Origin of the sequence: Pseudomonas sp. RL_15y_Pfl2_60, assembly GCF_963970595.1 — a bacterium.
Classification (GTDB): domain Bacteria; phylum Pseudomonadota; class Gammaproteobacteria; order Pseudomonadales; family Pseudomonadaceae; genus Aquipseudomonas.
Genome location: NZ_CAXAOE010000004.1, coordinates 507,046 through 560,346, shown reverse-complemented (window position 1 = coordinate 560,346; position 53,301 = coordinate 507,046). Strand labels below are relative to the sequence as shown.

The window sequence follows — 53,301 nt, the reverse complement described above, 5'->3', positions numbered from 1 at the left end:
AGCATTGGAACCACCTGATCCCATCCCGAACTCAGTAGTGAAACGATGCATCGCCGATGGTAGTGTGGGGTTTCCCCATGTGAGAGTAGGTCATCGTCAAGCGCCTATACCGAAACCCCAGATCATGAAAATGATCTGGGGTTTCTCTTTGCGCAGAAAAAAATTATACGCCGACAGAGCAGCGCAACAGGCCAACCCAGTCAGGTGCTATCAGCTGTAAGGGGTGACGGGATAGAGTACGCTTTAGCCTGCTAACACCTTTTGAAAGAATCCGGGTTGGTAGCCAGCAATTGTTTAGCATCCGAGTGGTGACTGCTCGTTTACACTAGGCAAACTTTGTGAAGGGAAATTTATGCCGGAGCCGATTGACGCAACATCGCTCAAAGAATATCCCATTGATCAGCTTATAGCTTGTCATGAGTGCGATCTGTTGATGCGAAATCAATCAATTGAAGACGGTGAGCGAATTGAGTGCCCACGTTGCGGCTATGAGCTCTATAGCCATAGGCACCAAGTCATACGGCGTAGCTTGGCATTGGTTCTGGCTGCTTTGCTGCTGTATATCCCTGCTAACTTTCTTCCTATTATCGAACTCAATCTGCTGGGGCAACAAACCCAAGACACTGTGTGGTCTGGGGTACTTGGCTTGTACAACAGTGGCATGCAGCCGGTTGCAGTTGTTGTGTTCTTGAGCAGTATGGTGATTCCACTGCTCAAATTATTGATTCAATTGTTTGTCTTGCTCAGCATTCGTTTCGATTTTGGTCGCAGCTATGGCCTATTGCTTTACCGCATGTACCACCACATGCGCGAGTGGGGCATGCTTGAGGTGTACCTTATGGGTATCTTGGTAGCTGTAGTTAAATTGGTTGACGTCGCCGACCTAAGTTTTGGCATAGGCTTGATGTGCTTTGTTGGCCTATTGCTACTTCAGGTCTGGCTTGAAGTCACCATGTCGCCGCATCAGATATGGCAAGGGTTATCAGGTGAGGAGTCCGCCAGTGAGGGCCATTGATGCTGGGTTGCTGGTCTGTGATGAATGTCATCAGTTAAGTCCGATTGAGACCGACGTAGATAAACAGTTCTGCCCCCGCTGCGGGGGAAGGGTGCATGCACGTCGTCCAAATAGTCTATTACAGACCTGGGCTCTGCTCATTACCTCGGCAATCCTGTACATCCCGGCAAATATGTTGCCGATCATGCAGGTTAGCTCCTTGGGGAAAGGACAGGCCGATACCATCATGTCGGGTGTGATCGAGTTGGTTAACTATGGCATGTACCCCATTGCGGCAGTGGTGTTTATTGCCAGTATTTTGGTGCCTACATTCAAGTTGGTGGGTATTGGTTTGCTGCTTTACTCTGTACAGCGCCGCCAGCCTATGTCGGCCCGCCAACGCATGTGGATGTACCGTTTTATTGAGTGGATTGGCCGCTGGTCGATGCTCGACATTTTTGTAATCGCAATTTTAGTTACTGTGGTCAAGTTTGGCGCATTAGCGACCATTGAGCCGGGCTGGGGTGCTGTTGCATTTGCCAGTGTGGTTATCCTGACCATGCTTGCAGCTTTAACCTTTGATCCACGCTTGATTTGGGATAATACGGATACGGATGACAACGATGAATGATCTGCCTCTGGCTAAAAAAAAACCGGCCTCCAATTGGTCGGCTATCTGGGTATTGCCCATCATCGCGTTGTTGATTGGTGGCTGGTTGGCCTGGAAGGCATACGACCAAGCGGGAATCATGATCGAGGTCAGATTTGCCAGCGGCGGAGGTATTGAGGCAGGCAAGACTGAAGTTATCTATAAAGGGATTTCGGTCGGTAAGGTTAAAGCGGTGAACCTCGACACCGAAGGCAAGACTGATGATGTTGTAGCCACCATCGAGATGAGTAAAGAAGCCAAGGAGCATTTGCTCACAGGAACACGCTTCTGGTTAGTCAAGCCCAGCGTGTCTTTGGCCGGTGTTACAGGCCTTGAAACCCTGGTTTCAGGTAATTACATTGCCGTGAGTCCGGGCAAGGGCGAGCCTGCCCTGAAGTTTAAAGCGCTGGATGAAGCCCCGCCGTTATCCAATGATACGCCTGGGCTGCATCTCACGCTTAAGGCCGATCGGTTGGGTTCGATAGATAAGGACAGCCCCGTTTTCTACCGTCAACTAAAGGTTGGCCGGGTCAAGGACTATGTGCTGGATGATGATCGCCAGACGATTCGTATCCACATATTCATTGAGCCTGAATATGCCAACCTCGTGCGCAAACATACACGTTTCTGGAACGCCAGTGGCATTACCATCGATGCCGGGCTATCGGGCTTCAAGGTGCACACCGAATCGCTCGCCAGCATTGTCGCCGGGGGAATTGCCTTTGGTACGCCTGAGACGCGCAAGGACAGCCCGGCAACAGATCCGTCCCAGCCATTTCGCTTGTATGACAGCTTCGACTCTGCGCAAGCAGGTCTCAAGGTTGTCGTGAAGTTACCTGATTTCGAAGGCCTTGAAGAAAACCGCACACCGGTTATGTACAAGGGTATTCAGGTTGGTATGTTGAAGAAACTCAAGATTAATGAGGATCTTCAGGGGGCAATGGCAGAGCTGACCCTTGACCCCTTGACCGAGCACTATCTGGTTGAGGGTACCCAGTTTTGGGTGGTAAAACCCTCGATCTCGCTGGCTGGGATTACAGGCATTGAGGCGTTGGTTAAAGGTAACTACATTGCGATTCGTCCAGGTGAAAAGGGGGCAGAGCCTGCGCGCGAGTTTGAGGCTCGCAGTAAAGCGCCCCCTCTTGATTTGGGCGCTCCCGGGCTGCACCTGGTTATGCGCACTGCGAACCTCGGTTCACTGGAGGTGGGCAGCCCTATTTTGTATCACCAGATTAAGGTGGGTACGGTTCAGAGCTATCAGTTGGCACGTAATAATAAAGAGGTGCTGCTTGGGGTTCATATCGAGCCCGAATACGCGCATCTGGTCAATCGCACCAGCTATTTCTGGAATGCAAGCGGCATAACGCTCAAGGGCGGGTTGTCAGGTATCGTGGTTAAGAGCGAGTCATTGCAAACGCTTATCGCCGGCGGCATTGCGTTTGAAACTGCAGATCTCAATGGCCCACGTTCCAATAAGCGAATACAGATGTTTAACCTGCACACTGATCGTGATGATGCGGTTAAGGCGGGTACGACGATAAGCATTCGGGTGGATCGTGCTGACGGGCTCAAACCTGGCGCACCGATTCGCTACAAAGGCATGGATGTAGGCACTATTGAAAGTCTTGAACTGACCAAAGACTTACAGGCAGTGCAGCTCAATGCACGTATTACTCAAGGCGATGCAAGGGTTGCCCGGGCTGGCAGTCAGTTCTGGGTTGTCAAACCAGAGCTGGGTCTAACTCAGGTGGACAATCTCGATACCTTGGTGCGTGGCCAGTACGTTGAGGTTTTGCCTGGTCATACCCAAGAGGCCAAGCGCACTCAATTCATTGCCTTGACCGATCCGCCGAACCTAGCTGAAAGCGAAGCGGGCTTGCGCCTGGTATTGAGTGCGGCCCGTCGCGGTTCCTTGAAAACTGGGGTGCCGGTTACCTACAGGGAAATCGTGGTTGGAAAAGTTGTCAGTTATGAACTGGGCGCAACGGCTGATCGTGTTCTGATCCACATTTTGATTGAGCCTCGCTACAAAGCGTTGGTCCACACCGGAAGCCGGTTCTGGAACACATCGGGTATAGGCGTTGATGCAGGCTTGTTTAAAGGTGTGAAACTACGAACTGAATCGCTCGAGACGGTATTGGCGGGCGGCGTATCGTTCGCAACTCCAGACAACGCTGATATGGGTAAACAGGCAACCCCTGGACAGACTTTTGCGCTGTTTGATGACCCCGAGGATGATTGGCTGCGCTGGGCGCCCAAAATCCAGCTACCCAAGAAGTAGTCGCTAAACCAACAAGGGCCGCATATGCGGCCCTTGTTGTTTACACAGAGCCTTGGCGCTTTAGCTTAGGGCTTCCTCGGCAGGTACTGGTTTTGCCGCCTGTGCAGCGTTTTCGCGTGGCTTGATGAACTTCCAGTCCGCTTCATCAATATAGATTCCATTTGGGCCACTACCGCCTTCGAGGTCAATCGCGACATGTGCTGAAACCTGTGGCTTAACAGAGGCTAGAATTGGCACAAAACCCAACTGTAGGCTGGTTTCGATCAAGGCTTGTTGGTTGCGTTCGTCGATGTCGGCCGCCTCATCAAGGTAGTAAGGCAAGCGTACCCGACCAGCTTGCTCACGATCCATCAAGTGCAGCAACAAGTACATGTTGGTCAGCGCCTTGATGGTCATGGTCGTACCGTTGGACGCAGCACCGTCGATATCGGTATGTATCACTGGCTGGCCATGGATCTTGGTGATTTCGAACGACAACTCGAACAGCTCTTTCAAGCCCAATTGATTGTGATTGGCTGCAACCAGGCGCGCCAGGTACTCTTTGGCCTCTTCGTTTTTGGCGTCTTGATCGGCTGATTGCGACAGGTCGAACACGGATAGGGTTTCGCCTTCCTCATATTGACCTGCACTGTGGATGATTTGGTCAATATGCTTGAGCGCTTCCTTGTTCGGTGCCAGAACGATACGGAAGCTTTCGAGGTTTGAGACCTGACGCTTGTTGATCTCGCGGTTAAACAGTGCCAGTTGGTGTTCTAAATTGTCGTAGTCACTGCGGATGTTGCGCAGGGTACGCGCAATGTCGGTCACAGCCGCGCGGCGTGCCTTGGCCAGGGTAAGCGCTTCATCCTGGCGGTGCGCATAGGCATTGACCAGCAAGTGCAGGCGCCGCTCGACATCATCTTCGCTGTCGAACTTGGCAACGCCCTTCAAGCGCACCTGTGCGTACAAGGCCTCGACTTGGCCATCGATACGCTGCAAGCCCTGCCAGGCATCTTGATAGTCATTCAGCAGCGGCAGCAAGTTATCCAGCGAGTCATCCACTGGGTCGGTGAACGGCGTGCCGAAGGGAAGGTCGGACGGCAATAGCTGGCGGCGGCGCAGTGCATCTTCGAGCGTGCGCTCCTTGGCTTCAAGGTCGGCTAGCTGACGGCCTACCAACTGCAGCTTGGCCGAGAGTTGCTGCACGCGTTCAGTGAAGGCATCACTGGAACGTTTCAACTCATCTTGGGCGGCTTCATGGACCGCAAGCTGTTCCAGCTTGCTTGGTTTTTCGGCGGCCAAGGTCTCGCTGCGCCGGAAGTCTTCGAGTGCTTTCTGTGCGTCGAGAACGTTTTTATACAGTTGCTCGGCTTGTGACTTGCTCGCAGCGCGGTCTGCGGCGACGGCTTGCTGGGTTTTCAGCTGTTTGTATTCGCGGTCGAGGCGGTCTTTTTGGTCGCGTAGCGCCGCTCGGTCAGCCAGCGCTTGCAGAGCCGGAGGCTCGATGTGGGAAAGATTGATGGACAATCCTGGTACTTCAAACTGCTCGCCCTTGAAGCCATCAAGGATTGCTTCAAGCGATTTGACCCACGCCTCGCCGTCCTCTACCTGAATGCCTTTTTCACCCAACGGCAAGCTAAAGAGCTGGCCATTGAACAGGCGCATCAAGCGATCGACATCCTGCTGCGAGAACTCCTCGCGCAAACGGGAGTAGCTGTTGTTGTCAGCGTGCTCAAGCTGTTGCTTGACCGATTTGAGGCGTTTATCAAGGTCGCGCAGGCGTTCATCAAGATCTTCACTGGAAAACTGTCGCGATTGCGCCAGCGCGCCGGCGAGTTCGTCATGGGCGTCCTTGGCAGCCAGGAGTTGTTGCTCCAGTTGCTGCACGTTATCGACCAAGGCAAAGCGGTTAGTCAGCACATCAAGCTCACCAAGCCAGCGTTGAATTTCGCTGATCTCACGCTCAAGGCGCATTAACTCCTGGGTGCCGCTGCGCTGCTCATTCTGCAAGCCATCTTGCTCGTTGCGATAATGCTCGGCCTGAATGACCAACTCTTCACGGCGCGCTCCTGCGTAATCCTGCCAGGTGCCAAGCAAGCTATCGAGCAAAGGCGATAGGCGATGCAACTTGCCGCGCAATAGTTCGCGCTGTGCGACACCCGCAGACAGAGTCTCGATCAGTGGTCCGGCAGTCACCAGCGCCTGGTAATCTTGCTCCATGCGGCGCACATCGCGGAACGCCTCTTCTGTCGCGGCAATATAATCAACGCTGCCTGAGCGTAAACTGTGCTCGAAAGCATCAAGAAACAGTTGCTTGAGCTTGGCTGCAGTGATTTCACGCATGTGCAGGAGGTTGATGAACAGTGCGCGGAAGGTTTTCAAGCTCTGCTCACTGGTCGAACGCAGTGGGATAATCGTCAGGTCCAGCGGAATCGAGGTATGTCCGCCAACCAGCAAGCGCCGCAGTTCATCAGGCTTGAGTTCATAGGCCTTGATACCTTCGCGTTCGAGGTTGTTGAACAGTTCGCGTTGCCGCAAGCAGGTGCCGTTTTTCTGGTAGTGGTCAAGATCCAGCTCGCCGGCGTAGGCAAAGAACTGATGGCCAAAGCCGCCACCTGGACCGCGCCCAGCAACGCCGATTACATGGGTGCCGTGCGGTAATGAAACCTCGACCAAGATGTAGCTGGTATCGGTGGCAAAGTAGAATTTGCGCGATTGTTCCAAGCTGTATTTGCCAAAGCTCATGTCCGACATGCGCGCCAGGATCGGGAATTGCAGCGCGTTAATCGATGCGCTTTTACCCAAGTTGTTGGCGCCATAGACCGACAACGGATTTTCCAATGGGAAAATACCCAGGCTGTAGCCGGCAGTGTTCAACAAGGCAAAACGACGAATGCCGTAGCGTTCCTGGCTCATGCATCAACCTCCTGGTTTGCGCGTTCTGCGGCGATGGCTTCAGACATGGCCTGCTCTTCGGATAGCTCCTCGACATTTGCTGCTGGTTCGTCGAGGCGAATGATTTCTTCCTCGTCATCATCGACCAAGACCGGCGTCGGCAACGGCAGATTGCTGTGCAGGCTTGCCGCGAGATCGCGGTCTTGCTGGACCGAGAGGCACACATCAAGGAAACGGTGCATGGGCGCGAGAAAACGATAGATACCGTTGTCTTCGCTGGCAAAACCCAGTTGGCAAAGACGACGCATGACTTTTTCTTCGAGCTCGTCTTGCGTGGTCACCTCAGCTTGGACAAACAGGTCGCGGTATTTTTCCAGCAATGCGGGTAGCTCATCGCGGCCCAGGCTGCCGCCGTCAAGCACCGCCAACGGATCACGGCCTTGGTCGGCAAGATGTTCAACCAGAATAAAAGTGAACAGGGCGAGACGCTGGGCGGTTTTGTTGACCTGAGCGCCGATTTGCTCCGGTACAAAGTAATAGAAGCCACGCGGGTCGCAGGTCAACTCAAAACCCAGGGCCTTGAACAGGGTTCGGTATTGATCTTGCTGGTTCGATAGCTGCGTATACAGCTCCGGGTCACGGCGGCTGACGTGGTAACCCTTGAACAGCTCACGGAATATGGGGGCCAACTGGCTCAGTTCGGAAAGGTCGATATTCATACGCTGCTCTTCTCGGCTTTGCTGGACGCCGGATGACTTTTAATCAGGGCGAATGAGCTCAGGCTAACCTGATGCTCGGCGGTAAGGTATTCGCGCCGCTCAAGGCGGTCTCGCTGAAAGCGCGAGTCACGCGATAATCGTGAGAACCAGTACAGCAACTCATCGGTTGCTCCATTGGGTTCTTGCTCAAGTAGCCAAACCATTAGATCAGGCAGCGGCAAGGCTTGCTCGCATCGCTCAAGCATTTCCCGAGCGGTACGCGGTGCGCGAGGTGCTTGGCCTTTACGGCTGCTGCTGGCTTTGGGGAAATGGGCGGGCTTGGGTTCGAAGCGAGCTAGAGCGTAGACATAAGCCTCGACTTGAGAGGCACTTCCAAGGAAGGTGCTTTGCGGACGGCTGAACAAGGGCATTGATGCCTGCGGTACTGCATCAAGCCCTTTACGCCGGATAGCGGAAAGCGCCAGGGCCGCGCCGCGTGTGACGGCGTTATGCCTGCGCGCTTCCTCACGCAGCGGCAGCAATAGCTCGCGCGCACGGCGCAATGTCAGCTGTGCGGTGGTCTGCATCTCGAGAATACGTGCGTGGGTTCGTAGCAGCAGGTCATCGTCAACCAACTGACCAAGACGCTGTTGCTCGCTCAACAAGCGCAGCAGCACATGCTCAACGCGGTAGACACCTTGCTCGAAGGCTCCGTCGGCTGCGACCAGTTGGATCATGGGTTCAACGTATTCGTCCCAGGTCGCCAGTACTTCAGCGTAACGCTGACGCAGGGGGATCTGCCGGTCGCTGGTTTTGGCCCGGTCAGCGACGGCGACCAACGCTTGTTCATCGTTCAGGAGTTTTTTCAGTACATCGCGTACGCGCATATCGAGCAAACGCAGCTGGCGCGCAAGGTCATGCGCGTCACGGACTTCAAATGCATCCTTTATATAACCCGCCAAGCGCTCAAGGTGGCGCAAGTACGCCTCGATTTCCAAGCATAGGCCCAGGCGATGCTCACGGCGCAGGTAAGCAAGAAAGTCATGGATCTGCGCATTCAACTCAAAGCGGTTTGGGCTTTTGGCTACCGGCACCAATATGTCCAGGCGAATCCACTGATCGAGTAGGGTAGTGATATCGATCGGCGTGCTATCTGGCAGCTGTGCCGCAAGCTGGCTGCGCAGATCGATCAGGCTCAAGGTCCCGGAGTCAAAGTGCTCGCAAAGCGGCTCTAGTAACGTCCAGTGTTCAGCGAGGGCACGCAATACGCGCTTGGGGTCAATCATTGATAGGCCAATCACTCGATTGAGAAAACGCCAATTGTACTGCATCGCTGGAAAAACGCTTGAGTTACAACCGATCAGAGGTCGTTTCACTGTGTCGCTTCATGGCGTACGTACTATCAAAGGTGACTCAGCAAATCACTGAGGTGACAGATTGCGGCAGTATGCGACTGTCGCAACAGGCAGAATGGCTAGAAGATGTGGGCTGTGTCGCATTTGTATGCCCGATTGCGCTGGCATTGAATTTGCGATGAAGGTGAAAACACTCCTAGGCTTTTGGTGCCGTCATGTCTGCCACTACGGCTGTTTTAATCGATGATTGCTGGGCTGGATTGGAGCAGCAGAACCACCTTGAGTGGGACCTGCATGCAATCACCAATCGACGCGAAGCGATTGCCTTCTTGCAACGCTTCGAGAACCGCCTGTGCGTTTACTCACCCTACATAGAAAAGCTGTATAGCAACTACAGTTTCGTGGTCCCGCAAAGCGACCATGGCAGTATTACCATTCTGCCGGACGAGCAGGCATGGCATGATACCTTTCAGGACATCCCCGCCGCAGCTGTCGAGCCCACAGGGATATACATCATCCCGGGTGAAACCATGGGCCATTCTGGGCTGTATCTAAAAATACCCAGTGGAAATCGATTGGTGGCATCCAAAGAATTGCCATTTCATGATGGTCTTAGAGTACTTATCCAACGTTATAAAACTTTAGGTGAAATATTCCTGCCAGTACTGGTTAAAGGGGATCTGCGCGAGTACGAGGCACGAATGCCATCGCTTCACCTGCACCGGATCAAACTCAATTGTCTGGCACATTGTTCGCAATTAAGCGTTAACTCGTTAGCTCAAGCGATTACGGCCCATGTTCTAGCGCTATTTGAACAGTACGGGCAGCGTTCTACGGATGTGACGATGAGTAACAGTTCGCATTAATTCAGTTCGTAAGTAAGCTATTCGTTTTTTAACCCTCGACTATTGGTTGGGGGCGTTTTGCACCAGTGGTTCTTATTATTTATGACAGGCAGAAGGCATTTGCTTTCGTCAGAAGTAAGCATCCTGGAGGCGTTATGTATTCGGTTACTCGATTTTTAAAGAGCATTTTGATATCACTTTGCACTGGGATTGCCAGTACAGGTGTCAGTGCAAAAATGGTCGAGATGGCTGATAACGAGTTGTCGGACGTATCTGGACAAGCCTTTATTAACCTAACGACTGATCAAAACTCAGGTATTGATTACACTCGCCTGAATCTAGGCTTGAAGGTTGAAACTCAGTTAAATATCAAACAGCTCGAGTTAGGTAAATACGCCCGCGCGGGTGAACCAATCGATAGCGCCGATATCTTGATCAATAACTTTGCCTTGGGGACAGTTAATGCGGATGACACCGTTAACCCATTCCTAATAACGGACCCTTATCTAGAGTTGGCATACGATGGCAATAAGGTTGTAGGCGTCAGAGTCGGCTTTGATGAAGCCAAGGGCCATCTTTCTGGCGATATCAAGAGTTTGACTGGCAATATTCCGATCAAGATCGAAGGTACAGCTTCACCTATATTTGATGCAGCGAGTACCTTTGAGGACGTTCTCCTGACTCTTGCAGGTGTTACCAGAAGTACAAGACTTCAGGCAGATGCTGGGTTGGTCACTCAAGATGGGAGTTCTGATTTAACACGTGCCACTTATTCAGGGCTTGAGAATGGTCAGCGTTTGACTTGCAGTGATTGTAATTTAACGGGTTTCACCGATGCATTGCTGAGCTTGTTTTCATCCAATGGGTGCGAGGTTCTTTCGCTGCCGACCTGCTTTCCACTTAGTAACTTCCAATCGTTACCTGTTGGTAATTTGAATGTAGTTGACAACCCAAATACTGCAGCAATAGAAGGCGCTGCTCGTGGCTTCTTCCTATCCTTGCAGACTCAAGATGTAGCGTGGCGTGACAAGGACAGCAATGCATTTCGTAACGTACTTGCCGGTGCATTTCTAAATATACCTAATTACCGAGATGAGAACGGCAACATAGTCGCACCGATTAAACTTGATTTTGAACAAGCCTTTAACGGTATCGCAAGACAAGATACCTGCCTGGGCTCAGCGACTGTGGGGTGCTGAGTATGAAAGGGTTATTTAGCCTGTTATGTGGCGCTCTGGTTGTGCTTCCGGTGCATGCAAAAATGCTAGAAATGGACGACCAACAACTTTCCGGGGTTAATGGTCAAGGTATTGCTTTTTCCCTAGAAGGGATTCTGCTTGATGCTTCTGAGTCGAGCATATTTATTAATGATATTACCAATGCCGCGGGTGAAAATATCCCTATATCGGTTCATGAGTTCTATTTGGCTTCAACCGGCAGTAATAAAGGGAGCAATCTACAACCGGTTAATCTCGGGCGGCTTAACAATCCGTTCAAACTGCAGTTTGGTAACGGCGAGGACCTCGTAACCCTCAGAGATGATGGCGTTTGGGTGCAAACCACTCCAGATGAAGTTGCAATTCTAGAGTTGAAGTTTCCCGAACGTTTGACGGGGGTGATGGGGCAGCCTTGTATTGCGGGTTTTGCCTCCGCTGGCGCCAATTGTTCAAGCCGTTTGGGAGAGCGTCTCGATGCAGGTATTCGCTTTGATTTTCAGGTTGCAGCAGGCCGTACCGACATCCTCAATATAGATATTGTCGAATTGATCATGGACGGCAGTTATTTACGGCTTTGGGGAGATGAGGCTCGGGATCAGTTGGTTGGTGAGGCGCGTATAAATATTTTCGCAAAACGCATCGATTTAATGTCTTGCATTCCCGGCTCTTTAAATTGCGCGAGTGAGCAAGAGCAAGCGGATCGCACATTAAGCCTAAGTGATACCTATTTCAATATTGCTTTGGGTTACGGTAAGAGCCAGCCGTTATTGTTCGATGTGACCAGCGATGGCCAATTTGTATTTGAGCTCCCCAACCCTGTTAGTCGAAATGCAGATGGTTCTACACGTTCTGCAGCAGAGCGAAATGCAATCGCAAATGATTTTTATACCAATGCCCCAGAAACAAATGTTGTAATTGGTAATTTACGTTCAGGCAACAACAGTACAGTGTTAGGTGGCTATGACTATGGTCGCAATTCTATTAATGGGCTGAGTGTCAATTATCTAAAGGCGACGAGCCGTGATTTATAAAGTGCTTTGCATTGTTCCCATGATATTTACTTCGACCGTTTATGCAGAAATGCAGGCGCTTGATGATGCTACCTTGAGCCAGTTCAATGGTCAGGGTGGAGTGTATTTATCTGGTGAGTTAAGCATTAATAAAGAGGGGGGTGTTCTATGGGACACTCCGGCGAGCAACAACCCTGGTACATGGTCTGCGAATCAACGCAGCTGTGCGGCTGTAAACGCTACATCTGCCAGCGACTGCGGTTTACGTGTAGCTGTTCGTGCTGAAGAGTCGGGTGGCTGGTATGTACTGGATAATATTAAAGGGATTTTCAGCTTCGAAGGATTGACTTTACGTACGCGCAAGATCAATAGCGGTTTTGGAGGCGACGGGGCGAGTTTCAATCAGGATGTGTTGGAGTTTGGTTTGCCAAATGAAATTGTATTTAAAAATGCAAATTTCACATTTGGTGTAGCTAATCAGGGTGGGTGGAGAAATAAAGCACTGAGCGCAGCACAAGGTGGTGATCCCAGTTATCAGCAAACTAATATTTTCTCTATCACAATTGATGGTTCCACGCGTGTGCAGGGTAATATTTTAGTTTTTCCTAGTAACTAAGGACATGAGCCATGTACCGTTATTCGCTATGCCTCATTGGTTTGTTCAGCTCAGTACTGCAGGCGATGCAAGTGCTTGATGATAACGATCTGTCTGAGATTTCAGGGCAAGACGGTATTAGCTTGCAGGTAACCGGGCCAGGTTGGTCTGCCAGTAGCATTGATCATACGCAAGATGGACAAACACTGAGTCTTAAAAACGTCAGTGCCCGGCCGATATCAAGCGGAAGTGTATCTAATACAGCGATAGACGTTGTAGACGGTCAGCTTCAAATCGAACATCAAGGCCGTCCTAGTGAACTGTCTGTTAATAAGGTTGAACTTGCCGGTAATCCGAATAGCTTTGGTAGTCTTCGTATGTTCTCAACACTAGGCGCCAAGTTGAAGTTACGAGGTGGAGGGGCCAGCGGTGTCAGTGGGTTCTCCATTGATGACAGCAAGCTTTCGCTCACTGATACCACGTTCTACTACCGCGATAATGGTTTTGATCTGATTGTTAAAGGGGTCTCATTCGACACCTTTTTGAATAATGCCTATGTGGATATTGTCAGCGGTGGTAATGGCGAGCAGGTAAAACTTGATCTTGGTGACTCTCGTTTTGTCGCTTCGGTTGGGGGGATTGGCCTTGACCTTGCGTATTCTGATGCTGTCGATGGAACTGCAGCAACCCCAAGTACGCCAGATACACGCGATCCACAATACGCACGAAGTTTCGGTCAGTTACAGATGGATCTACGGCTTGGAGGAAGCATCAGTGTCTCGGGGGGAGGGGAAAGCGGAGAAGGGCTGCGTCTGACACCTGATATAACTGTTGCCAACAGCCTATTTCAATACACCGACTCCGGTGTCTTGCGAGCTGAAAACTATTCGGGTGTGGTTACCAGTCAGTCAGGCCTGACTCTAGACCTTGAACAAGACTCGCAGGGTAATTACGTCAAATTAGCCTTTCAGGATCTCAAGCTCGCTGCAGGGCTTGAGGGATTGATTATTGGAAACCCCGTTAGTCAACGCATCGGAAGTGTCGGTTTTGAACTGAATTTTCAAAATCAAGGCGTGTACCAAAACTATCTCAAGTTCCGCCCAGGGGGCGATAGCCACTCCGGGAACGAAGGGATCACGGCAGATATTGGTTGGAGCCTGATTGATAGCTCGTTATTGCTGACTGATAACAATAACAGTCTGTGGTTTAGCGGCTTGCGCAGTTTTGGTACAGGTCAGATAACAATTGACCTGACTAAAAATTGCGCAACTGGCCTCAGTGCGGGTTGCTACGCTGGTCTTGATAATCTAGACCCTTCGAGTGGCGGGTACGACGGGTATTTCGACGGTATCCGAATCGGACTTAACAACGTGGTTGGTCGTTATAGTCTTGATGGGATACGCGTTGGACAAGCTGATGCTCCGCTCCAAGGGGGTACTGAGTTATTGGTATTGCTTTCGATTTTTCCAGCATACGATTTCACCCTCAATGGCCAACTAACGATCAAGCCAGGTGGTTATGTTGGCGATGGCTTCGGGTTTAATGCGGACTTTTACACCACTGAGGCGAACGCGGCGCTAAATGTTGACGAAAGTAGCCAAGGGTTATGGCTCAGTGGGGCCGAGTACGAGATGCATTATCGCGATGGCTCCGTGGATGTCAGTAATCAAGGAGTTGAGTTTAGAAAGGGCACCTATTGGTCAAAACTTGATGTTTCTGATTTGCGTTTGGGTGACAAAGACACCGGAAGAAGTATCGGCAGAATTGTTCTCAAACGTTACGAGCAGGGTTCATCACTCACCTTGAGTTCAGGTGGCGCAGGCGCATTCTGTGTCGGTGGTTCTGGTGCGAGTGCCGGAGCCTGTACAGCAAGCGGTGGTCGCTGGGATGACCGGGGTAATGAGGGGTTGAGCGCAAAACTGAAAAGTATTTTTGTTAGGGATAACTCGGGTAGCCCAGAGGGGGCAGTGTCCAATAACCCCAAGCGTAACCAGTTTATTCTGGAGAATGGTCGGGTTAATAATAAAAATGGGACGGGAGCCCAGTGGGTTATTGATAATTTTTATACATCGGATGGTGATCCCGCCAATCCAGATCAAAACACCTATGGTTTTAATGTCGATCTTGGCCTGGATGTTGCGCCCTCCAGTGTCTGTATAAAGAACAGCACCGGTTGTACGCCAATTACTCCGGATCCACTTGGATTCGCGGTGAACGCGAGGGCACACTTCAAAGAAATAAATATAGAGCGATTCCAGAACGTACACCCCACTGGGGGCAGTGTTACCTCTTTCTTTGGTGTTAAATTGCAAAATGCGGATATCCGGGCAAATCTCACCGCGACACCCATCAACTAAGGTGCAGTTTGTCAGTGTTTTTGACGTTGTGCTCTTCGGCGCTAACGCTCAGGCACGAGTCCTGGCGAGTCAAAAGTGCGGCAACGATCGGGGGTTAGGTTCGACCCCGTCTTTGCGCTGCCATCCCTTTGGCGTTGCAGTTAGGGCCGCGCATTCAGGACTGCCCGATGCCCGGCGCAGTCGTTCATTGCAATTTGGGTACGATTGCTCTGTGCAGCCAACCCAACGCACTGAGTTAAAAGAGAAAGCCTTATTCGCCAGACGTATTGTTATTAGTAAAGGGGCTGTTGCTGGTATTGTATCCGCTGGGTCATAGCTAAGCGTTGACCTGCAGACAGGCCAATATGTACACCCACAGGTAGCAAACGTTTGATTCCAGAATTACGCCGCAGGGCTTATTTGAGTGCTATGCAGATCGCCAATTGGCTGCCGCGCGTTGACTTACCCTTCGCTGCACCTTCGCGGCCAGAACTATTGGAGCCTTTGGAAGAGCCTGTTATCGACGCTCCGCCACAGGTAATTCCGCAGCCAGAATCGCCATCAGTTGCCGATATGCCTGCGGCAGTACATCCTCGCCTAGAAGTGCCTCGGCCTAAGTCGCAGGAGCACAACACTCGGTCTGTGCTCAGCAGTGAGCCGCAGACACCAGCAGCAGTTCCAGCGCCCAAAGTCGCCGTAGAGCCGCCTCCGCGCTTTGCATTGCAACTGTTACGCGCGGGGCACTGTGCGGTATTGGTTGAGTTACCCACAGGCGAACCTTTGCAAGGTCGTGACCCGGCCTACTTGCTGCTCAAAGATTTGCTCCGAGCTGCTGGTTTACCCGACAGCCCACAGATCATAGGTCAGCCCGTACGCTGGCCAATACTGTCACGTGGCAACATGGACCAAGGGCCGACAGCAGCGCTCGAATTTGTTCAAAGTTTCGTTGCGGCTCGTTTGGAAGAGCAAGAGCCCTGTAGTTGTTTGTGGCTCGTCGGTTTACCAGCAATTCGATTTGCCGGTGAATCTGATTCCGGCGACTACTGTCGGGAGTTGCAGATTGAAGGTATTGGCCCAGCCTGGGCAGTTCCCGGATTAGAGCTGCTAATGGATGAACCTGCACGCAAAGCGGATTTGTGGCAGGCAATGCGCCGTGTAAGACAACGTTGGATGAGCCAGCCTGAATGAGTGATGCATTATCGTTTCGCCCTATGACTGAGGCGGATATTGAGGCTGTGCTAAAAATTGAGTACGCCGCATATAGTCACCCCTGGACTCGCGGCATCTTTATCGACAGCCTCAAGTCGTACGACAGCTGGGTCATGTTTGAGGGAACACAGCAGGTGGGGCACGGCGTCATCAATGTCATTATTGATGAGGCTCATCTGCTCAATATCACGGTTAAGTCTGAAAATCAGGGGCGAGGTTACGGTCTGCGCCTGCTTGAATTCCTGATGCAGCGTGCGATGGAGCTAAAGGCGGGCGAGTGTTTTCTGGAAGTTCGCTCTAGCAACCAAGTGGCATACCGACTTTATGAGCGCTATGGCTTTAATGAGATCGGCCGCCGCCGCGATTACTACCCGGCAGTGGGTGGCCGCGAAGATGCATTGGTTATGGCCTGCACCTTGATAGATTGAGCCTGTTACGCACCCTTCCTTTACGCAGGTTTAGTCTTGTCTGAAACCTGCGCACAGCCCTCAAAACATTGCCCTGCCCTCCAGCGGTTAGCCTTTCACCCTGTTTATATGCCCGGCAGCTTCTAAGTCAAAGTTGTCACGGGCGCTGAAACGGTTATTTGGCTACAGCGCTGCAATTAGTCATGCACACCGGCAAAGAGCTACTAAGCTGTTCTCTTTAATAATAATTTTCCCATGCTCAGCCATGACGTGAGAAACAGGTGTAGTGATGTGCGATTCTTTAGTAGTACGCCATCGAGGGCGGACATGGTTTGCAAAAAATAGCGATAGAGAAGCTGCAGAACCACAGCGCTTGATTCGTATCCCTGAAGTGCGCGGTGACCGAAGTGCAACGCTGATGGCCACCTATCAAAGCATTGCGCAAACAGCAGAGCGCCACGGCTTGCTGTTGAGCCAGCCCAGCTGGATGTGGGGCGGCGAGATGGGGGTTAATGATCGCGGTGTAGCCATCGGCAATCAGGCCGTGTTTACCAAACTTACCCAGAAAAACACCAATTGTTTGTTGGGCATGGATCTGGTTCGCCTCGGCTTGGAGCGAGGGGCGACTGCTCGCGAAGCGCTAGAGGTTATTGTCGAGCATATTCATATCCACGGACAGGGCGGTGCGGCGGGGTATCGCAATAAATCATATCGCTATGACAACAGCTTTCTGATCGCTGATCCGAATGAGGCATGGGTACTCGAAACAGCAGGGCATTTATGGGTCGCTAAACGTGTAGAGCAGTGGGCTATTTCCAATGCGCTAACGTTGGGTTCTGAGTTTGACTTGCATAGCCCTCGCTTGCATGAGCAGGCGCGTAAACTCGACTGTTGGGATGGAAAAGGCGAATTTCACTTTGCAAGAATCTTCGACACCCGGTTACTGCCTTGGATCGCTGGTGCTCAACGGCGCTGTGAAGCCAACCAGAGGATCCTTAATACTTGCGCGGAATCTTTTGGATTTGTGCAGTTGGCTGCAGCGTTACGTAATCACGGTGACTTGGGAGACAACTTCCCTTGGCATAATAATCGTCAGGTGTGTATGCATGCGGGTAAGGTATGGCGACCTTCGCAAACGACCTCAAGTTTACTGGCAAGCTTGCACGATCAAGGCGCATCTGTTGCGGCAACAGCAACCTCGGCACCGTGCCTGAGCCTGTTTCAGCCACTGAGTTTTTCCCCTGCATCCGGCGCAGCATTGTTAAGCGACCCACTTGAGCCGATTGAGCACAGTTTGTGGTGGAGATTTGAGGCGGTGCACCGCCGATGTCTCACAGACAGTGATTTCAGGGTTAAACTGCGAGCCAGCCGTGACCAACTCGAGCCATTGCTGCTTAGCGCATTGGATCAACAGCAGGTTGATTGGCCCAAACTAGCTGAACTTGCGAGCCACTGGCATCAGCATTGGTATGCCGAGGCGATTCAACAGCCAGCACAACTAGACCGCTGGTGGCGGCGTTACGCACAACTGTGACTGTTGCGGTTGTTGGCTTGTCAAAGGCTCACTGTGTCGTTTGAGGCGCATCATGAAATTTTGGAGTAGATGGAATGAGTGATTTACAGCACCTCTTCGACAACAACGAACGGTGGGCTCAAGCAATCACTCAGCGCGATCCAGAGTTTTTTGCCAAGCTGGCGCGTCAGCAAACTCCAGAATACCTGTGGATTGGTTGTTCAGATGCGCGCGTGCCTGCCAACGAGATTGTCGGTATGTTGCCTGGTGACTTGTTTGTTCACCGCAACGTTGCCAATGTGGTGCTTCACACCGACATGAATTGCCTCTCTGTGATCCAGTACGCTGTCGACGTGCTGAAGGTTAAGCATATCCTCGTCACCGGCCATTACGGTTGCGGCGGGGTACGAGCGGCCATGCAACATCGGCAGTACGGCTTGATCGATGGTTGGTTGCGTACTATTCGTGACCTGTATTACGAGCACTACAAAGACCTCGAAAAACTGCCCAGCGAAGAAGAGCGGGTTGACCGCCTGTGTGAGCTCAATGTCATGCAGCAAGTCGCAAGCGTCAGCCATACAACTATCGTTCAGAACGCTTGGCATCGCGGCCAGTCGTTGTCGGTACACGGCTGTATTTACGGTATCAAGGACGGACGCTGGAAAGACCTGAATGTAACGGTCGAGGGGATTGATCAGTTGCCTTCGCAATACCGGCTGCGCCCGATCGATCAAAACTAACCCTTATGAAAAACTCTCGTACATGGGCCATGCTCGGCCTATTGCTCGCTATCTTGTGTTGGTCGGGTAATGCGCTGGTCGCTCGAGCTGTTCACGATGACATTTCGCCATTTGCCTTGGCGTTCTGGCGTTGGAGCCTTGCCTGTGTGCTGCTCCTGCCGTTCGTGATTGTACCCTTGCGCCGACATGTCGCAGACTTGAAACGTGCGGGCTGGCGATTGCTGGTGCTATCCGCCAGCGGTATCAGCGCCTACAACTCACTTCTCTATAGCGCAGCGCAAAGCACCGTAGCGATCAATATCACCTTGGTCAGCACCTGTTTGCCATTGGTTACATTTATCGGTGGTGGATTACTGCTTGGTGAGTGGCCGACGCGGCGTGCTTGGCTCGGCATGTTTATCGCGGCGATTGGCCTGGTGATTTTAATCACCCAAGGCAGTTGGGCCACCTTGACGGCAATGTCGTTCAATCGTGGCGACCTGATAATGTTGCTGGCCGTGACGGATTGGGCATTGTATTCGTTACTGCTACGGCGCTGGTCCAGGTTCTTGCAACCTATCCCTCCGTTGGCACTGCTGGGTGTGTTAATGCTGCTCGGTGTGCCGATGATACTGCCGTTTTACTTGTTCGAACTGGCCCAGGGCGCCCAAGCCAATGTCAATGCGACGACCTTGGGAGCTATCGTCTACACGGCGTTGTTTGCATCCCTGCTGGCCTACCTTGCCTGGAACCATGGCATACGTGTCGTCGGTGCGGCAAAAGCAGCACTGACAAGCTATCTAATGCCAGTGTTCACGGCGATCTTGGGATGGCTGCTGCTTGGCGAAGGCTTGCTCTCATACCATTGGATTGGTGGCGGCCTGATCTTCAGTGGCTTGCTGTTGGCTACTCAGATGAAAGCCAACAACACGGCCTCGGCCGAAGCCAGGGCTATTGACTAGTTCGGGATCTGTAATTGCAGGCCGCTCGTGGCGAGCTTCAGCCACAGCATCGCCGCAATAAACCCGAGCACGCTCAGCGCGGTATACCCGACCACAATCCCCAGTGCTATCTGCTTCCAAAGCCCAGCATAGGTAGCGCTGTTCCTCACTGGATAATGCTCGATGTCGCGCTCGGCGCGCAGGTTGCCTAGGTTGTTGCTCACTGCATGGCTCCATAGATTAAGCGCACTGAGCTAAAGGCCCAGCACGGCAATCATTGCTAAATTTGGTTGCTGATTATGCGGCTGTTCTGTCGTGGCGTAAGCTGAAATTATTGCGTCGCTGTATTATTTTCGTCGGCCATGGGCTTTATAGAGCACCTGCATACAGCAACACATAGCACAGAGCCACCCATGAGGAGTTCCATCATGCAAAGCGCTTCACTCCAAGACGCAGCCGCCCCAGAAGGCATCTGTTACGGATGCGGCAGTAGCAATCCGCATGGCTTGCACATCAAAAGCCACTGGCACGAAGATAATGTGCACGTTGTGGCGCAATACCTGCCTGATGACAAATACACCGGCTGGCCTGAACTGGTATATGGCGGGTTGATCGCAATGTTGGTGGATTGCCACTCCAACTGGACAGCCATGGCCTACCACTTCCGTGCAGAGGGTAGAGAAGTTGGCAGCCTGCCGCGCATTGACTGTGTTACCGGCAACCTAGGTATAAAGTTTATCAAGCCAACCCCAATGGGTGTACCGCTCATACTGCGCGCTAAAGTTGAAGGCGAAGTAGGGCGCAAGAGCCGGGTTATCTGCGAGGTTTACGCAGGCGATGTGCTCACCGCAATTGGCGACTCAATATTTGTACGAGTCGACACCGCCCAGCTAAGCGCTGCGGCACATGGGCGCTAAGACGAGCGCGTACCAAGAGCGCTCTAACGCGCACACAAAAAAGGGCTTACCTTTCGGTAAACCCTTGTTTTGTTTGGTGGCTACGCAGGGACTTGAACCCCGGACCCCAGCATTATGAATCGCTTGAGTAGCGCCTTGTCAGCCCTGTTCACCCCATAAAACGGGCCTTTGAAGCGGGTGCAAAACTGGTGGCTGCACAGCTTTGCAGAAAAATACCTGCGATGTAGTCATCACTCTGCAAGTGGCTGTGATATTCATTTTATGGCGATAATTTTGCAGGTTTTCGCTATAATAATTCAGTACGCAACGAAAGGGGTTACCTATGCCAGCTGCATCCCTTAAAGCCAAAAAGGCTTACTACGCCAAGGCTCGTCAGTCTAACTATGTTGCCAGTCTCCGCTTGGAAGGCTTCCAGGTAACTCGGGCAGACGCTGTGCGTAAGCTTCCAACCCGTGAATCCGTCCTAAGAGCCTACTGTAACAAGCCAGCTTAATGCTTGATAAGTACGGCACAGGACAAGATCCCTATTGCTATCCCGGTACGAACGTTCTTCGCAACCTTCTCAACATCACAAATGATGATGACTTAAACGAAGCAGAACGCGTTCTGTCTGAAATCGCTGCTAGCGAAATCGAGTTCGACCTCCCTCCCTACGACCTTCAATACCTGCAGCGCATCCACCGCAAGCTGTTCACAGATGTCTATGAATGGTCGGGAGAGTTGCGCACGGTCGATATTTCAAAAGGCGATACGCATTTCTGCAACCTAGCCCGAATCGAAGCTGAGTCTCAAAAATACTTCCGTAGCTTGGCTAGCGCTGACTGGTTTGAGCCGCTTGGTCGTGCCGAGCTGGTTCTGGCTGTAGCAGAGCTATTTGGCGACCTGAATGTCATTCATCCCTTCCGCGAGGGTAACGGCAGGGCCCAGCGAATCCTCTTCGAGCACATAATCATTAACGCCGGTTACGAGATCGATTGGTGGGTTGTCCAGGAAGGGGAGTGGATGCAGGCCAATATTGATGCTGTGGTATGTGATTACACTGCGTTGGCCCGAGTGTTTGATCGCTGTATTGGTCAGTCGATTGCCTGATAGTTTAGGCTTTCTGAGCTTCACTCAGGCATTCAAGTTACTGAAATATGAGTCGCCTGAGTCGTCGCTTGGTTGACTTCAGAGACTAACCATAAATAGGCGTGTTGTATGCTTTTCAGTAGGATACGGCCAGTGTATTCCTGAGTTTTTTACATTTGTAGTCACTAGACACCTTTATCTTCATGGCCTTCGGCGGTAATGTCTCAGTACTGGCAAAAAGCCAATATGGTTTTCTGGAGCGTTCTCATGAACCTTGAAGGGTATCTGGGTTATATAAAATATGATGGGCACCTTGTTAAAGATGGTGTGATGGATGCTAAGAAGCAAGCAGATGCTCTTTTAGGCATCGATTTTGCTGTTAGACACTTTTTGCACAAGCTGTCTCCTAATCTAAAATCCTTAGATTTCGAAATACCAGTTAAGGTTAGAGAAGGGTCATGGGAGGCTTTAATACCTGAAACTGTATTTGGTTGGTTGCAGGCAGGTATCGGACTTATTACAACAACCTACGCAGCGCAAGCTGCACAAAAAATGGCCGAAAAAGATTTTGAAAATATTGGGATGGCGGACCTCTTTAGAAAGGCATTAGAGGTAATAAAATATTTTGTTCGAATCGGCAAGCATATGGGTAGTGTCAGTTTGAAGACATTTGAGAATGTTAAGTTTTCAGATGACAATGCTTTAGTAGGAATTAAAAACTCTAAGGGTGAGTATCTATACGTTCCAAAATATATACTAGATATATATGTTGAAAGTGATTTTGGTGCTCTTGAAAAGTTGGCGTCACTAATCGAAGATGGGCGTGTTCTAAAAGTTGCGAGTATCGTCGATAATGTTGTTGATGAGGTGGAAGTAGGGGTTCCAGATAAATATATATTTTGTTCAGTAGATCCAGATGATGAAGGTGAAATATTATTTCCTGAGTTAAAGCACGGTCAAAATGTAATTCTTGAAGGTGAAGTTACAAGGGAAAATAAAACATCGAATTCAATGGGGTTTAAATATCTAGATCATATTCTTACTGCCTATCCTGATCATGGCAGTATAGTGCGTTATAAGCCTCTTTTGTTTCTTAGATGTCGCTTGTATGGAACAGTTGATCGGTCTGATGACAAAAGTAAATCACTGTCCAAAAGACCGAGGCTATATATATCTCATCTTGAACCTATGGAGAGTGATCGTGAAGTTGACTTGTTCTCATAGGATAATTTAAATTTTTAGCGCTAGGGTTGGGTTTTGGCTAAAGTGGTTTCAATTAAGCCTCTTACAATAAAAGAGGCAAACGAGTTTATTAAAGAGCATCATCGACATCATAGACCAACTGCCAGGAATAATGGGAAGTGGGCTTTGGCTGCGGTTGATGATAATTCAGTAATTGTAGGTGTAGTAATCGCAAGCAGCCCTGTTTCTGCGACATATATGGATGGGCTAACTATAGAGTTAACAAGGCTTTGTGTTAAAGAGGGAGCCCCTAAAGGGGTCTGCAGTTTTCTTCTGAGTAAAAGCTGTAGCATTTGGAGGTCGATGGGTGGAGTCCGGGTCATTACCTATACGCTTGCATCTGAGTCTGGTGCGTCATTAAGAGGGGCTGGCTGGACTTTATCTGGGGTAGTTAAACCCCATAAAAGATGGCAGAATAAAAGCAAAACAGATGGTATAGAAAGGGCAATGTTACAAATCTACGAGGTCACTAAGCATCGCTGGGTTCGAACGTTTGAAGAGGTTGTGTGATGGAAGTCATTTGCGCTTTTAGTTCTGATAGTCGAGATTTGTATAAAGCCGATATATATCGTGTGCTTGCTATGCCAGTAGGGCATTTGATCCATTTTAGGTATAAAAAGAAATATGTCTCCGATGTTCTGTTAAATGAGGCGTCTTCATTAGGAGGAAAGACACTTGCGATTTTTTTTACCCGAGGTAATCCTCTAAATTCTGCTCCAGCTATTTGTGAAAACATATCTATCAGGTATGCAACTGTAGTTTCAGCTTCTGAAAGCGCTGAGACTGATGTTTTCCATGTATACATGGAGCTTGGGCGATTCTGTGATTTGACCATCGTTTCGGGTGAGATCGACTCTCAGCCTCCGAATAAATTTTTATCTAGATTGACCTGCAAGGTTTCTCCAGAAGTAGCTAACTGGAACTCTAGAGTTATGGCAGTTAAAGACTATTTTCCGAATATCTTGTTTTTTCATATTAAAAAAATTCGTACTGCATGGTCTGACCCAGTTGCGTTGAAAACTCTTGGGCTTTCTTCCCGGTATTGCTTGAATCAGGGAGGGAGATACATTATGGAGATGGCTATTTCTAATCCGACTGGTACGAGGTCGACGATTAATATCTCTGAACCAAATGGATATATCCAGACTAATTGTGTTAATCCGCTAGAGTGCTCCGCTCAGTTTGATGATTTTGAAGTTCCGATTTTTGTAAAATCATTAGAAGTTCATAGGCAAGCATCATTTGTCACGTTTAAGCCTGAATTAGAGGACTTCCCCACGGGTGAGTATGCTACCAATATTGAGGTTGAACTGAAAATTAGCCCTTGGCGACCAATGCTCTTTGGGGCTCTGAGTGTAATTGCGGCGTCATCAATAGCTATGGTCGCTCCTGTTTCGAAATCATCAGTTTCTCCAAGTATGACCGTGTATTTTTTATCCGCAATTTTGCTGTTTTCATCTGTTTCAGCTATGTTTTACTTATTTAATAAAAAATAATTAAATTTTTATTAACTTATTTTTTGATTTTATAACGATAGTTCAGCGTTAACTTCAATGTCTGCTTTTTTGTTTTTAATTATTTTTTTTCCATCCCAGTAAGAATTTTTTGCCCATTCCTTTTGGAAGCGTTTCATGGCTCTTGCATGAAAGTTTGAGCATTCCATTTGCGACCATGTCATATTTTTGGGGTCGCATGCTGGATGGTTTATGAATATTTCGTTGAATTTTGCGAGGGATACCTCCCAGTTATTAGGTCGTAGCATGGTTTTGTGTTCTGTGTTGTTCGGTTTTTTTATATTTATTGGGTGATCTGTTGGCTTGCTTTCTAAGTGGTTGTATTTTATACGGTTTTTTCTAATTTCTTTGTCTTGCAGTAACTCTTCATTAAGAGTTACTGCATCTAGTAGCTTGCTTACATCTATCGTTATTCCCCAGCCGCTTTGTCGTAAAGCGATAAAGTAAATGCTGATTCCGATTGTCGCAATACATAGAATGATGTTAAGTGTTCTTTTCTTTTTTGGCCTTTTAATTAAGTAAGAAGACCTGTCTTCTAATTCTGCTCTCATCCCCATTCCTTAGGTCTCTCGGGCGTACCAGCGCTGAGCAACTTTTTTAGTGATCGCTATCCCGCGTTTTGACCGGTCAAGTTTCTGTTGGCCTCGTCATATTCAGGGCTTGTCTGTCCATTACCTGGTTGGACCTCCCCTGTGATTAGCCACCAGCGGTATTGAGGAAAAGCACGCCCGAGAATTTCTATCTCGTTAGCTCCAATCCTCGCTTTTCCTCGCTTGATGTTTTGCCAGCGCACGTATTCCGTGCTGCCGGTCTCTACAAGCGTTTTGATACTGGCCATCTCTAGTAATTGGATGCCTCTATCGGTGATGCCTTCGCTCATTGAAAATAGCCATAAATGTTCTATGTACATTTTATGCTTTAGGTGTAATATGTACATGTGTATTAAGTACATTTATCTGCAAGCACGTTTTCTTTGCTCGGATTATAGGATCAAAACATGGAACAGTCTGGAATAGTGGGTTTTAGCGTAGAGGGAAACGCCGAACGCGTCACCGATTTTCGTGATGCACCTTTCTGCTCTCAGCTTGTGTTCGCTGAAATGCTCGGTATTGAAGACATCACCGCTGATGTAGTCCGTGGTTGGGTCGAGTCTCAAGCTATCCCTACGGTCAAGATTGGCCGCCGTCGCGTCATCAATCTGCACCGCATTCGCCGTGAGCTTGATCGTGGTAAGTCGATCTTCTGCGCGGGTGACTATTCAGATGACTAGCCATGAACAGTTACCAAAAGCAGCCCCACGCCCAGGACTGCGCCTGCTCTGTATGTTGGACACTGGCAGAAATGGCAAAGCCCGCTCTTTACCAGTCCATACCCTGCAACGACTGCAAACCCCGTGGGCTGCCGTATCTCGTCAATGGCCGCTGGTACTGCCAGACGGCTTACAAATGCGCGAAACACACGCCCAGCAACCGACCTCCGAAGTATTGGAGCGTTATTCACGACTCGGGCAAGCCGGTGCCGTTTGTTCCTCTGTGGGGGCTAACTGATGTTCTTTTCTGAGATCGGCTTAACGATGGTTGATTTTGCAATCATCTGCACCCTGCTGTTGATCCAACTGCTGGCCTTTTGGGCGATCACAAAATGAGCCTCTATAACCTGATTCAGCTCGTCACAACCATTTTTGCCTACTCGGTAATTGGTTTTTACCTCTATCTATTGGCGCTCGGTGTATTCCGGTTCGTGCTACGCGATTACCTCGGACTGTTCCACGGTCGTGACCACTCCCTTCATTGTCCAACCCGCTTCTCGCTCTCCAGGCTTAAGGTGATTTTCAGTCGCCTCGGTGGTGGGTCATGTAATTCCATGCCCAAGGTTAAGACCAGGGCAAGTAAGAATTTCTCAGCATCACTCGGTCGGGGTAGGGCTCTGCCCGAGGGGGAACCCCTACCAAGCGCAGCGAAGGTGCCGTTTGCTTTGGCTTCTAAAACCAAGGTATGCCCTAAACAACATGGCTTGCGCATTCATACCCAGCACGCCTTATCGCTCCGGCGATGTTGAATCCAGACGCAGCAACTCAACGAATTTAGCGATTTAACGTAAACAGCCGCTTCGATCTGAAAGCCACCCACCGGAAAAACTAGAAGTTATCCGGTGCGGGAAAACTCAGCCCGAAGAAAGGCAAAACCGCGCAATCAAGCGCAATTCAAAGAGGTGGTAAACATGGCTCGTTCAACTATGGAAGTAGCATTTCTTGGCACTCAACGTTTCGACGGTGAGAACGGCCAGAAGTACATCAAGGTTTTCTACGGTGATGAACCAGACGGCAAAACCGAGCACGGCTTGTCGATCATCGGTATGGCTGCTGATGACGATGTCGCTGATGAAATCTTTCACGCTGGCTCCAAGTTCGAACCCCTGCAGCTTGTGCGCATCACCTTCGATGTCGCTCGCGGTGGCCAGAACAAGGGCAAAAATCTAGCCCTGCACATCGAAGAAGTCGAACGCCCAGGCACTCGCACCACGCCAACCCCGTCCAACACCGGCGCGACTAAAGCATCAGATTCGGCCAAACCATCCGACCCGGCAAAAGCCAACTAATCGGAGGGCATGACCGTGCTGATAGTTGATCGCGTCGTCTGCAATCTCTGCCTGCGTGTGATGGGCCAGTTGCATAACACCGCGCCTGACCAGTCCGACTTTTTGGCTGATCTGACTCAACCGCCTTACTACACGGTCTGCCCTGACTGCTCGCTAGCTGGCGAGCCTGAAATTAAACCCGTCGCTGAGCTGGCGAGCGACGAATGAATTTTCTGGCGTGTGAGGGCGATTGGTTAGTCAGCGCAGAGGGTGTGCCCACCTGCAACGGCTCGCTGGTGTCCCTCACGCAACAGGAAATGCAGGACTTGAACGGTTCTGCGCTCACTTGGGACCAGGTAAGCGAACTACAAAGCCAAACGATCATTTTGTTCGCCACGGTGTTTGCTTTCTTGATCCTCAAAAAACTCCTGAAATAACGAGGTAACACCTTATGAAAGCTCTGCAAGTTCAACTCAAAAACACCGCTTCGGCCTTCGGTCGTCGCTCTCGTCAACTGGCAACCGCTGGTGTTGCAAGCGCCACGCTGCTGGCCAGCACGGCCTATGCAGAAATCCCAGCTGAAGCCACCGCCAAGCTGACCGAGTCCGGTACTGACATCGGCACGCTCGGTTGGACGGTGATGGGCCTGCTCATTGCTGCCGCTGCCTTCAAGTACATGCGCCGTGCCCTGTAATCGTCCCCATGCACTTTCACCAGTGCCGTAGCAACTCAACCCCGCTTCGGCGGGGTTTCTCTTTTTGGAGTTCGCCATGAACACATTTAGCTACCAGGTCTACGTACTGATCATCACCAGTCTGGCGTTCTACCTGATCTTCTTCGGGCGGGTTTGATATGGCTCGCTCACTGTTCCTGCTTATCGTTTTGTGGCTCAGTGCTTCGTCTGTGAGTGCTGAGGATTATTACTGGGCGTTCAATTCAACGTCTACAGCTCATTACCCTAGCGCCCTTGCGGCTTGCGAGGGTGTTGCGGCCAGTTATACCGAATCAACCTCCTTTGTTTATACCGAGATAATGCCCGATTATTCCGGTTTCCAAGGTGAATCTACTTACAAGTGCACCTACAAAAGAATCAGGAAGTCAGATAACTCTGCTGCTCCATCTAGCAACTGGACTGTTACTCGGCTTGGCAATGGTTGCACTAATTCAACCTATAACCCTGAAACAGGTGAATGTGAGGCTTCCGAGCCAGACAAGTGCGCTGATCTAGCAAACACAAGCTTTCCATTTAGTAAGTCCGGCGCCGCTGGTGATGGCTATGTTTCGCTTTCTGCTGATCGCAAGTTCGGCGTTGCTAGCCAGTCAGCGTGTCATTCAGGCTGTGTCGCCAATACAGCCGACCAAAAATGCACGACTCGCGTTACCGGCTCCTATTTTTGCCAGGGTACTGGCTATTACACGGGTGCTGAATGTGGTTCTGGTGGTTCTGCTGAGGTTGAACAGTCGCCTGTTCCTGACTATCCCGAGCCTGAAACCATTCTCGAAGACAAGCCTTGCATACCCGTTTCTAACGCAGATGGCTCAACGACGTGCACGTCTGAAAAGTCTGTTGAAAAAGAAGGCCAGCACTGTGGCATGTTCAATGGCGAGCGACTCTGCGTCGATGCTCAGCCATCGAAGAACCAGGTTGATATCCAGACCGATACCAAGGTTCAGACAAACCCTGATGGTTCTAAGACCACAACCAAAACAGATACGGCCACCGCGACCAAGTGCAATGGCACTGCTTGCACGACGACAACCACCGTCACCACAACCACGACGCATACCGACAGCGCGGGCAATAAGACAGGCACCACTGGCACCTGCAAAGGCCCTGATTGCCCTGACCAGCAGGGCAACCCTGATGCCGATGGTGATGGCTTTGGGGATTGTATCGGCGGTAAATGCGAAGAGGGGTCAAGTGTTGGTGGCGAAGGCTGTGATGTAGATCTGGCTTGCGATGGTGATCCGATTCAATGCGCCATTCTGCGTAAGAACAAAGAGCAACAATGCTTTGCCGAAGAACAAGCCGACTTCGAAGGCCATAAAGACGATATCGAGAACCTGGTCCAGGGCGACAAATTCGAACTCGACGAAGGCGGCGATGATATCGATGTACCGGGCCTGATCAACAAAGGCACACGGTTTCTACCTGCCAGCTGCCCGCCTGATGAAACGGTGAACCTGATCACCGCTGGCGGCCACACCTTCAAATTCACCTATGAGCCGCTGTGCCGTGCTGCTACTGACCTCGGCAACCTCTTTGTGGCTTTTGCTCTTGTCTTTGCCGCGCTGTATGTCGGGCGCTCTGTAGGGGGTAGCTAATGCAATACGTCTTGCTTGTTCAAATGCTGATCATGGTGCTCGGCCCTCTTGTGCGGATGGTGCTCAAGATGCTCGGTTTCGGCTTTGTCAGTTACGTGGGTTTTAACCTGGTGATCGATGCGGCCAAAGATGAACTTATAGCGCGCATGGGCGAAGTCGGGCCGGTAATCATGCCGATTCTTGGTCTGGCCAAGGTGGATGTGATTGTGAATATCTACTTCGCAGCCATTGCCACGCGCTTTGTTCTTGCCGGCATTGATAAGGCCGCTGATCGCAAGCGTAACCAGGTCTGGCACAAGCCGGGCGGCACCTCTATTGAGGCTTAAGGGGGTTCTCCATGCTCTATATACGCACGGGGAAACCCGGCCACGGTAAGACGCTCAACACCATCCGCGAAATAGACCAGAAAGCCTTGGCCGAAGGTCGGGTCGTTTACTACCACAACATCAACGGCCTTAAGCCTGAGTTGTTGCAAGCGCAGTGGTATGAATTCGAAGACCCTGAGAAATGGTTTGAACTGCCGCAAGATGCCATTGTTGTGGTTGACGAGGCCCAAGGCTGGTTCGGTTCGCGTGATCCTCGCCAGCGCCCGCCCGAGTTCATCACGCGCTTTGAAACCATGCGCCACCAAGGTCACGAAGTGCACCTGGTTACTCAAGATCCGCGCTACCTGGATGTGCACTTGCGTCGCCTGTGCAATGGTCATGTGCATTACTGGCGAGTCTTCAAATCTCAACAGCTGATCCGCTTCGAGTCTGAGGTGGTGATCGAGAAAGTCGAAGTCAAAAGCAGCTTCAAGGACGCCGACAAGAAAACCGTCCGACTCGATAAAAAGTATTTCAGCACCTACACCAGCACCAACGCAAAGCACCATTTCCAGGCCAAGCTGCCTACCAAGTTTATCTTGGCTATCTTGGTGATCATCGTTGCCGGTGTGCTGACTTACCGATTTTACGAGCGATACCAGCAAGGCAAGGATGGCGGGGCACAGTCCACGCAAGGCGCGGCTAGCAATGACAGTGTTGTCGACAAGGTTACGGCCAGCGTTGGGTCATTTATCGGTTCATCACCTGGTAACGCCGATACGCCTAGGAAAGAATCGCCTCAGCACTACGCACAACGCCGTATACCTCGCATTGAGGGCATACCGTCATCAGCCCCTATCTACGATGAACTCACTCAGCCCGTGAGTTACCCGCGCCTGTATTGCTTGTCCAGCACCGATCCCGACACCTACGCCCGGTCGTTCTCAAAGATGCCTAGCGCGGTGGTGAACGGTAAACCGACCGTATGCCAGTGCTACACCCAGCAAGGTACAAGGGTTTCGACCGAGTTCAGCCTTTGCAAACAGATTGTTGATAACGGCTATTTCGATCCGTCGATACCTGATCGAGACAATCAACAACAGGTGCTGCAGGCGCAAGACCGACCAAACCCTAATCGTGCTCCAGGTTTCGACCAGGGCAAGCCGAGTACGAACATCACCGTTGTAGGCAGTGAAAAGGGCCGTTTCCTGTGGTGAGTGTCAGGGGCGAGGCTCGCGCCGGTTTTGCACGCAGAGCGAGTCCCGAGCCTGCGCGCAAACCGCGCGCTGACGCCCCTGTAACACGTCATATAAACAGAACTGAATAACCACACTAAACCAGATAGTTGGGTAGAAAATGGCTAAGGCAAAAGACTTCAATCGGATTGATCCAGAAACAGGCTTGGAAAGCACAACAAGCCGTTTATTTGTTGATCCCGGCCAGATGGGTTTCATCGATCTGTCAGACGTTCGTCTGCTTCGCTGTGGTGTTGACACTGTTCGCCAGCTTTACCAGGGCATGGTCAGACCTGAAATCATGGCGTTGTTTGAAGTACCAGGAACAATTGTCGACTTTGCAGGGCAACGCTGGCACTCGGGACGGGTAGGGCGTGACTCTGGTTATCAGTACAAGCTGCAAAACGCTGACCTTGGCCTGATTCTGTTGGTTAAGAACTTCAACAAGAAGCTGGACGTGATTGGCCCACACCTGAAAATCGAAGTCTCGCCCCATGCAATCGACAATTTGTCGCCGGAACGCCTGCAGGCACGCATGGACTACTACGCACACCAGTTGTTGAGTCATGTTGAGGTCAACCAATGCGCGGTTCACCTCGCACTAGAGCTGCAGGGCTGGACGCCTCCACTTGATCTGGTCGCGCAAATGCACTGCAAGGCGCGTATGCACCGTGACATTAGCGGGATCAATGAAATTAAGTGGGCTACTAAGTCGAGTGTGTACGGTCGGGGTGAAACCTCTATGTTCGGCTCAGCTAACGGTGTGCAGCTCTGTATTTACAACAAGACCGAGCAAGCCCGAGCCACTGACAAGCTCGACTATTGGGAAAGCGTGTGGAAGCGTCGTGACAGCTTTGACGATGTAGACCCAGACAACTACAACCCCGACCAGGACGTATGGCGCATCGAGCTGCGTTACCACCATTCAATCATTCAGCAATTCGCCAGCGGTTCGGTAGACCTGCAAACCGCTGCATTCATTGAAACGCGCACCTTTGCTGACTTCTCCGCGCACTTAGATGGTCTGTGGCGCTATGGGTTGGGTCAATTCAAGCTGCTAGCACGTCCTGGGTACTTCCAGCCGATCTGGACGTTAATCCGCGAAGACGTGCGGGTTGATCTGCCAGTTGATTCCCTGCTCGATGAAACCGAGTACAAGCGCTATTACAAGACCTCTCGGGGCTTCTCGGGCAAGAACGTCGAGCTATTCCTGGGAAACTTCGTAAGCCTGCTGGCAAGGGAGCGAGTGGGCGCAGCAAAAGCATTTGATCGGTTGAAAGATTGGGAGTGCTGGCCGGTTATTCGTGACCACTATGCGGCTAAGGAAATGAGCGAGCGTGACATTTACAAGCACATCAAAGCCTTGCTTGAAGAGCGTAGCGTTAGATGGGGGAGGGCTGTATGACTGCTCGCAAAGATGGCAAAACATGGACGGCTGATTTCTATGAGAATGGTCGCTCTGGACGTCGCATACGCAAAAAAGGCTTTGCAACCAAGTCTGCAGCTCAGCGCTATGAGTCTGACTTTTTTGCGACCTATAACGAAACAGGTAGACCGCTTGATGATCGTTTATCCGACTTGGTAAACATTTGGCATTCCCTGCATGGCTGCTCACTGAAAGATCAAAAAGCTAGGCTGTCTCGCACGCTTGCCGTTGTTGAGCGCTTGGGCAATCCGCGTGTTTCTGACTTCGATGCCTTGCGCTGGGCCAGATACCGGCAATTGCGCCTTCAAGACGTGTCGCCGCATACGGTCAACCATGAACAACGCTATCTCTCTGCCGTCTTTGCTGAGCTGATCCGTTTAGGCGCTTGGACGGGTATCAATCCGTTAGCCAACATTCGCCAGATTAAAACCGATCAAACCGAGCTCTCATTTCTGACGCTCGATCAGGTTTCTCAGCTACTGAATGAGTGCACCAGGTCAAAGAACAATCACGCTTACCCGGTTGCTCTGATCTGTTTGGCTACTGGCGCTCGATGGGATGAAGCTGAAAGTCTGACCCGTGCGGCGATCTTCGGAGGAAAGGCGCATTTTCATCGCACTAAAAACCGCCAGTCGCGCTCTGTACCGATACCTAAAGAGGTCGAAGCCGAAGCACTCAAGGTGGCCATGCCGGGTAACGGTCGTTTGTTTATGTCCTGCAGGGCTGCTTTTCGCAGTGCCTATGAGCGGTGCGGCTTTCAGACCCCGGGTCAGTTAACCCATATTCTGCGCCACACCTTCGCCAGCCATTACATGATGGGGGGAGGGGATATTCTCAGTTTGCAGCGAATCCTGGGGCATTCATCAATCACCATGACCATGCGCTATGCACATCTTTCGCCTGATCATCTTGAGTCTGCGCTTAGGTTTTCACCTCTGGCTCAGGCGAGTTATTTGGCCAAATCAGGGGGGGTAGGCAATCGGCAAATTTAGGCTGCATTTTTCTTATTACTACAGCCGCATTCTTGTCTGTATTTATGATCGCTAGGGTCATTGCAGTCATTGTGCTTATTGCGTTTGAGTGCTTCATGTTCTTGATCGTTACGATCTCAGGCGTGCCGATTTGTTGTAATTTGAACGGCATTATTCCCGCGTGTACAAACGAATTCATTTCGGACATTAGCCCTACTTGAAGATCTTTAATCATTTCGTTTGCAGAGGGCGGAAAACCTTCAGCTCGACTTAGCGCTTTTATCATTTCACTAACGCTAGGTAGTTTGTTTGCTACTTTTAATGCTTCGACTGAAAGCTCTCCGGTCAGCTTGCTGAGTGCAGTGTCACTAGCGACGTACAGCACCCATAGTGCTCTAATCAGTGACTCAAACTGAAGCCTCAGCAGGCTAGCAGCTGATATGTTGTTGCCAACGTGAGATAGCATTAGAAGGCTAAACCCGTGCTGCATAGAAATGGTACATAGCGTTTCGCAGGCTACACATCGATCGTCATCGTAGAACGATTCTGAGGCTAGGGTTTGCCCGAAGTAGTCAAAGAGCTCGGTTGATCTTTTGAATAGCTGCTCAATTGCTTTAGTCGTCACAGCCTGACTCCTTGGATGTGGACACGCTGTAGTCACTTTGTAGTCACTCGCGCACACAAAAAAGGGCTTACCTTTCGGTAAACCCTTGTTTTGTTTGGTGGCTACGCAGGGACTTGAACCCCGGACCCCAGCATTATGAATGCTATGCTCTAACCAGCTGAGCTACGTAGCCGAGTGGCGCGCATTATTCTAGCCTGAGGGCTTTGTGTCAAGCATGTTTTGATAAAATTATTGCGATTGATCAAGTGCTTACGCGCAATGCGTGCACTTGCCTAGTTTAGATCGTCACTGTGCCAAGCTAATCTTTAATTACCTGTCTACCCCGTCAACTTTGTCGGGCGAGCGTGGCACAATGTCCGGGTCTTGAATTGCCCTTCTTTGAGCTTCGGCTTTGTCTTTTTCGCTGCGGCGTACCTATGGTCCACCGCGGTTGAGTGTCTGGTTGTTTCGCCCAAGGGCGGGTTTTGTGTGGAGTGTGCGTCTGTGCAGCGTGTTCAACGGTTTGCCAGCACTGCTGGAGTAATTTGAATGGGGATTAGGTTTTGGGGCTGGCTGGTGCTGGTTGCTTTGGGGCTTAACCTGCGGCCAATTCTCACCTCAATCAGTCCCTTGCTGGACGATATTCGGCTAAGTACATCGCTAAGCTTCCAAGGAGCGGCTCTGTTGACCACCTTGCCTGTGGTTTGTATTGGCTTGGTGGCGCTGTGTGGCTCATGGATTGAGGCGCGACTGGGCGAGGGCAGGGGGATTGCCCTGGGTTTGCTGTGTATTTTCCTGGCTTGTCTTGCGCGGGGCTTTATCGCCGACGGCAATGTGTTGCTGGCTACAGCCTTGCTGGGCGGCGTGGGTGTAGCGCTGATCCAAGTGTTGGTGCCCGGCATGATTAAGCGTCAGTTCATTGGCTGTGTGGCGTTGGCGATGGGGGTTTATTCGGCGTCCTTGATGAGTGGCGGTGGGCTGGCGGCCTTGCTGAGCCCGCATATGGCCCATGCATTCGGTCACTGGCAGGCAGGGTTGTGGATTTGGTTGATCCCTGCGCTGCTTGCCGCTTTGCTGTGGTTCAGGATGCCGTGGCACAGGCCTCATTCTTTGGCGCAAAGGCTTTCATTCAAGACATTTGTTGGCAACCGTCGCGCATGGTTGCTGGCCATTTATTTTGGATTCTGTAATTGGGGCTTCATGACCATGGTTGCATGGTTGCCAGCCTATTATCAGCAGCTTGGCTGGAGCCAGCAGGCGAGTGGTGCGCTGTTGGCGTGGATGACTATATTCCAGGTGCTCGCGGCTCTGTCGATGCCGGTGCTGGCCCATCGCATGAAGGATCGACGACCTTTGCTCGGTATCAGCCTGGGTGCGCAAGTGATTGGTTATGCGGGGCTGTTGTGGGCGCCATTGGCTGCATCAGCAGTCTGGGTCGGGTTGATCGGTTTTGGCTTAGGTGCCTGCTTTGTGTTGTGCCTGTTGCTGAGCCTCGACCATTTGCATGAGCCACGCGCGGCAGGACAGTTGGTGGCTTTTGTGCAGGGGTTTGGTTTTCTGATCAACGCCATTTCGCCGTCAATGGGCGGCTGGCTGCGTGAGTTGAGCGGAACCTTCTACAGCACCTGGCTGGTGATGTTGGTTAGCTTGATCCTGATGCTGTTGCTGACCTTGCGCTTTAGCCCCGCCAGTTACGTGAGGATTAATCAGCCTGGCCCGCTTGCAAGAGCTGAGTGAGCGATGCGAAGGCAATAAAAAGCCCCCGGCTCACAAGGTGAGTGGCGGGGGCTTGGATTGGCAGTCTGGGCCGCCAGTGGTGTTAAACGTTAAAGCGGAAGTGCATCACGTCGCCGTCTTTAACGATGTATTCCTTGCCTTCAAGGCGCCATTTGCCAGCTTCTTTGGCGCCGGCTTCACCCTTGTATTGGATGAAGTCGTTGTAGGCGATGACTTCGGCGCGGATAAAGCCTTTTTCAAAGTCGGTGTGGATGGCTGCAGCGGACTGCGGAGCCGTGGCGCCGACGCGAACTGTCCAGGCACGTACTTCTTTCACGCCAGCGGTGAAGTAGGTTTGCAGGTTCAGCAGTTCGTAGCCTGCGCGAATTACGCGGTTAAGGCCTGGCTCGTCAAAGCCGAGGGATTCAAGGAACATGTCCTTTTCTTCGCCGTCGTCGAGTTCGGCAATTTCAGCTTCGATCTTGTTGCAAACTGGAACCACGATGGCGCCTTCGGCGTCTGCAATGCCGCGGACGATGTCGAGCAAAGGGTTGTTCTCGAAGCCGTCTTCGGCAACGTTGGCAATGTACATTACTGGCTTGCTGGTCAGCAGGTGGAAGCCGCGTACCAGTTGCTTCTCGTCATCAGCCAGGTCTTTGAGCAGCGTGCGGGCTGGCTTACCTTCGGTGAAGTGTGGAATCAGTTTTTCCAGCAGGGCTTTCTGTGCGACAGCATCTTTGTCGCCGCCCTTGGCGTTGCGCGTGGTTTTCTGTAGTTGCTTCTCGCAGCTGTCGAGGTCGGCGAAGATCAACTCAAGGTCGATAATCTCGATGTCACGCTTTGGATCAACGCTGTTCGATACGTGGATGACGTTGTCGTCTTCGAAGCAGCGAACGACGTGGGCGATGGCATGGGTTTCACGAATGTTGGCCAGAAACTTGTTGCCCAGGCCTTCACCTTTCGAGGCGCCAGCTACCAAGCCTGCGATGTCGACGAATTCCATGGTGGTTGGAATCACACGCTCGGGCTTGACGATCTCGGCCAAGGCGTCCAGGCGAGGGTCCGGCATTGGAACGATGCCTGTGTTCGGCTCGATGGTGCAGAAAGGGAAGTTCTCCGCAGCGATACCGGATTTGGTCAGGGCGTTGAACAAGGTGGACTTGCCGACGTTCGGCAGGCCGACGATGCCGCAATTGAATCCCATGGTGTTTTCCTCGCGCAGATGATTTCTAGAGTTAGGTTAGGCTTTTTGGCTGTGTAGCTTCTGCATCGCTTTGTTCCACTCTCCGGCGAGGATCTCTGGGAGTACGCCGAGTACAAAGTCGATGCTGGTATCGAGTAGCTCTTGTTCGCTGCGCGGGGCGCGTCCTAGAACGTAATTAGACACCATGCTGCTATGCCCTGGATGGCCAATGCCAAGCCGCAAGCGGTAAAAATTATTTTGGTTGCCCAGCTGCGCGATGATATCGCGTAAGCCGTTATGCCCGCCGTGCCCGCCACCCTGTTTGAGTTTGGCGACGCCAGGCGGCATATCAAGTTCGTCGTGAGCCACCAGAATCGCTTCGGCAGGGATGCGAAAGAAGTTCGCCAGCGCTGCCACGGACTGACCGCTGCGATTCATGAAGGTGGTGGGGATCAATAGACGAACGTCGCGGCCTTGATGGCTAAATTTGCCAGTCAGGCCAAAATACTTGCGATCAACACTTAGGTTGATGCGTTGACTGTCTGCCAGTCGTTCAACGAAAAGGGCCCCGGCATTATGCCGAGTCTGGTCGTATTCAGGGCCTGGGTTACCAAGGCCAACGATCAGTTGTACGGCAGTCATACTGGAGCCCTTTATCGAAAACAGCTCAAGCGCACAAGCACCTGAGCTGTTGATCTGCGTAGCGGGTGTTACTCAGCTTCTGGAGCGTCAGCTTCTGGAGCTTCTGGAGCTTCCGGCGCGTCAACTTCAAGATCTTCAGCCTTGGTAACGCGAGGCATGTGGGCGTTAGCCACGGCCAGGTCGCTATCGTGAGCCAGAGCAACCAGTTCAACGCCTTTTGGCAGAACCAGGTCAGACAAGTGCAGAGTCTGGCCGACTTCGATCTTAGCCATGTCGACTTCGATGAACTCAGGCAGGTTGCGTGGCAGAACGCTGATTTCAACTTCAGTAGCGGTGTGAGAGATCTCGCCGCCTTGCGTCTTGACTGCAACTGCTTTGTCTTCGTTGATGAAGTGCAGTGGAACCTGAGTAGTCAGTTTCTGGCCAGCAACAACACGGATGAAGTCAGCGTGCAGTACGAAACCTTTCGAAGGGTGACGTTGCAGTGCTTTGATCAGGACGTTTTCTTTGGCGCCGTCGATGGACAGCGACAGGATGTGGCTGAACGAAGCTTCGTTTTCCAGCAGCTTGGCGAAGTCTTTAGCAATCAGGCTGATGGATTGTGGAGCCTTTTCGCCACCGTAAACTACGGCTGGAACCAGGCTGGCGTTACGACGCAGGCGGCGGCTCGCACCTTTCCCCAGGTCTGAACGCGCTTGTGCGTCGATGTTAAAATCACTCATTTCATTTCTCCAAAATAACCTTTCCACCCGTTACGCTTGCGACCAGCGACAGGGTGGTTAGGTAAAAAAGCCCCGCATTAAGGCGGGGCGCATTTCGCTCAGGGCACAAGGTTCCGAATTAACGGAACATTGCGCTGATCGATTCTTCGTTGCTGATGCGGCGAACCGCTTCGGCGACAATCGGGCCAATATCGAGCTGGCGAATACGCGAGCACGATTGTGCGGCAGCAGACAGCGGGATGGTGTTAGTCACCACCAGTTCGTCCAGTACCGAATTTTCAAGGTTCTCGATAGCGCGACCCGACAGCACAGCGTGGGTGGCGTAAGCAAATACCTTGGCAGCGCCGTGTTCTTTCAGGGCTTTGGCACCGTGGCACAAGGTGCCTGCGGTATCGACCATGTCGTCAACCAGAATACAGGTGCGGCCTTCCACGTCGCCGATGATGTGCATCACCTCGGAGTGGTTGGCTTTCTCGCGGCGCTTGTCGATGATCGCCAGATCAACACCCAGAGACTTGGCTACAGCACGCGCACGCACTACACCGCCAATGTCCGGGGAGACGATCATCAGATTTTCGAAGCGTTGATCTTCAATATCATCCACCAGAACCGGGGAGCCGTAGATGTTATCTACCGGGATATCGAAGAAACCTTGAATCTGGTCAGCGTGCAGGTCGACAGTGAGAACACGGTCAATGCCTACAACGGTGAGCATGTCAGCCACGACTTTAGCGCTGATTGCAACGCGGGCGGAACGCGGACGGCGATCCTGGCGTGCATAGCCAAAGTAGGGGATAACAGCAGTGATTCGGGTTGCTGATGAGCGGCGGAAGGCATCGGCCATCACTACCAGTTCCATCAGGTTATCGTTTGTTGGCGCGCACGTCGGCTGAATCAGGAAGACGTCTTTACCACGAACGTTTTCGTTGATTTCAATGCTGATTTCGCCGTCGGAGAATTTACCGACAGAGGCATCGCCGAGGGGGATGTGCAGCTGGCGTACAATACGCCGCGCCAGATCGGGGTTAGCGTTCCCCGTAAAGACCATCATCTTGGACACGCGCAGTACCTACCGGCTGAGGGTATACCTGGATGAGTATAGAAATTGGCAGGGGCGGCTGGATTCGAACCAACGCATGGCAGGATCAAAACCTGCTGCCTTACCGCTTGGCGACGCCCCTGTATCGTATTTCATTGCTGATGCTTGTAGCTCTCCAGACATTAAAGCCCAATAAGGCGTTAATGGCAGGGGCGGCTGGATTCGAACCAACGCATGGCAGGATCAAAACCTGCTGCCTTACCGCTTGGCGACGCCCCTATCTGGTGTTGCTTGCTACTTTACATCTACTTCCTGTCCAACTCCTGAAGCGCTCGGTGCAACATCGAGATGTTACGGCCTTGTGCAACAAAACTTGGCAAAGTGGCTGGAAGTTGGCGGGCGACTTTATCAGCATCGACCTCATTTGGGAAGCTCCCAAATACACAAGCTCCAGTGCCAGTTAATCTTGCGGGAACAAATTTGTTCAACAAGATCAGAGCGTTACGTACTTCTGGATAACGCTTTTCTACAACTGGCTGGCAATCATTTCGACCGCCCCCCTCAAGAAGGCTGCGAACTTTAATGGGCGGCGTATCGCGTGTCAACTCGGCGTCAGAGAAAATTTCTACTGTGGGTACAAGTACTTGCGGTATTGCCACGAGAAACCAGGGCTCTGGAAGCTCGATTGGCGTCAATTTTTCACCCACGCCTTCAGCAAAGGCAGCGTGCCCGCGAACGAACACCGGCACGTCTGCACCCAGCGTCAGGCCTATGTTTGCCAGTTCGTCGAGGCTGCAGTTGAGTCGCCACAAGTGGTTGAGGCCGAGGAGGGTGGTGGCTGCATCGGAGCTGCCACCACCGATACCGCCGCCCATCGGCAATTGTTTGTCTAGCCAGATATCGGCGCCCTGGGCGCAACCGGCATGCTTCTGCAACATGCGGGCGGCCCGGACGATGAGGTTGTTGTCATGGGTGACGCCGGCAATTTCAGTATGCAGATGGATTTCGCCATCGGCGCGCGGCGCAAAACTCAGCTCGTCACCGAAATCGAGAAACTGAAACAGGGTTTGCAGTTCGTGGTAGCCATCGGCGCGGCGGCCAAGGATGTGCAGCATCAGGTTGAGTTTGGCCGGCGCAGGCAGGGTCAGGCGTTCGCTGCTGTGGTGTTGCCCGGGCATTATTGGCCCAACTGGCGAGGTTGCCAGTCCTTGACCACTATGGTGACCTGCAGGTCCTGGCCATGCAGCTTGATGCGTTCTGGCAGCCAATAGCCGTTTTGCTCAACGTAGCTGAGGTATTCGACTTGCCAGCCATCTTGCGTCAGTCGCGACAAGTGGCTTTCGGTGTCGAGGGTGACGTTGCTCTTGGTGTCGGGAGCGGGGAGGCCACGGACCCACCAGAGCAGGTGCGAGACTGGCAGGTTCATGCGCAACTGTTGTTGCAGCAGGGCTTCGGGGGACTCGGCTTTGTAGCGGCCTTTGTTGGCAACCTCAAGCAGCACTTCGCCCGGACGACCGGTCAAGCGCGCCGCGCCGCCACCCAGCGGGCCGGACAGGCGAATATCGAAGTAGTCCTGGCGCTGTAGCCAGAACAAGGTCGCGCTGCCCGAGTCTTTGGGGGCGCGGATGCCGATTTTTCCGCTGATTTGCCAGGCGTCCAGCGCGCTCAACTGTTCTTTGTGAGCTTGCCAGGCGGCCTGATTTCCCTGGCCTTCAACTGATTCGTGGGAGATCAAGCCGGCGCAGCCGGTCAGCAGCGCAAATAGGCTGCAGGCAATAAGGTAGCGCAAACGCATTAGGGTTTCTCTGCTCCTGTCAGGCGCTTGATGGTGCTGCGCAAGACTTCACTGTCGGGTTGCTTTTCCAGGGCGCTTGCCCAGACTTCACGGGCTTCGCTTTGTTTGCCCTGGACCCAAAGGACTTCACCCAGGTGGGCGGCGACCTCATGGTCGGGAAAGTCTTCGAGTGCTTTACGCAGGAAGCGTTCTGCTTCGTCAAGCTTGCCCAGGCGATAGTTGACCCAGCCTTTGCTGTCGAGAATTGCCGGGTCATTCGGGCTCAAGCGATAGGCTTTTTCGATTAGCTCGTCGGCTTCCTGGTAACGGGTGGTGCGATCGGCCAGGGTATAACCCAAGGCATTAAGCGCCATGGTGTTTTCTGGGTCACGCTCAAGAATAAAGCGCAGGTCGGTTTCCAGTTGACCGAGTTCATCACGGTCTTCGGCGAGCATGGCGCGGGTGTAGAGCAGGTTGAGGTCGTCCGGGAACTGCTCAAGCCCTTGCTGGATCAGTTGCCAGGCCTGCTCTTTGCGTTGCTTGCCGGCCAGTGCTTCGGCCTCTATCAGGTACAGCTGGATGGCGTAGTCAGGCTCTGCGCCACGGGCTTTGTCAAGTTTGGCCGAGGCCTCACTGATGCGGTCACTGGCGAACAGTATCTCGGTCTGGCGCGCCTGGGCGGGCAGGTAGTCATTGCCTGGGCCGACCAGGCCGTACTCGATCAGGGCGCTGTCTGGCTCATCAAGTTCTTCATAGGCGCGGGCCAGGTTGTAGTGTGCTGCATCAACATGGCTGCCGCGTTCTATAAGCTCCTGAAGGTAAACGATAGCTTCTTGCCATGCCTGGGCCTCCAGGCAGACCAGGGCCAGCGAGAAACGCAAATCGTCGTCTTCCGGGAACTGTTGTACCAGCGATGAAAACTCGCCCTTGGCGTCTTCCATGCGGCCTTGCTCAACCAGTGTGCGGGCATAGGTCAGGCGCAAGCGTTTATCGTCGGGGTGCTTGCTGATGCCGTCTTCAAGCAGAGGCAGCGCTTCATCGCCACGCTGCAAGCTGGTTAGCAAGCGGGCTTGCAGCAATAGTGGCGCGACATCATCGGTTTTGGCTGGATGGCTTTCGAGTAGCTCAAGGGCTTCTTCAGAGCGACCATCTTCCTGCATCAGCAGGGCTTTGCCAAAAATCAGCTGGCCATTCTCGGGGTACTTAGCCAGCAGCCGGTCAAAGCTTTGCAGCAATCCTGCGCGCGAATCCGGGTCGGTTTCAGCGGCAGACAGGGCCAGAAAGTCGAAGTGTGTGTCGCCTTGGCGTTGCAGAACTTTCTCCATGTATGACATGGATTCGTCATAACGTCCGGCGCGCGCCAGTTGCACGGCCGCTGCCCGCTGCGCATCGATGGCGTCGGGAGCGTTTTTCGCCCAGATCAATGCGGTGTCCAAGGCGGCCTGGTCTGCGCCCAGGTACTCGGCAATGCGAAAGCCGCGCTCGGCAACTCCGGCATCCTGCGTCGCATTGGCTTGCTGCACGTAGTTGCCCAGTGCAATGTCAAAGCGGTTGCGTTGGCCAGCCATTTCTGCGGTCAGCAGCGCCAGCAAGGTTTCCTTGCTGAATGAGCTGTAAACCTCGGGCTTGGCAGCTTGCTCGGTTGCGGTCACGTCCTCGACCGGTGGCGAGCCATCAGTCGAGGTATTAAAGGTTTGGCAGCCACCCAAAAAAGCCATGGCTGTCAGTAGTGCTAAGGATCTATTCATAGAAGACGAGACGGCTAACCTGCGGTCGGAGCATCATGACACAAGCCATTGGGCAAGCCCATGGGGCAATTGGTTAAGGCAATTCAACGAGGCCTTTATTGCATGATGCTGGGTTAAAGCTGAGCAATGAACAACAGTGCAGTGCAAATATTTTACGAAATACATTCAAATTTATAGGTTTCTTGCCTCAGGCATCCATTATTCGATGCCCCTCGGGCAAGATAAATTGTGCTTGAGATGTTGTGACAATAACGAGCGGTGGTTGTTCTCTAACGGTCGAAGTAGGACAATTGCCGGCTTATTTCATCTGTCAGCGAACATGCATGGCCTTTATTGCCCTCGGTATTAACCACAAAACCGCCTCGGTGGACGTCCGCGAACGCGTGGCATTCACTCCAGAGCAGTTGGTTGAGGCATTGCAGCTACTGTGCAGGGATACGGCTAGCCGCGAAGCTGCCATTCTTTCGACCTGTAATCGCAGCGAACTCTACATCGAGCAAGACAGCCTCACATCCGATGCAGTCCTGCAATGGCTGGCCAGTTACCATAATCTGAACCTGGAAGACCTGCGCGCCTGTGCTTATATTCATGAAGATGATGCGGCAGTTCGTCACATGATGCGCGTGGCCTCTGGCCTCGATTCAATGGTGTTGGGTGAGCCGCAGATTCTCGGGCAAATGAAGTCAGCATTTGCGGTCGCCCGCGAGGCTGGCACCATGGGGCCTTTGCTGGGGCGCTTGTTTCAGGCGACCTTCAGCACCGCCAAACAGGTGCGCACCGACACTACTATTGGTGAAAACCCGGTGTCGGTGGCATTTGCAGCCGTCAGCCTGGCCAAGCAAATATTCAGCGATCTCAATCGCAGCCAGGCGCTGCTGATCGGGGCAGGAGAAACCATCAGCCTGGTCGCCCGCCACCTGCATGATCAAGGGGTCAAGCGCATTGTCGTCGCCAACCGTACCTTGGAACGTGCCAGCAGCCTGGCAGAACAGTTCGGCGCACATGCGGTGTTGCTTTCGGATATTCCACAGGAGCTTGCCAAGAGCGACATCGTGATCAGTTCGACTGCGAGCCAGTTACCAATCTTAGGTAAAGGTGCCGTGGAAAGCGCGCTCAAGCAGCGTAAGCATAAGCCAATTTTCATGGTCGATATCGCCGTCCCGCGGGACATCGAGCCGGAAGTCGGTGAGCTTGACGATGTTTACCTCTATACAGTTGATGACCTGCACGAAGTCATTGCCGAGAACCTCAAGAGTCGCCAAGGTGCGGCAGAGGCTGCGGAAGAGCTGGTTTCTGTTGGCGCTGAGGACTTTATGCAGCGCCTGCGTGAACTGGCCGCTGTCGATGTGCTTAAAGCCTATCGCCAGCAAGCCGAGCGCCTTCGCGATGAGGAGCTGGCCAAGGCTCAGCGTATGCTGAGCAACGGGGCAAGCGCCGAGGATGTGCTGGCGCAACTGGCGCGTGGCCTGACCAATAAACTGCTGCATGCGCCTAGCGTGCAGATGAAAAAACTGTCTGCTGACGGGCGCATTGATGCGCTGGCCGTGGCACAAGAACTTTTTGCCCTCGATGAGGGCGTGTCATCCAACAAAGGCATGCAATGAAACCTTCGCTGCTCAATAAACTTGATTTGATGCAGGACCGCTTCGAGGAACTGACGGCGTTGCTTGGTGATGCCGAAGTGATCAGCAATCAACAGCAATTTCGCGCGTATTCCAAGGAATATGCCGAGATCGAGCCGGTAAATGCTACGTTTAGCGAATACCGCAAAGTCCTGGCCGACCTTGAAAGCGCCCAGGGGCTGTTGAAAGACAGCGATCCGGATATGCGTGAAATGGCTGAAGAAGAAGTTGCCGAGGCCAAAGAGCAATTGCTCAAGCTCGAAGCTGACTTACAGCGCATGCTGCTGCCCAAAGATCCGAATGATGACCGCAACGTATTCCTTGAAGTGCGTGCCGGTACGGGCGGGGATGAAGCGGCGATTTTCTCCGGTGACCTGTTCCGCATGTATTCGCGTTACGCCGAGCGTCGCGGCTGGCGGGTTGAGATTCTCTCGGCCAGCGAAGGCGAGCACGGAGGCTTTAAAGAAGTCATCGCGCGTATTGAAGGCGATAACGTATACAGCAAGCTCAAGTTCGAGTCGGGCGCGCACCGTGTTCAGCGCGTACCTGAAACCGAATCCCAGGGGCGAGTGCACACCTCGGCCTGTACCGTCGCTGTCCTGCCTGAGCCAGACGAGCAAGCTGAAATCAATATCAACCCGGCCGATTTGCGCGTTGATACCTATCGCTCCTCCGGTGCCGGTGGCCAGCACGTCAACACCACTGACTCGGCTATCCGCATCACCCACATCCCAACCGGGACTGTGGTCGAGTGCCAGGAAGAACGTTCCCAGCACAAGAACCGCGCCAAGGCGATGGCCTGGTTGGGTGCCAAGCTCAAAGACCAGCAGGACGCCGCTGCGCACAAAGAGATTTCCGACACCCGTAAGTTGCTGGTCGGTTCGGGCGACCGCTCTGAGCGTATTCGCACCTACAACTTCCCACAGGGGCGGGTGACCGATCACCGTATCAACCTGACCCTGTACTCGCTGGCTGAAGTCATGGCCGGTGGTGTCGATGCCGTGATCGAGCCGTTGCTCGCCGAATACCAGGCTGATCAGTTGGCGGCGCTGGGCGACTGATCCGGCCCGCGCTGTCTGCGCGCGTTAACAGCTGCGGCTCGGCGCGCTACTCTATATCACCATTGCCCGAGCCGATCTTGAACCCATGCCGACGATCCAAGCACTACTGAGCAGCACACAGCTGCCGGACTCTCCAAGTGCCCGGTTGGATGTTGAGCTATTGCTGGCGCACGCACTGGGTAAGTCGCGCAGCTACTTGCACACCTGGGCCGACAAAGCAGTCAGTGACGCCCAGCTTGAGCAGTTCGCCGCAGCGATCAAGCGACGCCAGGCCGGTGAACCTGTGGCTTATATCATCGGCCAGCAAGGCTTTTGGAGCCTTGATCTGGAAGTCGCGCCGCATACCCTGATTCCCCGCCCCGACACGGAATTGCTGGTTGAAACCGCATTGCAGTTGATACCGGCAACGCCCGCCGCTGTGCTCGACCTGGGCACTGGCACCGGAGCAATCGCTCTGGCGCTGGCTTGCGAGCGACCTGCATGGCAGCTTTGTGGGCTTGACCGCGTGCCGCAAGCCGTCGAGTTGGCCGAACGTAATCGCCGTCGTTTAAAGCTGGCTAATGCCCGGTTCCTGCTAAGCAACTGGTTTGATGCGGTTGGCGATGAGCGTTACCAGATGATTGTCAGTAACCCGCCCTATATCGCTGCGGATGATCAGCACCTGGGCCAGGGCGATGTGCGTTTTGAGCCCAGCAGTGCCCTGGTTGCAGGTCATGACGGCCTCGATGATATTCGCTTGATCATCGATAAGGCCCCTCATTTTCTCAGCACCCAAGGCTGGTTGTTGCTTGAACATGGTTATGATCAAGCTGCAGCCGTGTGCGAACTGTTGAGCGCGCGTGGGTTTAACCGGGTTGAAAGTCGCCGCGATCTTGGTGGTCATCAACGCATTAGCATTGGATGTTTTGCCCATGAGTGAACAGGCTGGTTTTTTTGCAGAGCTCAGTGACGAAGAGTTATTGCGCTATAGCCGACAAATTCTTGTCCAGCAGATTGATGTAGCCGGTCAGCTACGCCTGAAAAATAGTCGTGTACTGATAGTCGGGGTTGGCGGACTGGGCTCGCCGGTCGCGCTTTATCTGGCGGCAGCGGGTGTTGGCGAGTTGCACCTGGCCGACTTCGACAGCGTTGACCTGAGTAACCTGCAGCGCCAGATCGCCCATGACAGCTTGACTGTCGGCCAGGCCAAGGTTGACTCCGCGGCCGCCAGGCTCAAGGCAATCAACCCGCTGATCAAGTTGCAATTACTGCGCAGCGCGCTGGATCAGGACTCACTGGCCAGTGCGGTTGCCGCCGTGGATCTGGTGCTTGATTGCTCGGATAACTTCACCACGCGAGAGGCTGTTAACGCGGCCTGTGTGGCGGCTCGAATACCGCTGGTGAGCGGGGCTGCGATTCGCCTGGAAGGGCAGTTGTCGGTCTTTGACCCACGCAGCGATACCAGCCCTTGCTACCACTGCCTTTACGGCCATGGCAGCGAGGCTGAATTAACCTGTAGTGAAGCCGGTGTGGTCGGTCCATTAGTCGGTTTGGTCGGCAGCCTGCAAGCGCTTGAGGCGCTGAAGCTGCTGGCCGGCTTTGGTGAGCCCATGGTTGGCCGCTTGTTGTTGATAGACGCACTGGGCTCGCGCTTTCGTGAGTTGCGAGTTAAACGTGACCTCGCGTGCAGCGTGTGCTCAGGCGCTCATCAACAGGTTGCACATGAATAAGTCGGCGACTAACAACAACGCGCCTGTTGGCGTCTTTGATTCTGGTGTCGGTGGTTTGTCGGTGCTGGCAGAGATTCGCCAGTTGCTACCCAATGAGTCATTGCTCTATGTCGCCGACAGTGCTCATGTACCTTATGGCGAGAAAAGCCCGGAGTTCATTCGCCAGCGTTGCCGGGAAATTGCTGATTTTCTGTTAGGGCAAGGGGCCAAGGCATTGGTGCTGGCTTGCAATACCGCGACGGTCGCGGGTGCAGCCGATCTGCGCGAGTTGTATCCCGATCTGCCTATTGTCGGCATGGAACCTGCGGTCAAGCCCGCTGCAGCAATAACCCGTTCAGGTGTGGTTGGTGTGTTGGCAACCAGCGGTACACTCAAGAGTGCACAGTTTGCCGCCTTGCTCGATCGCTTTGCCTCCGGCGTGCGTATTGTCACCCAGCCTTGCCCGGGTTTGGTTGAGCAGATAGAAGCAGGTGACCTTGACGGTCCCGCGACTCGCGCTTTACTTGAACGCTATGTCCAGCCTTTGTTGGCGCAGGGTTGTGACACGCTAATCTTGGGCTGTACCCATTATCCGTTTATCAAGCCGCTATTGCGTCAGCTTGTCCCGGCAGATGTCGGTTTGATTGATACCGGCGCTGCAGTTGCCAAGCAATTGCAGCGGTTATTGGCTGAACGCAATTTACTTGCTGGGCCATCTGATGTTAAACAGCTTTACTGGAGCAGCGCGGACCCGCAAAAAATGCAGGCTGTGCTGCCCAAGCTTGGGGTGGATAACGCCGGGGTTATGGCGTTCAAATAAAAAGACTGGCCTGCTGAATAGGGCCCGCAACAAACCATGGGACAAGGTATGAAAAAAGCTATCGCTGTTGCAGCAGCCATTGCTGTATGGGGGAGCGTTTGCAGTTCTGCTCAGGCTGCGGACCTTAGTTTTGCTATTGGACAAACCAGTGACTCAACCACAACCTATCGTTTTGGTGCACAGTTTGATTTCGACAGAAGTTGGCTGCAAAGCGATGTCGGTCGCCTGACCGGTTATTGGGACGGTGCATACACATACTGGGACGGTGATGAGACCTCAAGTAACCATAGCGTCTCGCTGGCTCCAGTGTTTGTGTACGAATTCGCGGGTGAGAACTTGCGGCCCTATGTTGAAGCCGGTATTGGCATTGCGTTTTTCTCCAGCACTGAAATCGAAGATAACGATTTGAGTACCTCGTTTCAGTTCGAGGATCGCATCGGTGCTGGTGTACGTTTCTCTGGCCAGGAAATCGGTATCAGAGCTATTCACTATTCCAACGCCGGCATCAAAAACCCTAACGACGGGGTTGAGTCTTATGCGTTGCATTATCGCCTGAGTTTCTAAGCGGTTTTGCAGCAACAGCGCTGGCAATTGCCAGCGCTGTTGTTTCAGCGGTAGATAGTGGCCATGCCGCGCCGCTCTTCAAGGCACTCTGGCGATGCCATTTCAAACTCCCGGCAAATCAGTGGGCGTTGTTCATAAATGCTGCAGCGCATGCTGTCGCGGTCCAGTGCTGCGCACCAGCCATCATCCAGGCGCAACATCACTTCACCGCCCCAATCGTCAGTGCTGATATAGCGTTCAGGAACGCCGGTGTCGGTGATCAGCATGACTTCCAGCTGACAACAACATGCCGCGCAGTTTGAGCAGGCCACAGCTTCGCTGTCTGCGCTATGCGGTTGCAGTTGGGTTACGGGGATGCGCTTTGAGTCGGTCATGGCCAGCAGTGTACGCCAGCCAGAAGGCTTTGGTGGCCTAAGCCGATCGACGCATGCGCAAGGCTTGTTCGTATTGCGCGCGGTAGAGCCTGGCAAAACCATGCAGTACTGGCATCACCAGCGCCCAGATCAACGCCAGCAGCAACAGGGTAGGCGCCGTGCCTAAGGGCAAGCGCACATCTGCGATTTGCGCTCCGGCATAGTACGACAAAGGCCCTCCAACTGCGCCCAGCAGGCTGGCGCGCCACCAAGGCTTGGCTGTCCACGCCAGGCAGTGGTTAAGCGTGCTGGCGAGCAGTATCCAGAGCAGTGCCAGCCACAGGGGAATCAGGGTGCGTGGCTCGGAGAACTCAAACACACCGAGGTTCAGCAAAAAACTGTCCAGTGCGCTGCCTGCGCAGAAAACACTGATTAACAGTTTGCCTTCAGCGGCCCAACTGCTGGTCCAGAAAAAATGCACCGCCAATATGCCCGCCACTATCAGCAACCACAGGCTGTCACCGGCGAACACACAGGTGAACCAGCCAAGTTGGAAGAGCAGGGCATTGACGATCAGTTTAGGCATTAAAGCGTCCAAGTAAGGGGGCGGGTCGTGCGCCAGGTTTTGCCAGCAGCAGTTGTGCGGTACCGATGGTGCGCTCAATAAAGCCGCCCTCGCAATAGCACAGGTAGAACTCCCACATGCGGTAGAAGTATTCGTCGTAACCGAGTTTTTCCAGGTTATGTCGTGCCTGATGCAGGTTCTCGTGCCATAAGCGCAGCGTGCGCGCATAGTGCAGGCCAAAGTCTTCCATGTGATGCAGGTTCATGTCGGTCTTGTCGGTAATGATATCGAGCATCTTGGTGATTGAGGGCAGCGCACCGCCAGGGAAAATGTAACGTTGAATGAAATCGACGCTATTGCGGGCCTGCTCGTAGCGTTGGTCACGAATAGTAATGGCTTGCAGCAGCATCAAACCATCAGGTTTGAGCAGGTTGGCGCACTTTTGGAAGTAGCTGCTAAGGAAACGATGGCCAACAGCTTCGATCATCTCGATTGACACCAGCTTGTCGTAGCTACCTTCCAGGTCGCGATAGTCATTGAGCAGCAAGGTTACGCGATCTTGTAAGCCCTGCTCCTCAATACGTCGCTGGGCGTAATTGAATTGCTCCTTGGAGAGCGTGGTAGTGGTGACCTTGCAACCGTAGTTGAGCGCGGCATAAATCGCCATGCTGCCCCAGCCCGTACCAATTTCGAGCAGGTGATCCTGGGGTTGCAGGTCGAGCTTCTGGCAAATGCGCTCCAGTTTATTCAACTGGGCTTGTTGCAGGCTGTCTTCGGCGCTTGAGAATTGCGCAGCGGAATACATCATGCTGGGGTCGAGAAACTGCTCGAACAACTCGTTTCCAATGTCGTAATGAGCCGCGATATTTTTTCGCGAGCCTTTGCGGGTATTGCTGTTGAGCCAATGCAGGCCCTGCACGAACGGACGCCCCAAGCGAGCAAGACCGGTTTCCATGGCGTCCAGGGTATCGAGATTAGTGACAAACACGCGCACCACTGCGGTGAGGTCTGGGGAACTCCAGTGGCCGTGGATATAAGCCTCACCAGCTCCGATAGACCCACTATTGGCAACCAGGCCCCAGGCGGCGCTGTCGTTGATCTTGATTTCGGCGTGAATGCTGGCGTGCGGGTCGCCAAACTCAAAACGCTGATCGCCCTCGATAACCGTCAGGAAGCCATGACGCAGGCCTTTCAGTTGGCGTAGCACCGCGCGCCGTAGCAAGCCTGCGCCCAGGCCGCTACCCATCATTAACGCGCTCTTGGAAGTACTGAAGCTAGAGCTTTTCATGGGTGGATTCCTTCGCTTGCTGGCGGGCAACGCTGAATGAGTCGGTTGCCGGCGCATGGTTGAACAAGGGCGTTCGTTTGATCAGCAAGCGCAGCGCTTGCCAATAGATTGCAATGACTGTCTTACCGGTCATCCAGGGGAAGCTGAGTAGGTAGCGATACAGGTTTTTGCGCGTGAGTTCGCTGCGTGTCAGGCTCAGGCTGGCGTCAAACAGCTTGTCGCTGCCTTGCCAGTCGGCCATGTGAATCCCCAGCCGCTCACTGACCGGGCTGAAGGCCATCCGGTATTCAACGTCGCGCGGCAAGAATGGGGAAACATGGAATGCCTTGTTGACGCTGACCTCTTGCCTGGCATTGTCGCTGGCGGGCACGACATAGTGATAACGCTCGCGCCATGGTGTGTTGCTGACCTCGCAGAGAATGGCAAGCAGCTTGCCGTTGCGGTCGTGGCAATAGAAAAAACTGGCAGGATTGAAGGCCAGTCCCCAGCTGCGTGGTTGGGCAAGCAGGCAAATCGAACCTTCGGGTATTTGCCCGGTGGCTTGCTGCACGCGTAGCCGGACTGCATCAATCAAGCGAATGCCCACGCGGGTGAACTGCGGTAAAAAGTCTGTTTCTCGAAATGCAAACGGCGCAAATCGACCACGTCCGGCCAGCCTGGACAAGCCCAGAACCTGATCCTGTTCATCCAGGTCCAGGTATATAAACCCCATGCGATACCTGAAGTCGTGTGGTTTTGGGGCAAAGCGTCGGTGCTGCACCGTACCGCTGAAGAATGCGCTGTTCATCACAGCGCCTCATCGAAGTGGCGGGCAACACGCAGTGCGCTCACGACGCCGTCTTCATGGAAGCCATTTGCCCAATAGGCACCGCAGAAATAGCTGTGGTTGGCGCCTAGTAATTCTTCATGGCGATTTTGCGCGACAACGCTGTCGAGGCTGTATTGCGGGTGCGAATAGCTGTAGCGGCCGAGGATCTTGCTCGGTTCAATCTGGGCTGTCTGGTTAAGGCTGACGCAGAAGGTCGTGTCGCTTTGCAGGCCCTGCAAGATGTTCATGTTGTAGGTCACCGCCGCCGGTTGTTCGGCAGAGCCGCCCAACCGGTAGTTCCAACTGGCCCAGGCCAACGGCCGCTGGGGGAGTAGGCGAATGTCGGTGTGCAGGACTACGTCATTGTCTGCATAGCGCAAGGCACCGAGGATTTGCTGCTCCTGCGCGCTCGGTTGCGCCAGCAGTGCAAGGGCCTGGTCGCTGTGGCAGGCAAAGACGACTTTATCGAAGCGCTCAACGCCGCTGGTGCTGTAGATGTTCACGCCTTCGGTGTCGCGCTCGACCCGCTGTACTGGGCAGTTAAGCCGGATATGCTGTTTGAATGAGGCGCTCAGGGGTTCTATATAACTGCTTGAGCCGCCCTCGATGACACACCACTGCGGGCGTTTGTTGACTGATAGCAGGCCATGATTCTTGAAAAAGCGCACGAAGAACTGCAAGGGGAAATCGAGCATGTCTTGCAGCGACATTGACCATATCGCTGCGCCCATGGGGACAATGTAGTGTTCGGTGAAGCGGCTGCAATAGCCGCCCGCCTTTAGGTATTGGCCCAGGGTCATGCTGGGGTGGATTCGGTGATTATTGAGGTCGTCGATGACCTCGCGATTGAAGCGCAGAATATCGCGGACCATGTTCCAGAATCTGGGCGAAAGCAGGTTGCTGCGCTGGGCAAATAAACTGTTGAGGTTGTTGCCGTTGTACTCGGTACCGCTGACCGGGTCGCTGACCGAAAAACTCATCTGCGTGGGTTTGTAAGCCACTCCAAGTTGGCCGAGCAAACGAATGAAATGGGGGTAGGTCCAGTCATTGAAAACAATGAAACCGGTATCAATTGCAAAGCGTTCACCCGCGTCTTTGACCTCAACCGTATGAGTGTGTCCACCGATCCAGTCGCTGGCCTCAAACACAGTGATGTGATGCTTGCGATTAAGCAAATAGGCACTGGTTAGGCCTGAAATACCACTGCCGATAATGGCAATTTTCATGTCTGATCCTAGTTGCTGGTTAGGTACGAGCCATGCGTTTGCCAATGGCTACTTGCATCGCTTTGGGAAGGAAGGCGAGTAGCCGCAGGCAACGGATAAACAGCCACGGAAAGGCAATCTCATAAGGACGCTTGTCGAGGCGCTTGACGATGTGCTGCGCGGCAGTTGTTGCGGTGATGCGCATGGGCATCGGGAAATCGTTGTTCTGCGTCAGCGGCGTATCCACAAAGCCGGGGCTGATCAGGGTTACATCGATTCCCTCGTGGGCCAGGTCAAGGCGCAGCGACTCAAATAAGTAGCGCACCGCAGCCTTAGACGCGCCATAGGCTTCGGCGCGGGGCAGCGGTAAATATGTGACTGAGCTGGCAACAGCAACCAGATGTGGATGCTGGCTTTTGCGTAGCAAGGGCAGGGCGGCTTCGACACAGTAGCTGGTGGCGAAGAGATTGGTTTTGCACACCCGCTCAATCAGTGCGGCATCGAACTTCGAGGCATCGAGGTATTCGCAGGTGCCTGCATTGAGAATCGCGGTGTCCAGCCAGCCCCAGGTCGAGTTGATGCGATTAGTGATTTCCTGCACTTGATAGCGATCACAGAGATCACCCGCGAGGACCAGCACCTGATGCGGGTAGCGCTCAGCCATGGCTTGTAGCGG

At 52.7% G+C, this 53,301-nt stretch carries 57 protein-coding genes, 3 tRNA genes and 1 rRNA gene (1 of these 61 only partly in view); 38 read left to right on the top strand and 23 right to left on the bottom strand.

Features of this window, described 5'->3' with window-relative positions:
- From rrf to AACY26_RS14310, 4 genes are all read left to right on the top strand, one after another.
- A 5S ribosomal RNA gene (gene rrf / locus AACY26_RS14325) occupies window positions 1-102 on the top strand; the annotation flags it as partial.
- 250 nt (window positions 103-352) lie between these two features.
- Window positions 353-1,015: a paraquat-inducible protein A gene (locus tag AACY26_RS14320; protein WP_339515128.1), complete on the top strand. Its 663-nt coding sequence runs from the start codon at window positions 353-355 to the stop codon at window positions 1,013-1,015.
- Window positions 1,002-1,625 (top strand): paraquat-inducible protein A, encoded by a 624-nt coding sequence (locus AACY26_RS14315; protein WP_339515126.1) that lies wholly within the window; start codon window positions 1,002-1,004, stop codon window positions 1,623-1,625. The genes AACY26_RS14320 and AACY26_RS14315 overlap by 14 nt, the downstream gene beginning before the upstream one ends.
- Complete coding sequence (locus AACY26_RS14310) at window positions 1,618-3,924, top strand: PqiB family protein (RefSeq protein WP_339515124.1); 2,307 nt, start codon at window positions 1,618-1,620, stop codon at window positions 3,922-3,924. Before AACY26_RS14315 ends, AACY26_RS14310 begins: the two co-directional genes overlap by 8 nt.
- A gap of 60 nt (window positions 3,925-3,984) precedes the next feature.
- On the opposite strand, the gene mksF is transcribed toward AACY26_RS14310, so the two are convergent.
- Genes mksF through mksB form a run of 3 tightly spaced genes read right to left on the bottom strand, consistent with a single transcriptional unit; the run spans window position 3,985 to window position 8,782 of the window.
- Window positions 3,985-6,819: an Mks condensin complex protein MksF gene (gene mksF / locus AACY26_RS14305; protein WP_339515122.1), complete on the bottom strand. Its 2,835-nt coding sequence runs from the start codon at window positions 6,817-6,819 to the stop codon at window positions 3,985-3,987.
- The gene (gene mksE, locus AACY26_RS14300) at window positions 6,816-7,517 is read right to left on the bottom strand and encodes an Mks condensin complex protein MksE (RefSeq protein ID WP_339515120.1); all 702 of its coding nucleotides are present in this window, start codon (window positions 7,515-7,517) and stop codon (window positions 6,816-6,818) included. Before mksE ends, mksF begins: the two co-directional genes overlap by 4 nt.
- Window positions 7,514-8,782 carry an Mks condensin complex protein MksB gene (mksB, locus tag AACY26_RS14295; protein ID WP_339515154.1) on the bottom strand — a complete coding sequence of 423 codons (1,269 nt, stop codon included), beginning with the start codon at window positions 8,780-8,782 and terminating at the stop codon, window positions 7,514-7,516. The genes mksE and mksB overlap by 4 nt, the downstream gene beginning before the upstream one ends.
- Before the next feature lie 284 nt (window positions 8,783-9,066).
- On the opposite strand from mksB, the gene AACY26_RS14290 reads away from it, so the two are divergent.
- The 10 genes from AACY26_RS14290 to AACY26_RS14245 all read left to right on the top strand — a co-directional run bounded on the left by AACY26_RS14290 (window position 9,067) and on the right by AACY26_RS14245 (window position 19,664).
- Entirely contained in the window at window positions 9,067-9,717 is a 651-nt protein-coding gene (locus AACY26_RS14290) for a hypothetical protein (protein ID WP_339515118.1), read from the top strand.
- 134 nt (window positions 9,718-9,851) lie between these two features.
- Complete coding sequence (locus tag AACY26_RS14285; protein WP_339515116.1) at window positions 9,852-10,895, top strand: DUF6160 family protein; 1,044 nt, start codon at window positions 9,852-9,854, stop codon at window positions 10,893-10,895.
- 2 nt (window positions 10,896-10,897) lie between these two features.
- A complete protein-coding gene (locus AACY26_RS14280) occupies window positions 10,898-11,944 on the top strand; it encodes a hypothetical protein (RefSeq protein WP_339515114.1) in 1,047 nt (348 codons plus the stop codon).
- Window positions 11,934-12,539, top strand: coding sequence for a hypothetical protein (locus AACY26_RS14275; protein WP_339515112.1), 606 nt, complete (start codon window positions 11,934-11,936; stop codon window positions 12,537-12,539). The genes AACY26_RS14280 and AACY26_RS14275 overlap by 11 nt, the downstream gene beginning before the upstream one ends.
- 11 nt (window positions 12,540-12,550) lie before the next feature.
- A complete protein-coding gene (locus tag AACY26_RS14270) occupies window positions 12,551-14,875 on the top strand; it encodes a DUF6160 family protein (RefSeq protein ID WP_339515110.1) in 2,325 nt (774 codons plus the stop codon).
- A 369-nt stretch (window positions 14,876-15,244) separates the two neighbouring features.
- Window positions 15,245-16,042 carry an energy transducer TonB gene (locus AACY26_RS14265; RefSeq protein WP_339515108.1) on the top strand — a complete coding sequence of 266 codons (798 nt, stop codon included), beginning with the start codon at window positions 15,245-15,247 and terminating at the stop codon, window positions 16,040-16,042.
- Entirely contained in the window at window positions 16,039-16,491 is a 453-nt protein-coding gene (gene rimI / locus AACY26_RS14260; protein WP_339515106.1) for a ribosomal protein S18-alanine N-acetyltransferase, read from the top strand. Before AACY26_RS14265 ends, rimI begins: the two co-directional genes overlap by 4 nt.
- A 268-nt stretch (window positions 16,492-16,759) precedes the next feature.
- A complete protein-coding gene (locus AACY26_RS14255) occupies window positions 16,760-18,004 on the top strand; it encodes a C69 family dipeptidase (protein WP_339515104.1) in 1,245 nt (414 codons plus the stop codon).
- A gap of 74 nt (window positions 18,005-18,078) precedes the next feature.
- The gene (can, locus tag AACY26_RS14250) at window positions 18,079-18,723 is read left to right on the top strand and encodes a carbonate dehydratase (RefSeq protein WP_339515102.1); all 645 of its coding nucleotides are present in this window, start codon (window positions 18,079-18,081) and stop codon (window positions 18,721-18,723) included.
- Between the two features lie 5 nt (window positions 18,724-18,728).
- Window positions 18,729-19,664: a DMT family transporter gene (locus AACY26_RS14245; RefSeq protein ID WP_339515100.1), complete on the top strand. Its 936-nt coding sequence runs from the start codon at window positions 18,729-18,731 to the stop codon at window positions 19,662-19,664.
- Here the strand turns inward: AACY26_RS14245 and AACY26_RS14240 are convergent.
- Complete coding sequence (locus AACY26_RS14240) at window positions 19,661-19,867, bottom strand: hypothetical protein (protein ID WP_339515099.1); 207 nt, start codon at window positions 19,865-19,867, stop codon at window positions 19,661-19,663. The two genes, AACY26_RS14245 and AACY26_RS14240, sit on opposite strands and share 4 nt — an antisense overlap.
- Before the next feature lie 204 nt (window positions 19,868-20,071).
- Here AACY26_RS14240 and AACY26_RS14235 point away from each other — a divergent pair, with 204 nt between their 5' ends.
- The 6 genes from AACY26_RS14235 (at window position 20,072) to AACY26_RS14215 (ending at window position 24,366) form a co-directional block, all read left to right on the top strand.
- The gene (locus AACY26_RS14235; protein WP_339515097.1) at window positions 20,072-20,560 is read left to right on the top strand and encodes a PaaI family thioesterase; all 489 of its coding nucleotides are present in this window, start codon (window positions 20,072-20,074) and stop codon (window positions 20,558-20,560) included.
- Window positions 20,561-20,882: 322 nt separating this feature from the next.
- Window positions 20,883-21,053: a YhfG family protein gene (locus AACY26_RS14230; RefSeq protein WP_339515095.1), complete on the top strand. Its 171-nt coding sequence runs from the start codon at window positions 20,883-20,885 to the stop codon at window positions 21,051-21,053.
- Window positions 21,053-21,649, top strand: a complete 597-nt coding sequence (locus tag AACY26_RS14225) for a putative adenosine monophosphate-protein transferase Fic (protein WP_339515093.1) — start codon at window positions 21,053-21,055, stop codon at window positions 21,647-21,649. Before AACY26_RS14230 ends, AACY26_RS14225 begins: the two co-directional genes overlap by 1 nt.
- A 246-nt stretch (window positions 21,650-21,895) precedes the next feature.
- Window positions 21,896-22,852 carry a hypothetical protein gene (locus AACY26_RS14220; RefSeq protein WP_339515091.1) on the top strand — a complete coding sequence of 319 codons (957 nt, stop codon included), beginning with the start codon at window positions 21,896-21,898 and terminating at the stop codon, window positions 22,850-22,852.
- Window positions 22,853-22,894: 42 nt separating this feature from the next.
- A complete protein-coding gene (locus AACY26_RS21385; protein ID WP_445261308.1) occupies window positions 22,895-23,380 on the top strand; it encodes an XF1762 family protein in 486 nt (161 codons plus the stop codon).
- Complete coding sequence (locus AACY26_RS14215; protein ID WP_339515089.1) at window positions 23,377-24,366, top strand: hypothetical protein; 990 nt, start codon at window positions 23,377-23,379, stop codon at window positions 24,364-24,366. Before AACY26_RS21385 ends, AACY26_RS14215 begins: the two co-directional genes overlap by 4 nt.
- A 29-nt stretch (window positions 24,367-24,395) precedes the next feature.
- On the opposite strand, the gene AACY26_RS14210 is transcribed toward AACY26_RS14215, so the two are convergent.
- Window positions 24,396-24,935, bottom strand: coding sequence for a hypothetical protein (locus AACY26_RS14210; RefSeq protein WP_339515087.1), 540 nt, complete (start codon window positions 24,933-24,935; stop codon window positions 24,396-24,398).
- 56 nt (window positions 24,936-24,991) lie between these two features.
- Window positions 24,992-25,264 carry a DNA-binding protein gene (locus AACY26_RS14205; protein ID WP_339515085.1) on the bottom strand — a complete coding sequence of 91 codons (273 nt, stop codon included), beginning with the start codon at window positions 25,262-25,264 and terminating at the stop codon, window positions 24,992-24,994.
- A 117-nt stretch (window positions 25,265-25,381) separates the two neighbouring features.
- Between AACY26_RS14205 and AACY26_RS14200 the strand changes: the two genes are divergently transcribed.
- The 11 genes from AACY26_RS14200 to AACY26_RS14150 all read left to right on the top strand — a co-directional run bounded on the left by AACY26_RS14200 (window position 25,382) and on the right by AACY26_RS14150 (window position 33,244).
- Window positions 25,382-25,654, top strand: a complete 273-nt coding sequence (locus tag AACY26_RS14200; protein ID WP_339487826.1) for a DNA-binding protein — start codon at window positions 25,382-25,384, stop codon at window positions 25,652-25,654.
- A 2-nt stretch (window positions 25,655-25,656) separates the two neighbouring features.
- Complete coding sequence (gene pflM, locus AACY26_RS14195) at window positions 25,657-25,944, top strand: lysogeny maintenance protein PflM (RefSeq protein ID WP_339515083.1); 288 nt, start codon at window positions 25,657-25,659, stop codon at window positions 25,942-25,944.
- Between the two features lie 660 nt (window positions 25,945-26,604).
- On the top strand, window positions 26,605-26,982 hold the full coding sequence (locus tag AACY26_RS14190; protein ID WP_339515081.1) for a hypothetical protein: 378 nt from the start codon (window positions 26,605-26,607) through the stop codon (window positions 26,980-26,982).
- A 9-nt stretch (window positions 26,983-26,991) separates the two neighbouring features.
- A complete protein-coding gene (locus tag AACY26_RS14185; RefSeq protein ID WP_445261303.1) occupies window positions 26,992-27,189 on the top strand; it encodes a hypothetical protein in 198 nt (65 codons plus the stop codon).
- Window positions 27,186-27,398: a hypothetical protein gene (locus AACY26_RS14180; RefSeq protein WP_339514261.1), complete on the top strand. Its 213-nt coding sequence runs from the start codon at window positions 27,186-27,188 to the stop codon at window positions 27,396-27,398. The genes AACY26_RS14185 and AACY26_RS14180 overlap by 4 nt, the downstream gene beginning before the upstream one ends.
- 14 nt (window positions 27,399-27,412) lie before the next feature.
- Entirely contained in the window at window positions 27,413-27,655 is a 243-nt protein-coding gene (locus AACY26_RS14175) for a major capsid protein (protein ID WP_339514259.1), read from the top strand.
- Between the two features lie 158 nt (window positions 27,656-27,813).
- Window positions 27,814-29,286, top strand: a complete 1,473-nt coding sequence (locus tag AACY26_RS14170) for a virulence factor TspB C-terminal domain-related protein (protein WP_339515079.1) — start codon at window positions 27,814-27,816, stop codon at window positions 29,284-29,286.
- Window positions 29,286-29,612, top strand: a complete 327-nt coding sequence (locus AACY26_RS14165) for a DUF2523 domain-containing protein (protein WP_010490953.1) — start codon at window positions 29,286-29,288, stop codon at window positions 29,610-29,612. The genes AACY26_RS14170 and AACY26_RS14165 overlap by 1 nt, the downstream gene beginning before the upstream one ends.
- An 11-nt stretch (window positions 29,613-29,623) precedes the next feature.
- Window positions 29,624-30,808, top strand: a complete 1,185-nt coding sequence (locus AACY26_RS14160; protein WP_339515077.1) for a zonular occludens toxin domain-containing protein — start codon at window positions 29,624-29,626, stop codon at window positions 30,806-30,808.
- A 139-nt stretch (window positions 30,809-30,947) separates the two neighbouring features.
- Window positions 30,948-32,231 (top strand): hypothetical protein, encoded by a 1,284-nt coding sequence (locus AACY26_RS14155; protein WP_339515075.1) that lies wholly within the window; start codon window positions 30,948-30,950, stop codon window positions 32,229-32,231.
- Window positions 32,228-33,244, top strand: a complete 1,017-nt coding sequence (locus AACY26_RS14150; protein ID WP_339515073.1) for a phage integrase — start codon at window positions 32,228-32,230, stop codon at window positions 33,242-33,244. Before AACY26_RS14155 ends, AACY26_RS14150 begins: the two co-directional genes overlap by 4 nt.
- On the opposite strand, the gene AACY26_RS14145 is transcribed toward AACY26_RS14150, so the two are convergent.
- Both AACY26_RS14145 and AACY26_RS14140 read right to left on the bottom strand, forming a co-directional pair.
- A complete protein-coding gene (locus tag AACY26_RS14145; protein ID WP_339515071.1) occupies window positions 33,174-33,848 on the bottom strand; it encodes a DUF6988 family protein in 675 nt (224 codons plus the stop codon). The two genes, AACY26_RS14150 and AACY26_RS14145, sit on opposite strands and share 71 nt — an antisense overlap.
- Window positions 33,849-33,943: 95 nt before the next feature.
- Window positions 33,944-34,020 (bottom strand) — tRNA-Met (locus AACY26_RS14140).
- A gap of 356 nt (window positions 34,021-34,376) precedes the next feature.
- Here AACY26_RS14140 and AACY26_RS14135 point away from each other — a divergent pair.
- Window positions 34,377-35,564, top strand: coding sequence for a CynX/NimT family MFS transporter (locus AACY26_RS14135; protein ID WP_339515069.1), 1,188 nt, complete (start codon window positions 34,377-34,379; stop codon window positions 35,562-35,564).
- Window positions 35,565-35,646: 82 nt separating this feature from the next.
- On the opposite strand, the gene ychF is transcribed toward AACY26_RS14135, so the two are convergent.
- From ychF to AACY26_RS14090, 9 genes are all read right to left on the bottom strand, one after another.
- Window positions 35,647-36,747, bottom strand: a complete 1,101-nt coding sequence (ychF, locus tag AACY26_RS14130) for a redox-regulated ATPase YchF (RefSeq protein WP_339515065.1) — start codon at window positions 36,745-36,747, stop codon at window positions 35,647-35,649.
- Between the two features lie 36 nt (window positions 36,748-36,783).
- On the bottom strand, window positions 36,784-37,368 hold the full coding sequence (pth, locus tag AACY26_RS14125) for an aminoacyl-tRNA hydrolase (protein WP_339515063.1): 585 nt from the start codon (window positions 37,366-37,368) through the stop codon (window positions 36,784-36,786).
- Between the two features lie 68 nt (window positions 37,369-37,436).
- Window positions 37,437-38,090 carry a 50S ribosomal protein L25/general stress protein Ctc gene (locus tag AACY26_RS14120; protein WP_339515061.1) on the bottom strand — a complete coding sequence of 218 codons (654 nt, stop codon included), beginning with the start codon at window positions 38,088-38,090 and terminating at the stop codon, window positions 37,437-37,439.
- Window positions 38,091-38,208: 118 nt separating this feature from the next.
- Window positions 38,209-39,150, bottom strand: a complete 942-nt coding sequence (locus tag AACY26_RS14115; protein WP_087515887.1) for a ribose-phosphate pyrophosphokinase — start codon at window positions 39,148-39,150, stop codon at window positions 38,209-38,211.
- Between the two features lie 46 nt (window positions 39,151-39,196).
- A tRNA-Gln gene (locus tag AACY26_RS14110) sits at window positions 39,197-39,271 on the bottom strand.
- Window positions 39,272-39,333: 62 nt separating this feature from the next.
- Window positions 39,334-39,408 (bottom strand) — tRNA-Gln (locus AACY26_RS14105).
- Window positions 39,409-39,434: 26 nt separating this feature from the next.
- Complete coding sequence (gene ispE, locus AACY26_RS14100; protein ID WP_339515059.1) at window positions 39,435-40,307, bottom strand: 4-(cytidine 5'-diphospho)-2-C-methyl-D-erythritol kinase; 873 nt, start codon at window positions 40,305-40,307, stop codon at window positions 39,435-39,437.
- The gene (gene lolB, locus AACY26_RS14095) at window positions 40,307-40,924 is read right to left on the bottom strand and encodes a lipoprotein insertase outer membrane protein LolB (RefSeq protein ID WP_339515057.1); all 618 of its coding nucleotides are present in this window, start codon (window positions 40,922-40,924) and stop codon (window positions 40,307-40,309) included. The genes ispE and lolB overlap by 1 nt, the downstream gene beginning before the upstream one ends.
- Entirely contained in the window at window positions 40,924-42,651 is a 1,728-nt protein-coding gene (locus tag AACY26_RS14090) for a tetratricopeptide repeat protein (RefSeq protein ID WP_339515055.1), read from the bottom strand. Before AACY26_RS14090 ends, lolB begins: the two co-directional genes overlap by 1 nt.
- A gap of 323 nt (window positions 42,652-42,974) precedes the next feature.
- On the opposite strand from AACY26_RS14090, the gene hemA reads away from it, so the two are divergent.
- From hemA to AACY26_RS14060, 6 genes are all read left to right on the top strand, one after another.
- Window positions 42,975-44,255 (top strand): glutamyl-tRNA reductase, encoded by a 1,281-nt coding sequence (gene hemA / locus AACY26_RS14085; RefSeq protein ID WP_339515054.1) that lies wholly within the window; start codon window positions 42,975-42,977, stop codon window positions 44,253-44,255.
- Entirely contained in the window at window positions 44,252-45,334 is a 1,083-nt protein-coding gene (prfA, locus tag AACY26_RS14080) for a peptide chain release factor 1 (protein ID WP_339515053.1), read from the top strand. Before hemA ends, prfA begins: the two co-directional genes overlap by 4 nt.
- An 85-nt stretch (window positions 45,335-45,419) precedes the next feature.
- Window positions 45,420-46,253, top strand: a complete 834-nt coding sequence (gene prmC / locus AACY26_RS14075) for a peptide chain release factor N(5)-glutamine methyltransferase (protein WP_339515051.1) — start codon at window positions 45,420-45,422, stop codon at window positions 46,251-46,253.
- A complete protein-coding gene (locus tag AACY26_RS14070; RefSeq protein ID WP_339515049.1) occupies window positions 46,246-47,043 on the top strand; it encodes a molybdopterin-synthase adenylyltransferase MoeB in 798 nt (265 codons plus the stop codon). Before prmC ends, AACY26_RS14070 begins: the two co-directional genes overlap by 8 nt.
- A complete protein-coding gene (murI, locus tag AACY26_RS14065) occupies window positions 47,036-47,842 on the top strand; it encodes a glutamate racemase (protein ID WP_339515047.1) in 807 nt (268 codons plus the stop codon). The genes AACY26_RS14070 and murI overlap by 8 nt, the downstream gene beginning before the upstream one ends.
- 48 nt (window positions 47,843-47,890) lie before the next feature.
- Window positions 47,891-48,406, top strand: coding sequence for an acyloxyacyl hydrolase (locus tag AACY26_RS14060; protein ID WP_339515045.1), 516 nt, complete (start codon window positions 47,891-47,893; stop codon window positions 48,404-48,406).
- A 44-nt stretch (window positions 48,407-48,450) separates the two neighbouring features.
- Here the strand turns inward: AACY26_RS14060 and AACY26_RS14055 are convergent, their stop codons facing one another.
- The 6 genes in view from AACY26_RS14055 to AACY26_RS14030 are tightly spaced (at most 37 nt apart) and all read right to left on the bottom strand, a layout consistent with a single transcriptional unit that may run on beyond the window.
- On the bottom strand, window positions 48,451-48,780 hold the full coding sequence (locus AACY26_RS14055) for a YkgJ family cysteine cluster protein (RefSeq protein ID WP_339515043.1): 330 nt from the start codon (window positions 48,778-48,780) through the stop codon (window positions 48,451-48,453).
- A 37-nt stretch (window positions 48,781-48,817) separates the two neighbouring features.
- On the bottom strand, window positions 48,818-49,345 hold the full coding sequence (locus AACY26_RS14050; protein WP_339515041.1) for a DUF2878 domain-containing protein: 528 nt from the start codon (window positions 49,343-49,345) through the stop codon (window positions 48,818-48,820).
- A complete protein-coding gene (locus AACY26_RS14045) occupies window positions 49,338-50,612 on the bottom strand; it encodes a cyclopropane-fatty-acyl-phospholipid synthase family protein (protein ID WP_339515039.1) in 1,275 nt (424 codons plus the stop codon). The genes AACY26_RS14050 and AACY26_RS14045 overlap by 8 nt, the downstream gene beginning before the upstream one ends.
- Window positions 50,599-51,399, bottom strand: a complete 801-nt coding sequence (locus AACY26_RS14040) for a DUF1365 domain-containing protein (protein ID WP_339515037.1) — start codon at window positions 51,397-51,399, stop codon at window positions 50,599-50,601. Before AACY26_RS14040 ends, AACY26_RS14045 begins: the two co-directional genes overlap by 14 nt.
- Window positions 51,399-52,646 carry an NAD(P)/FAD-dependent oxidoreductase gene (locus tag AACY26_RS14035; RefSeq protein ID WP_339515035.1) on the bottom strand — a complete coding sequence of 416 codons (1,248 nt, stop codon included), beginning with the start codon at window positions 52,644-52,646 and terminating at the stop codon, window positions 51,399-51,401. The genes AACY26_RS14040 and AACY26_RS14035 overlap by 1 nt, the downstream gene beginning before the upstream one ends.
- Before the next feature lie 19 nt (window positions 52,647-52,665).
- Window positions 52,666-53,301, bottom strand: partial view of an SDR family NAD(P)-dependent oxidoreductase gene (locus AACY26_RS14030; RefSeq protein ID WP_339515033.1) — the 3' portion only. 114 nt of this gene lie beyond the right edge of the window; the window shows 636 of its 750 coding nt (coding positions 115-750); the start codon falls outside the window, past its right edge; the stop codon is at window positions 52,666-52,668.

What these genes read in the sequence shown, in the direction of transcription:
- AACY26_RS14320 (WP_339515128.1), top strand. Translation starts at nt 353, where the DNA reads ATGCCGGAGCCGATTGACGCAACATCGCTCAAAGAATATCCCATTGAT.
- AACY26_RS14310 (WP_339515124.1), top strand. Translation starts at nt 1,618, where the DNA reads ATGAATGATCTGCCTCTGGCTAAAAAAAAACCGGCCTCCAATTGGTCG.
- mksF (WP_339515122.1), bottom strand. Translation starts at nt 6,819, where the DNA reads ATGAGCCAGGAACGCTACGGCATTCGTCGTTTTGCCTTGTTGAACACT.
- mksE (WP_339515120.1), bottom strand. Translation starts at nt 7,517, where the DNA reads ATGAATATCGACCTTTCCGAACTGAGCCAGTTGGCCCCCATATTCCGT.
- mksB (WP_339515154.1), bottom strand. Translation starts at nt 8,782, where the DNA reads ATGATTGACCCCAAGCGCGTATTGCGTGCCCTCGCTGAACACTGGACG.
- AACY26_RS14290 (WP_339515118.1), top strand. Translation starts at nt 9,067, where the DNA reads ATGTCTGCCACTACGGCTGTTTTAATCGATGATTGCTGGGCTGGATTG.
- AACY26_RS14285 (WP_339515116.1), top strand. Translation starts at nt 9,852, where the DNA reads ATGTATTCGGTTACTCGATTTTTAAAGAGCATTTTGATATCACTTTGC.
- AACY26_RS14280 (WP_339515114.1), top strand. Translation starts at nt 10,898, where the DNA reads ATGAAAGGGTTATTTAGCCTGTTATGTGGCGCTCTGGTTGTGCTTCCG.
- AACY26_RS14270 (WP_339515110.1), top strand. Translation starts at nt 12,551, where the DNA reads ATGTACCGTTATTCGCTATGCCTCATTGGTTTGTTCAGCTCAGTACTG.
- rimI (WP_339515106.1), top strand. Translation starts at nt 16,039, where the DNA reads ATGAGTGATGCATTATCGTTTCGCCCTATGACTGAGGCGGATATTGAG.
- AACY26_RS14255 (WP_339515104.1), top strand. Translation starts at nt 16,760, where the DNA reads ATGTGCGATTCTTTAGTAGTACGCCATCGAGGGCGGACATGGTTTGCA.
- can (WP_339515102.1), top strand. Translation starts at nt 18,079, where the DNA reads ATGAGTGATTTACAGCACCTCTTCGACAACAACGAACGGTGGGCTCAA.
- AACY26_RS14245 (WP_339515100.1), top strand. Translation starts at nt 18,729, where the DNA reads ATGAAAAACTCTCGTACATGGGCCATGCTCGGCCTATTGCTCGCTATC.
- AACY26_RS14235 (WP_339515097.1), top strand. Translation starts at nt 20,072, where the DNA reads ATGCAAAGCGCTTCACTCCAAGACGCAGCCGCCCCAGAAGGCATCTGT.
- AACY26_RS14230 (WP_339515095.1), top strand. Translation starts at nt 20,883, where the DNA reads ATGCCAGCTGCATCCCTTAAAGCCAAAAAGGCTTACTACGCCAAGGCT.
- AACY26_RS14225 (WP_339515093.1), top strand. Translation starts at nt 21,053, where the DNA reads ATGCTTGATAAGTACGGCACAGGACAAGATCCCTATTGCTATCCCGGT.
- AACY26_RS14220 (WP_339515091.1), top strand. Translation starts at nt 21,896, where the DNA reads ATGAACCTTGAAGGGTATCTGGGTTATATAAAATATGATGGGCACCTT.
- AACY26_RS14210 (WP_339515087.1), bottom strand. Translation starts at nt 24,935, where the DNA reads ATGAGAGCAGAATTAGAAGACAGGTCTTCTTACTTAATTAAAAGGCCA.
- AACY26_RS14205 (WP_339515085.1), bottom strand. Translation starts at nt 25,264, where the DNA reads ATGAGCGAAGGCATCACCGATAGAGGCATCCAATTACTAGAGATGGCC.
- AACY26_RS14200 (WP_339487826.1), top strand. Translation starts at nt 25,382, where the DNA reads ATGGAACAGTCTGGAATAGTGGGTTTTAGCGTAGAGGGAAACGCCGAA.
- pflM (WP_339515083.1), top strand. Translation starts at nt 25,657, where the DNA reads ATGAACAGTTACCAAAAGCAGCCCCACGCCCAGGACTGCGCCTGCTCT.
- AACY26_RS14190 (WP_339515081.1), top strand. Translation starts at nt 26,605, where the DNA reads ATGGCTCGTTCAACTATGGAAGTAGCATTTCTTGGCACTCAACGTTTC.
- AACY26_RS14185 (WP_445261303.1), top strand. Translation starts at nt 26,992, where the DNA reads ATGACCGTGCTGATAGTTGATCGCGTCGTCTGCAATCTCTGCCTGCGT.
- AACY26_RS14180 (WP_339514261.1), top strand. Translation starts at nt 27,186, where the DNA reads ATGAATTTTCTGGCGTGTGAGGGCGATTGGTTAGTCAGCGCAGAGGGT.
- AACY26_RS14175 (WP_339514259.1), top strand. Translation starts at nt 27,413, where the DNA reads ATGAAAGCTCTGCAAGTTCAACTCAAAAACACCGCTTCGGCCTTCGGT.
- AACY26_RS14170 (WP_339515079.1), top strand. Translation starts at nt 27,814, where the DNA reads ATGGCTCGCTCACTGTTCCTGCTTATCGTTTTGTGGCTCAGTGCTTCG.
- AACY26_RS14165 (WP_010490953.1), top strand. Translation starts at nt 29,286, where the DNA reads ATGCAATACGTCTTGCTTGTTCAAATGCTGATCATGGTGCTCGGCCCT.
- AACY26_RS14160 (WP_339515077.1), top strand. Translation starts at nt 29,624, where the DNA reads ATGCTCTATATACGCACGGGGAAACCCGGCCACGGTAAGACGCTCAAC.
- AACY26_RS14155 (WP_339515075.1), top strand. Translation starts at nt 30,948, where the DNA reads ATGGCTAAGGCAAAAGACTTCAATCGGATTGATCCAGAAACAGGCTTG.
- AACY26_RS14150 (WP_339515073.1), top strand. Translation starts at nt 32,228, where the DNA reads ATGACTGCTCGCAAAGATGGCAAAACATGGACGGCTGATTTCTATGAG.
- AACY26_RS14135 (WP_339515069.1), top strand. Translation starts at nt 34,377, where the DNA reads ATGGGGATTAGGTTTTGGGGCTGGCTGGTGCTGGTTGCTTTGGGGCTT.
- ychF (WP_339515065.1), bottom strand. Translation starts at nt 36,747, where the DNA reads ATGGGATTCAATTGCGGCATCGTCGGCCTGCCGAACGTCGGCAAGTCC.
- pth (WP_339515063.1), bottom strand. Translation starts at nt 37,368, where the DNA reads ATGACTGCCGTACAACTGATCGTTGGCCTTGGTAACCCAGGCCCTGAA.
- AACY26_RS14120 (WP_339515061.1), bottom strand. Translation starts at nt 38,090, where the DNA reads ATGAGTGATTTTAACATCGACGCACAAGCGCGTTCAGACCTGGGGAAA.
- ispE (WP_339515059.1), bottom strand. Translation starts at nt 40,307, where the DNA reads ATGCCCGGGCAACACCACAGCAGCGAACGCCTGACCCTGCCTGCGCCG.
- lolB (WP_339515057.1), bottom strand. Translation starts at nt 40,924, where the DNA reads ATGCGTTTGCGCTACCTTATTGCCTGCAGCCTATTTGCGCTGCTGACC.
- AACY26_RS14090 (WP_339515055.1), bottom strand. Translation starts at nt 42,651, where the DNA reads ATGAATAGATCCTTAGCACTACTGACAGCCATGGCTTTTTTGGGTGGC.
- hemA (WP_339515054.1), top strand. Translation starts at nt 42,975, where the DNA reads ATGGCCTTTATTGCCCTCGGTATTAACCACAAAACCGCCTCGGTGGAC.
- prfA (WP_339515053.1), top strand. Translation starts at nt 44,252, where the DNA reads ATGAAACCTTCGCTGCTCAATAAACTTGATTTGATGCAGGACCGCTTC.
- prmC (WP_339515051.1), top strand. Translation starts at nt 45,420, where the DNA reads ATGCCGACGATCCAAGCACTACTGAGCAGCACACAGCTGCCGGACTCT.
- AACY26_RS14070 (WP_339515049.1), top strand. Translation starts at nt 46,246, where the DNA reads ATGAGTGAACAGGCTGGTTTTTTTGCAGAGCTCAGTGACGAAGAGTTA.
- murI (WP_339515047.1), top strand. Translation starts at nt 47,036, where the DNA reads ATGAATAAGTCGGCGACTAACAACAACGCGCCTGTTGGCGTCTTTGAT.
- AACY26_RS14060 (WP_339515045.1), top strand. Translation starts at nt 47,891, where the DNA reads ATGAAAAAAGCTATCGCTGTTGCAGCAGCCATTGCTGTATGGGGGAGC.
- AACY26_RS14055 (WP_339515043.1), bottom strand. Translation starts at nt 48,780, where the DNA reads ATGACCGACTCAAAGCGCATCCCCGTAACCCAACTGCAACCGCATAGC.
- AACY26_RS14050 (WP_339515041.1), bottom strand. Translation starts at nt 49,345, where the DNA reads ATGCCTAAACTGATCGTCAATGCCCTGCTCTTCCAACTTGGCTGGTTC.
- AACY26_RS14045 (WP_339515039.1), bottom strand. Translation starts at nt 50,612, where the DNA reads ATGAAAAGCTCTAGCTTCAGTACTTCCAAGAGCGCGTTAATGATGGGT.
- AACY26_RS14040 (WP_339515037.1), bottom strand. Translation starts at nt 51,399, where the DNA reads ATGAACAGCGCATTCTTCAGCGGTACGGTGCAGCACCGACGCTTTGCC.
- AACY26_RS14035 (WP_339515035.1), bottom strand. Translation starts at nt 52,646, where the DNA reads ATGAAAATTGCCATTATCGGCAGTGGTATTTCAGGCCTAACCAGTGCC.